This window comes from Palleronia abyssalis (assembly GCF_900302445.1).
In the GTDB taxonomy this organism is placed as follows: Bacteria; Pseudomonadota; Alphaproteobacteria; order Rhodobacterales; family Rhodobacteraceae; genus Palleronia; species Palleronia abyssalis.
On sequence record NZ_ONZF01000001.1, the window covers coordinates 448110 to 504969 of the forward strand.

Consider the following 56860-nt stretch of genomic DNA (forward strand, 5'->3'; position numbering starts at 1 on the left):
TCACACGGATGCCCCATTCGTCGACCGGCAGGCCGTTGGGTTCACCCGTGTCTCCCATCCCGGCCATGGACATCCACGCGTCGGTGTAGCGCCACCCGAGCGAGGGGTCCTTCTTGCCGTAATCCATGTTGCCCCAGACGCCCTCGGACGGGGAGCCTTCTACATAGCTCATGTCGCGGCCGGTGAAGAACTCGGCGATGTCCTCGTAGGCGGCCCAGTTCACCGGAACGCCCAGCTCGTAGCCGAATTCGTCCTGAAAATCGGTTTGGGTCTTCTCGTCGTTGAACCAGTCGTAACGGAACCAGTAGAGGTTCGCGAACTGCTGGTCGGGCAGCTGGTAGAGGTTGCCGTCCGGCCCGGTCGTGAACTCGGTCCCGATGAAGTCCGCGAGGTCCAGCGTCGGCGACGTCACCTCGGACCCTTCGCCATCCATCCACTCGGTCAGGTTGCGCGCCTGGCCATAGCGCCAGTGCGTGCCGATCAGGTCGCTGTCGTTGACGAAGGCGTCATAGACGTTCTGGCCCGACTGCATCTGCACTTGCAGCCGCTCGACCACGTCGCCCTCGCCGATCAGGTCGTGGGTGACGTTGATACCCGTGATCGCGGTGAAGGCGGGCGCCAGCACCTGGGATTCGTATTCATGGGTCGTGATCGTCTCGGACACGACATTTATGTCCATGCCTTGGAACGGCTCGGCCGCGTCCACGAACCACTGCATCTCGGCCTCCTGCTCCTCGCGGGAGAGGGTCGAGACGCCGTCGATCTCGGTGTCGAGGAACTCGCGCGCCTCTTCCATCCCTGCGAATGCGGGGGCAGAGAGAAGCCCGAGCGCCACCGTCAATGCGGTGGTCGATCTGAGCGATACGTTCATGTTGGTTTCCTCCCTTTTGAACGTGAGTATTGGGTTCGCGACTCTTAAACGAACCGGAATATGGCCGCCGCGAGGGCGACGCATAGGATCAGCGCGATCCACTGGGGACCAAGCCCCATCCAGAGCCACGCAAGATTGAGGAACGCCGAGGCGAGAAGTGCGATGAACAGCCTGTCGCCACGGGTCGTATCGATGCTTAGGACGCCGCGTCGGGGCGTCTCGGGGTAGCGGATTGCGAGGATGGTGAACACGATCAGCGTGCCCGCGACCAGCCAGAAGAATAGCGCGGTGGGAAGCACCCAGGCCATCCATCCACCAGGGTTCAAGGACTGGGTCCAGGCGATTGCGCCGTCATCCCCCGAAGCGGCGACAGCGGCCCAAAGGATGAACAGGCCAACGATCAGCCATCCCCCGACCAATCCGCCGAACAGGCCCTTGTGGCCATGGCTGACGCGAATATCGTCGGTGTCGCTCATCACACCCTCCCCAGGGCGAAGCCCTTCGCAATGTAGTTGCGCACGAAATAGATCACGAGCGCACCCGGTAGGATGGTCAAGACGCCAGCGGCAGCCAGAACCCCCCAGTCGATCCCGGCCGCACCGATCGTGCGGGTCATGGTCGCCGCGATCGGCTTGGCGTCGACGCTGGTCAGCGTGCGCGACAGTAGCAGTTCGACCCATGAAAACATGAAGCAGAAGAACGCCGCGACGCCGATGCCGGACGAGATCAGCGGCATGAAAATCTTCAGGAAGAAGCGCGGGAACGAGAAGCCGTCGATATAGGCCGTCTCGTCGATTTCCTTCGGCACACCGCGCATGAAGCCTTCCAGGATCCACACCGCCAAGGGCACGTTGAACAGGCAATGCGCCAGCGCCACCGCGATATGCGTGTCGAAAAGACCCACGGAAGAATACAGCTGGAAGAACGGCAGCGCAAAGACCGCCGGCGGCGCCATGCGGTTCGTCAGCAGCCAGAAGAACAGGTGCTTGTCGCCCATGAAGTTATAGCGCGAGAACGCATAGGCTGCCGGCAGCGCTACGGTGATCGAGATGACCGTGTTCATGATCACGTAGATCATGGAATTGACGTAGCCCATGTACCAGGACGGATCGGTCAGGATGGTCTCGTAATTCTCCAGCGTCAGGTCCTGCGGCCAGAGGGAAAACCCGCCCAGGATCTCCGTATTTGTTTTCAGGCTCATGTTCACCAGCCAGTAGATCGGCACCAGCAGGAACAGCAGGTACAGGGTCATCACGACCGCCGACCCGTTGAACCGCGATCCGCGCTTCAGCTTGGTGTTCGCGTCGTCCGCGGTGATATCGCCGGGCAGGCTCGATGCGCCCGGGGCGGCTGCGGTCTGATCGGTCATTTGCCGCCCTCCTCTTTGTCGAGGTTCGTCATGACGATGTAGAACACGTATGAGATCACCATGATCACCAGGAAGTACATCAGGCTGAAGGCGGCCGCCGGACCCAGGTCGAACTGACCCAACGCCATCTTCACGAGGTCGATGGACAGGAACGTGGTCGCGTTGCCCGGCCCCCCGCCGGTCAGAACGAAGGGTTCCGTATAGATTTTGAAGCTGTCCATGAAGCGCAGCAGGATCGCGATGGTCAGCACGCCGCGCATCTTCGGCAGCTCGATATAGCGGAAGACGGCCCAGCGGCTGGCCTGGTCGATCTTGGCCGCCTGGTAATAGGCGTCGGGGATGGATTGCAGCCCCGCATAGGCCAGAAGTGCCACCAGAGAGGTCCAGTGCCAGACGTCCATCGTGATGACCGTGGCCCACGCGGCGTAGAAGCCTTGGGTGTAGTTATAGTCGATGCCGAGCGAATCGAGCGTATAGCCCAGAAGGCCAATATCGACCCGCCCGAAGATCTGCCAAATCGTGCCAACCACGTTCCAGGGTATCAGCAGCGGCAGGGACATCAGCACAAGGCAGAAGGACGCCCAGAACCCCTTCTTCGGCATGTTGAGCGCTACGAAGATCCCCAAGGGCACCTCGATCGCCAGGATGATACCCGAGAACACGATCTGACGGCCAAGCGCATTCCACATCCGCTCGGATCCCAGCATGTCCTCGAACCACGCAAGGCCGGCCCAGAAGAACTGGTTGTTCCCGAACGTGTCCTGCACCGAGTAATTCACCACCGTCATCAACGGGATCACGGCCGAGAACGCGACGAGGATCAGGACCGGCAGGACAAGGAACCAGGCTTTCTGATTGTCGGTCTTCATCATGCGGCCTCCGTCTTCGCGGCAACGGGGGCATCGCCTCTTTCGGGGGATACGCGCCAATCGTCTTCGTAGACGTTCACGCCGCCCTCGACGAACTGGACATGCGTGCCGCCGTCAGGAACAGCCGCGCCCTCGCCGACGATCGCCGACATTTCCTGGCCGCCAAGGTCCAAGCGGACAATCTTGTGACGGCCGACATCTTCGACCCGCGTGACTCGCGCAGGCAGGCCATGATGGCCCAGGCGGATGAACTCTGGCCGCACACCGATCTTGGTCTTCCCCCCCTTCAGAGCATACCCGGTCCCCAAGTCGAACTGCGTGCCCGCGATCCGGGCCTTGGTGCCGTCGATCTGGGCGTCGAACAGGTTCATCCCGGGCGATCCGATGAAGTAGCCGACGAAGGTATGGGCCGGACGCTCGAACAGCTCATCGGGCGTTCCGATCTGCACGACCCGGCCGTCATACATGACCACGACCTTGTCGGCGAAGGTCAAAGCCTCGGTCTGGTCGTGGGTCACGTAGATCATCGTATGACCGAAATCGTGGTGCAGCTTCTTCAACTGGGTTCGAAGTTCCCACTTCATATGCGGGTCGATCACGGTCAAAGGCTCATCGAACAGCAGGGCATTCACGTCGTCGCGCACCATGCCCCTACCAAGGCTGATCTTCTGCTTGGCATCCGCAGTCAGACCGCTGGCCCGGCGATCCAGAACCCCCTCCATGTCGATCATGCGAGCGACGCGGATCACGCGGTCGGCAATCTCGGACTGGGGCAGCTTGCGGTTCCGCAGCGGGAAAGCCAGGTTTTCGCGCACGGTCATGGTGTCGTAGACGACCGGAAACTGGAACACCTGTGCGATATTGCGGTCTGCCGTTGGCAGATGGGTCACGTCCTTCCCATCGAACAGGACTCGGCCATGACTGGGGATCAACAGGCCCGAGATAATGTTCAGCAGTGTCGATTTTCCGCAACCGGACGGGCCCAGCAGAGCATACGCTTCGCCATCCACCCAGTCATGGTTCAACTCCTGGAGAGCGAAATCCTCGGGCGACTGCGGATCGTTGAGATAGGAATGTGCAAGACTGTCGAGTGTAATCTTGGCCATCACGCGGCCTCCGCGTAAGGGGCAGGCTGTACGAGGCGGCCATCGGCCCCGAAGATATAGATATGACGTGGATCCAGATGGACGGTCAGCTCTTGCCCAGGCTCCAGATCGCGGACGCCATGCACAAGTCCAACCCAACGCTGCCCTTCGTGGTCGAGGTGAACGAAAGTCTCGGATCCGGTGATTTCGGTGACCGACAAGGTCGAACTGAATCCCAGCATTCCCTCCCGACGCTCCAGCGCCAAATGATTGGGCCTGAAGCCGGCAGTATAACTTCCGTCGGCAAGATCACGTCCCAGCGTGGATGCCGGGATCTCCTGACCCTTGCCGAACCGGATCGCGTCACCTGATTTTTCGACATCGATGAAGTTCATCGGCGGGTCCGAGAAGACGCGCGCCGTAGTCGCATCCGCGGGCTTGCGATAGACCGAAGGGGTCGGACCGAATTGCGTCACGCGACCTTGCCATAGCGTCGCGCAATTTCCGCCCAAAAGAAGCGCCTCTTCGGGCTCCGTCGTGGCGTATACGAATATTGCCCCGGACCGCTCGAAGATCTTCGGAATCTCTGCTCGCAGTTCCTCGCGCAGCTTGTAATCCAGGTTTGCAAGGGGTTCGTCCAACAGTACCAGACCGGCGTTCTTGACCAATGCGCGTGCCAGAGCGCAGCGCTGTTGCTGGCCGCCGGACAACTCAAGAGGCTTGCGGTCGATCTGCGGCGTCAGCTGCATCAACTCGGCCGCCTCGCGCACGCGGCGGTCGATCTCGTCCTTTTCAAGCCCCAAAAGCCGCATGGGCGAAGCGATATTGTCGTAAACGGTCATGGACGGATAGTTGATGAACTGCTGGTAGACCATCGCAACCTTGCGGTCCTGCACGCGCTGGCCGGTCACGTCGTCCCCCTGCCAGATGATGCGTCCGGTCGTCGGCTGATCCAGCCCCGCCATCAGCCGCATGAGTGACGTCTTTCCAGCCGATGTCGGTCCCAGAAGAACGTTCATTGTGCCGGGTTCCAAGGTCAGGTCCGTCGGATGAATATGGGTCTTGCCCCCCACCACCTTCGAGACGTTTTCCAACGTCAGGGTCATCGCTCGACGATCCTCCCAAACCATGCGAGAGGAAGCAGTACATCCTTGGGGCGCGATCTTCAACGCAGGATGTGCGGAATTTTTCCCTTTACAATCCTGCCGAACTTCATGCGAAAATTCGATCTCATACGATTTCTGGCGTGAAACTGGAAGTTTGCGCGCCAAGGTGGCGACGGCGAAATCTGCTTCAAGGACTCGATTCGACCATGGTATACGGTTGAACACGCCAAAACGAACGAAAGCGCGCTTGATGTCACAGACGATCCGCTATCCCGAAATCATGGAGATCGCCCGCCGGGACGGCAAGGTTACCGTCGAGGATCTGGCCGACCATTTCGGTGTGACGCTGCAAACGATCCGCCGGGACCTGGCGGATTTGTCGGAAGCAGGTCGTCTTGATCGGGTGCATGGCGGGGCCGTCCTGCCGTCGGGTGTCACAAATATCGGATACGAAGATCGCCGCAATCTCAATGCGGAAGGTAAAGCAATCATCGCAAGTGCTTGCGCTTCCGAGATTCCCAACGACTGTTCGGTGTTCCTCAATATCGGGACGAGCACCGAAGCCGTGGCTGCGAAAATGCTGGGACATCGGAATATTCTGGCGGTGACGAACAACATCAATGTCGCGACCACCTTGTCGCAGAACCCGGACTGCCAGATCGTTCTGGCGGGCGGCGCCCTCAGACGGTCAGATGGCGGGCTTGTCGGCGACTTGACGACGCGAACGATCCGCCACTTCAAATTCGATATCGCCGTGATCGGATGTTCGGCTCTGGACGAGGAAGGCGACATTTTGGATTTCGACATGCAGGAGGTCGGCGTGACCCGCGCCATCATCGACCAGGCACGGCGCATCTTTCTGGTCGCCGACACGTCGAAATTCCTCCGAAAGGCACCCGTCCGGGTCGCGACGCTCTCCGATCTCGACGCGTTTTTCACCGATCGCGATCCCCCCGCCCCCCTGCCGGACCGATGCGCCGAGCACGATGTAGCACTACACGTGGTCCGCCCTGGCTAGGGCAAGGGCGCGTCAGGCGCCTCGGAAGATCCGGGACTGGCCTATCGTCTTCTCCAAAGCCGAGATGCGGTCCGCACTGGATTCCTGTCGGCGACTCTGCACCTCGGCGATCAGCGCTTCGACCAGCAGATTGATCGCCAGCGTGGAATCCCAGCTGGACGGCACCTCGACCGCGGCACGGAAACAGACCTCCGCGTGCTGCTCGATGGGTGAGCCCCAGACATCGGTGAACAGAACGAGCGCCACACCCTGTGCGACCGCCAGCGCGGCGAGCTTTTCGAGCTCCTTCTCGTAGCGGCGGATATCGAAGATAACGAGGGCGGACTGTGCACCCATGTCCAGTAAAGATTGCGGCCAGACGCTGGGTGAACTGTCCATCAGATACACCCGCGGGCGAATGATCTGCATGTGGTTATAGAAGTAGTGCGCGTTTGACCGGGTGATCCGACCGCCCATGAAATGCAATTCGCGCGTCGGATCCGAGAGGAGCTGTGCCGCCCTGTCGAACTGGGTCAGGTCCAGCCGTTCCAGCGTACGCTTGATGTTGCCCAACGCCCCCGAAGCAAAGCGCGTGACCATGTGATCGAGGGGGGCGTCGTCCAACCCGGAATTCAGTTTGGCCAGAGGCTCTTTCATGCGGGCCGCGATGTCCTCACGGATCGCGTCCTGCAACTCACCAAAGCCCTCGAAGCCCAGTTTTCGGGCAAGACGGATGACCGTCGGGGTCGAGACCTGCGCGCTTTCAGCCAGCCGGGTAATGGATTGAAGGCCGGCCACCATCGCGTTGTCCACCAGCACGGCGGTAAGTTTGCGTTCAGCCGCGGTGAGGTCGGGCTGCTTTTCGGTCAGCAAATCGCGCACGAGGGGTCGTCGGTTCACATGTAGTTCCTTTCGTTACACCCGAAAAACATGATGTAGAGATACATACAGAAAAAACCTTGACATATTTACCGTGGCTGTAGTGATAATTTCAGAGGGTCAGGCATGGGGCAAGAGCGATGGCAGGAGGCGACTGGACAGCGCTGTACATATCCGGCGCCGACCGCCCTGCCCCCATGGTCGTGGCCTGCGAACACGCCTCGAACCGGATTCCCGAAGACTTGGCCGGATTGGGGTTGGACCGAACGGCGTGCACCTCTCATGCGGCTTACGACATAGGTGCAGCCCATGTGGCGCGTACCTTGGCCGAGGAGCTGGATGCACCGCTTGTCGAGGGCGCGATCTCGCGCGTTGTCTACGATTGCAACCGCCCCTTATCCGCGCCCGACGCGATACCGGTGACCAGCGAAGTCTTCGACATTCCCGGGAACCGCGACCTGGACGATGCCGCTAGGCGAGCGCGATTCGAACGGGTCCATGTCCCGTTCCATACCGCTTTGGCCGAAACCTGTCGCACGCAAGAAGATGTTTGCCGCCGACGGATCGCATTGATTACGGTGCACAGCTTCACGCCCGTCTACATGGGGCAGCAGCGCGACCTTGATATCGGTTTCCTTCACGACGCCACACCCGGTTTCGCCCGGGCCACACTGGCCGCGGAGCGCGCGCGGGGCATCTGGCGCGCGAAATTGAACGCGCCGTACTCGGCGAAGGATGGCGTGACCCATACACTGGCCATGCACGGCGAAGCCCATGGCAGACCATCGCTGATGGTCGAAATCCGCAATGATCTGATCGCGGACGAAGACTCCGGCACCCGGATGGCATACCACCTTGCGGACACGATCCTGATCGCCCTCGCAGCGCCCGACGTCGCGCGGGGAGCCGCGGGATGAGGCTTCTGCGGATGTACGTCGCGGCGGTCGACCGCATGAATTACGGCCTGGGCCGTCTGGTGATGTTCGGTATCTTCATCCTGATGGGGATCCTGATGTGGTCTTCGATCTCGAAGGTGTTCTTCAACCCGTCGCTCTGGACGCTGGAAATGGCGCAGTTCGTGATGGTGGCCTATTTCGTGCTGGGCGGCCCCTATGCCATGCAGATGGGGTCACATGTGCGCATGGACTTGATCTATGGCGCACTGAACCCCCGGCGAAAGGCGCTTCTGGACAGCGTGACCGTGCTGGTCCTGATCGTCTATCTGGGCATCCTGTTGTGGGGCGGGATCGACAGCACTCGCTATTCCTTCCAGTATGGGGGGGAGCGAAGTTCCTCCGCCTGGCGACCCTACCTTTGGCCGATCAAGGTGACGATCTGCATCGGCATCTTCCTGATGCTTCTTCAGGCGCTCAGCGAGCTGGCGAAGGATATCCTGTTCCTGCGCACCGGCACCCCCTTGCGTCACCAGAACGAGGAGCAAGGCGATGCCCTATGAGCTGATCGCCGTCCTCATGTTCTCGACCATGATGCTGATGCTGTTCACCGGCCAGCGGGTCTTCGGCGCGATCGGCTTCGTGGCAGTCATCGCGGCAGTTCTGCTGTGGGGTGACCGGGGCGGCTATGACCTGGGGTTCTCGGCCATCATCAAGGTGATGCGGTGGTACCCGCTGCTGACGCTGCCGATGTTCATCTTCATGGGCTATGTGCTGTCGGAATCGAAGATCGCCGATGACCTGTATCGCATGTTCCATGTCTGGACCGGCGGGATGCCCGGCGGTCTGGCCATTGGGACGATCGGCTTGATGGTCCTGATCTCGGCCATGAACGGGCTGTCGGTCGCGGGCATGGCCATCGGCGCGACCATTGCCCTGCCCGAGCTTCTGAAACGCAACTATGACAAGCTGATGGTAACCGGGGTGGTCCAGGCGGGATCGTCTTTGGGGATCCTGGTGCCGCCTTCGGTCGTGCTGGTGCTTTACGCCATGATCGCCCGCCAACCCGTGGGGCAGCTGTGGCTGGCCGGCGCGGTGCCGGGGTTGATGATGGCGGCGATGTTCATCCTTTATATCTACATTCGATGTCGCATCACGCCCGAACTGGGACCGACCCTCACCGAAGGTGAACGGGCCGAGATCACACACGCCGAGAAGATGCGCCTTCTGCGGGCCGGCCTTCTACCCATCGCGATCTTCGCGGTGATGATGGTGCCCTTCCTGAACGGCTGGACCAGCCTTGTCGAAAGTTCGGCCATTGGGGCCATCGCGGCCTTCCTCGCGGCGGTCCTGAAGCGGCGGATGACATGGCGCGTGTTCGAGACGACCATCCGCCAGACGCTGGGCATCACCTGCATGTTCATGTGGATCATCACCGCCGCGCTGGCCTTCGGGGCCGTTTTCGACGGGCTGGGCGCCGTGAACGCGATCGAGTCGCTGTTCACCGAGCGGCTGGGCCTGAACCCGTGGGTCATTCTGATTCTGATGCAGCTGAGCTTTCTGGTGATGGGCACGTTCCTGGACGACACGGCCATGCTGGTCATCGTCGCGCCCCTTTACGTCCCGCTTGTTGGCGATCTGGGGTTCGATCTGGTGTGGTACGGCATCCTCTACACGATCACATGCCAGATCGCGTACATGACGCCGCCCTTCGGCTATAACCTGTTCCTGATGCGCGCGATGGCCCCGCCCGAGATCGAGCTTCGGGACATCTATCGCTCCATCGTGCCATTCGTTTTCGTCATGGTGCTGGCCCTCGCGCTGGTGATGATCTTTCCGCAAATCGCGCTGTGGCTGCCCGGGATCGTGTACGATCTGTGACCAACCATAAAGGAGCCGGGCAAACCGGCCGTTTCACCCCAACGAAGGAGATACCCCAGATGACGACCACGAGACGCAAGTTCCTTCACGGTGCGGCCCTGGCCGCGCCAGCCGCCCTTGCAGCACCCTCCATCGCCCGCGCCCAAGAGCCCATCCGTTGGCGGTTCCAGACCTATGCCGGTGCCGCCCTGGGCGAAGAGGTGACGAAACCCATCATTGATTACATCAACGCCGCCTCGAACGGCGAGATGGAGATCGAGCTGTTCTACGCCGACCAGATCGTCCCCACCGGAGAGCTGTTCCAGGCCCTCCAGCGCGGCACCATCGACGGCGTGCATTCCGATGACGACAGCATGGCCTCGCCCACGCCGCTGCGCCAGTTCGGAGGATATTTCCCCTTCGCCACCAAGCACATCCTCGACGTTCCGGTGCTGTTCAACCAATACGGACTGGCCGAGATCTGGGACGAGGAATATTCCAAGGTCGGCGTCAAATGGCTGTCCGCCGCGGGTCAGGACCCCTGCAACTTCAACACCACGCGCGAGATCACCAGCGTCGGCGACCTCGACGGGCTGCGCCTTTATACTTTCCCCACGGCGGGCCGTTTCCTCAGCCAGTTCGGCGTCGTCCCGGTCAACATCCCCTATGAGGATGCCGAGGTCGCGGTGCAGACGGGCGAGCTGGATGGCATGGCATGGTCCGGCATCACCGAGGATTACACCGTCGGCTGGGCGGACGTCACCGACTACTTCCTGACCAACAACATCTCGGGCGCATGGATCGGATCGTTCTTCGTCAACCAAGAACGCTGGGAAGAGCTGCCCGACCACCTCAAGCAGCTGGTCATGGCCGGGATCGAGGCCGGGCACACCTATCGCAACCAGTGGTACTGGGGCGGCGAGGCCCGCTTGCGCGCGCGCGGCGACAAGCTGGAACTGCGCAGCGTCCCGGCCGCAGAATGGGCCGAGGTCGAGAACGCAGCCAAGGAGTTCTGGGAAGAAGTCGCCCAGGAGGGCGAGGTTCACCAGAAGGTCGTCTCGATCTTCCGCGAGTATAACGACGTCATCAATCAGGCCGGACCGCCCTACACGTTCTAAGCCCAAGGCGGGGCGGCCCCATGGGCCGTCCCAACCCCGCGACCAAGGAAAGCCTGTTCATGCCCGGAAACCTGACATTCGACGCCCTGAGGGAGAAAGCCGCCAGCGGCGAGATCGACACAGTGCTGGCCGCGATGGTCGACATGCAGGGGCGGCTGATGGGCAAGCGGTTCCACGTGTCGAACTTCCTCGACCACGCGCACGAGGAAACGCATTGCTGCAACTACCTGCTGGCCACGGATCTGCCGATGGCGACGCCGGACGGCTATGCCGCGACCAGCTGGCATTCGGGATACGGTGACTACACCCTGCGCCCGGATCTGACCACGCTCAGGACGATGCCCTGGCTTGAAGGTACCGCGCTGGTGCTGGGCGATGTCCTGGACCATCACGGCCATGACGTCGTGCCACACGCCCCGCGCGAGATGCTCAAACGGCAGGTGGACCGCCTGACCGACATGGGGTTCGAGGCCGCGATGGCGACCGAGCTGGAGTTCTTCCTGTTCCAGGGCGACTACCGCAGCCTTCAGAAAGACGGGTATCGCACGCTGATCCCGTTCAACGGCTTCAACGAGGATTACAACCTTTTCCAGACCACCAAGGAAGAGGTCGTGATGCGCCCCTTGCGCAACCACCTCGTCGCCGCGGGCATCCCGGTCGAGAACACCAAGGGCGAGGCCGAGACCGGCCAGCAGGAACTGAACATCCGCTATGCCGGACCCATCGATTGCGCCGACCACCACACCATCGCCAAGCACGCAGTGAAGGAGATCGCATGGCTGAACGGCTGTTCCGCGACCTTCATTCCGAAATGGGCGCCGGACAAGGTGGGCTCGTCCAGTCACGTGCACCTCTCGTTGTGGCAGGACGAGGCGCCCGCGTTCCACGACTCGGACGCAGAATTCGGCATGTCCAAGGTCATGCGGCACTTCGTGGCCGGCCTGCTGGCCTATGCCCGCGACTACACTTTCTTCCTGGCCCCTTACGTCAACAGCTACAAGCGGTTCGCCCCCGGCACCTTCGCGCCGACCAAGGCGGTCTGGTCCGTCGACAACCGGACCGCCGCGTTCCGTATGTGCGGCGACGGCAGCAAGGGCATTCGCATCGAATGCCGCATCGGCGGGTCGGACATGAATCCCTATCTCGCTCAGGCCGCGCTGATCGCGGCGGGACTGCGCGGGATCGAGGACGAGCTTGATCTTGCCCCTCCGCACAAGGGCGATGCCTATGCCGGCGGTGATATAGTCGAAATTCCGCGCACCCTTCGCGAAGCCATTGAAACGCTGCGCAACTCGGTGATGCTGCGCGAGACGTTCGGCGACGGCGTGGTGGACCATTACGTCCGCTGCGGCGAGTGGGAGCAGGAAGAGTTCGACCGGGCCGTCACCGACTGGGAATTGAAACGCGGATTCGAAGGGGCCTGACGAGCCATGACGACCCTGACTTGTGTGTCGCCGATCGACGGCACGATCTTCGCCGAGCGCAAGGCGCTTACCCCCGACGGTGCGCGCGGTGCGGCGTCGCGCGCACGGGAAGCACAAGCTGACTGGGCCGCCCGCCCTATGAACGAGCGGATCGCGCTGGTCCGCGCCGGGATCGCGGCGGTAGGCGCCATGAACGACGAGATCGTGCCCGAGCTTGCCCGCATGATGGGACGCCCCATTCGCTACGGAGGGGAATTCGGCGGCTTCAGCGAACGCGGCCTGCACATGGCGGAGATCGCCAAGGACGCGCTGAAGGATATCATGGTGGGCGACGACGGGACCGCGAGGCGTTTCATCCGCCGGCTTCCCTGGGGCGTCGTACTGGTCGTGGCCCCCTGGAACTATCCCTGGATGACGGCGATCAACACCGTGGCCCCTGCGTTGATTGCCGGGAATGCGGTCCTTCTGAAACACGCCACCCAGACCCTGCTTGTGGGTGAACGCATGGCCCGCGCGTTCCATTCCGCGGGCGTTCCGGAAGACGTGTTCCAGAACGTCTATATCGACCACAATACCACCCATACGCTGATCTCCGGGCGGCACGTGGATTACGTGAACTTCACCGGCTCGGTCGCCGGTGGCTATGCGATGGAACGCGCGGCGGCAGGCACCTTCGTTCCCGTCTCGACCGAACTCGGCGGCAAGGATCCGGGCTACGTGATGGACGATGCTGACCTCGACGCGGCGGTTGACGGCTTGATGGACGGCGCGATGTTCAATGCGGGACAATGCTGTTGCGGGATCGAACGGATCTATGTCCACCAGTCCCTGTATGAGCCGTTCGTCGAGAAGGCCGTCGCATGGGTCAACGCGCTGAAGCTGGGCAACCCGCTCGACCCCGAAACCACCCTTGGGCCAATGGCCCACGTCCGTTTCGCCCAAGCGGTCCGCCACCAGATCGACGACGCCGTCGAAAAGGGAGCAACCGCCCATATCCCACCCGATCCGGCAGACGATGGCGGCGCCTACCTGACCCCGCAGGTTCTGACCGGCGTCGATCACGGCATGAGCGTCATGGGCGAGGAAAGCTTTGGCCCAGTGGTCGGCATCATGCCGGTGGCGGATGACGAGGACGCCATCTGCCTGATGAACGACAGCCGGTACGGCCTGACCGCCAGCCTGTGGACCGCCGATCTGGACCGGGCCGAACGCGTGGGGGATCGCCTGCAAACCGGCACGGTCTTCATGAACCGCGCGGATTACCTCGATCCGGCCCTGTGCTGGACCGGGTGCAAGGACACCGGACGTGGTGCGGGGCTGTCGACCTTGGGGCTTCAGGCTTTGACACGTCCCAAATCGTACCACCTCAAGAAGGCCGCTTCATGACCCAGACCGGCACCTGGTCCTATCCAACCTCCATCCGCTTCGGCGCCGGGCGCCTGTCAGAGTTACCCGACGCCTGCCGCGCCGCCGGAATCTCGCGCCCCCTTCTCGTAACGGACCGGGGCCTCTCCACCCTTCAGATCACCGCGCGGGCGCTGGACCTTCTGGACGCCGCGGGATTGGGTCGGGCGATCTTTTCGGATGTCGACACAAACCCGACTGAGGTGAATCTGGCGTCGGGCGTCGAGGCCTATCGCGCCGGGGGCCATGACGGCGTGGTCGCGTTCGGTGGCGGATCGGGGCTGGACCTGGGCAAGATGGTCGCCTTCATGGCCGGCCAGACCCGTCCTTTGTGGGATTTCGAGGATATCGGCGACTGGTGGACCCGCGCCGATGCCGACGCCATCGCCCCTATCGTCGCGGTCCCCACCACCGCCGGGACGGGTTCCGAGGTCGGACGCGCAAGCGTCATAACCAATTCCGAAACCCATGAGAAGAAGATCATCTTCCACCCCAAGGTCCTGCCCACGGTGGTGATCGCCGACCCTGAGCTGACCGTCGGGATGCCGAAAGCGATCACCGCCGGGACCGGCCTTGATGCCTTCGCGCATTGCGTCGAGGCATTCTCGTCCCCGCATTACCACCCGATGAGCCAGGGCATCGCGCTGGAGGGCATGCGGCTGGTGATCGATAACTTGCCCCGCGCCTACGACACCCCCGACGACCTGACCGCACGGGCGAACATGATGTCCGCGGCGGCGATGGGGGCTGTCGCGTTCCAGAAGGGCCTGGGAGCGATCCACGCGATGAGCCATCCAGTGGGCGCCGTCTTCGACACACACCACGGCACCACCAACGCAGTCTGCATGCCGGCCGTCCTGGACCTGAATGCGGCCGCGATCCGCGACCGGTTCGATCGCGCCGCCCCCTATCTGGGAATCGACGGGGGCTTTGAGGGGTTTCGCGCCTTCGTGGACGGGTTCAACGCCCGCTTCGATGTCCCGCACGGGCTGGCAGGGATGGGCGTCACCGAGGATCGTCTTGACGACCTCATCGACATGGCGCTCCGGGACCCTTCCTGCGGAGGAAACCCGGTCCCGCTGACCGCGGACAACCTGCGCGACCTGTTCCGCGCCGCCCTTTGACGGCCCATTCGTTCAAACAATCCCGGACGACCACCCTCGCCTCAAGGTGACTCTCGGCGGTCTGGTCGCGCGTAGGCGGTTCGTCCGTGGCAGATACCCGGGAATCGCGGGAGGTTCGGGTTGCTGGATGCGTGGTTTCTTTCGACCCAGATCGAGAATGGATCGACAGTTTCGATACAGGATCATATCGTAGCACCGTCGCTGGTGCTGGATCGTGCGGTCGGCGTTTCCGGGAAACCATCGGCGCAGTCAATCGAGAGCGGTGGGGTCCCGTCCGGGTGTGCCTTTCGGCCCAAGTCCGCCGGATATTACCGAGCAAACCCTAAAGCAGATGTCGGCATCTGTTTCGGACATGGGCATAAAGCGCCTCACATCTGAAGCTCCGCGGACTTGGCGGAATCTCTGATCGCCTCCGCGCCATGCGGTTTGCAGGCAACTTGAAGTTCATCGTCGCAATCCATCGCGAGTAGATCCCCATTATCCCAGACATGCGATACGATCCGGTGGTGGGGATCGTATTGCCACTCCGCGAGTTCGTCCGCCGTCAGGCTGAGTTGGGACGTGTCATGCTGCGCCGTGATCGTCAGTGTGTCCCCCTGCCCGACCGGTACGGGCTGGTCCAGCAGGAAAGCCGTCCTGCCCCAGTGGCCATCGGATGTCAGATCGTTCGTCAGTTCGATGCCCGGCGCAAGATCCATCTGAAAATATACGGAAACGGCATGGATCGTTCCGGCGGCGGTGCAGCCCAGATGCCTTATGGCGTGTCCGGGGGTGAGGTCTGGCTTGGTGAAATCGAACTCGAAGAGCTCTTCGGCAGGACCCAGCGGGGCCAGCTCGCAAGCGGCGTAGTCGTTCGGGGTGATCTGGGCGACAGTGGCAAAGTGGTGGAACGCGGACAGGTCGAAGCCCTCAGCCGCCCGGGGACGCCAGAGGTCCATCAGAGGGTCGCTTTCCACCACCTGGGCCATCAGTTTCCCGCGTTCGGGAATTGCGCGCGCATCGGGCTTCGCAAGGTCCCGCATGGCATGCGAGAGCGTTGCAAGCGCACCTTCCCCGAGCAGCATGGTATCGACGATTTCAGAGATCACGACATCCACCGGTTCCGGCAGATCCACGCCGACGACAAGGTCGTGCGACATCTTTGGGATGACCGTGATCCGGTCGGCAAGCCCGTTCTCTTCGATCACCCGGGACGCCGCCTGTGCGATCAGGGGTTGTTGCTCGCAGGTATAGACATGTTTCGCGCCGGCGCGCGCCGCGAGCATTGCGGTCAACCCGGCACCGCAACCGATATCCAGGACCACGTCGCCCGGCTTGACCTTCGAGGCAATGGCAGCGGAATAGGCACGATTGCGCAGCTTGTCCCCCAGCATGGGAAAGTGCCAGCGGGGTACGAACATCTGATAGAGCCGATCCCGCAGGATCCGTGCTTCGTGGTGATGGGGGACCTTGACCAAAGCTTCCGAGAGGAGTTGCAAGGTTCGAAGACCTCCGTCGGTCAGTGGCGTAAGCTTGGCCAATTGGACAAGCCTGTCCGCTTCTTGCGTCGATTGATACTCAAACTCTCGACGGGCTTCATCATCTTCGGGAAACGACAGCGCGAAATCTTTTGCCATGTTCGCTGGTCCTCATTCTAAGGAAACGCTGTGAGGTGGCATACCCGGTTTGAGGATAACAAAAGATGAATCGGACACCTGAGATCGCGAAGAAGCGTCGCCTGGCTGTCCACCAGTAACCCGCTCCCGCTTGGAATGGCTGACCAATCAACGCCAAGGGCAGAGCATCGGCATGGACACGGATGCTTCGCTCACTTGCCTTTAATCAGGGGGCGGGCGTGATCGCAGCGCCCGTCGCCGCGAAGATCGCCAGCACCAGCGGAACGCGGTCTTGGCGGAGGGAAAGACATCCGTGGTTTACCAGAGGACGGCGCGAAAATGACGGCCACGGACAGAAATTTCCCGCCAGCAATCCGAAGTCTTGAGCGTGCCGGCGGCTGGTTCGACCCACACCGACCGACGGCTTTGCGCCTGGCGTTCCGGCGATTAGGATTGGGAAATGGGCTATGTCACCTCTCTCTTCGCGCGCAGGATGGTCGCCGCGGCAGGCAACTCCATCGACGGCGCCGCGCTTCTACAGGGGGTGGGCATCGACCCGGATGCCCCCTTGGATCCGAAGGTGATGATCCCGGCCGCCACCTACTATGACATGCTGGAGCGGCTTGCGGCCCAGATAGATGTGACTGATCTGCCGATACGCACCGGGGCCTCGATGAAGCTGGATGAGTACGGCGCGCTCGGCCTTGCATTCAAGGCGGCAACAACGCTTGGCGCGTCCTATGCGCGGGTCGAGCGGTATGCCCGGCTCTGGACCAGTGTGGTGAGGTACGAACTGCGCGCCGATCCCCGCGGAACGCTTTTCATCCTGCACCGCCCCGGCGAACGACGTCTCGGGATGCGCCTGTCGAACGAGGCGACCCTCGCCAGTGCCCTATCGATCGCCCGGCAGGTCAGCCCGGTGCCCGTGAAGCCGCTGGAAGTTCTGGTCCGGCACCCCGCGCCGAAATCGATCATTGCTCACGAAGACTGGTTTGGCTGTCCCGTCAGGTTCGGGATGGATCTCGACGCGGTTCGGTTTTCCACCACGGCGCTGGCACAGCCCAACATACTGGGGGACGTGGGCATTTCGCGGTACCTCGTCTCGCACCTCGACAAGGAATTGTCGGAAATCGCCGACGATGCGCCGCTGGTTTCAGAGACAAAGGGTGCCATAGCACAGGCGCTCAGCGAGGGCGCGCCGAAGATGGCAGACATCGCGCGCGGTCTCGGGCTCAGCACGCGGTCATTCCACCGGCGGCTCTCCGAGCACGGGATGAGCTTTCAAACTTTGACCGAGGAGACCCGGCGCGAACTGGCAGAAGGGCTCTTGCGTGACGAGGGCCATTCCCTTGCCGAGATCGCTTTTTTGACCGGCTTCGCCGAGCAGAGCTCCTTCACCCGCGCTTTCAAACGCTGGGTTGGCATGACTCCAGCAAGCTATCGCAGAGATCGTTCACGCAGCTGACTGAATGCGCAAATGCGATCAAGGCACCGGCACGCAACACCGAGTTCGGTCTGCACCTGATCGAGATCGAACCCAGCCTCTTCTTCGGACATGACCTATCAGTCGGCCTTCCTCGTGACCGAAGACGGTGTAGTCTTCTTCGTTGCGCCCCCAAGATCGGGAAGAGACGGCGCATTTCCTCACGACCGACGCCGCCGTGATGTTTTTTTGCCCGAACAGCGCTTTGTGATGGTCGTGGATACCATCACGCCCGGCGAGGCCCCTTCATGAATTCCTGGGCACCCAGCAACCTCTCGGGCGACACGTCGAATTTCGGGACCTTCCTGACCTACGGCTTCGACTATTTCCTGTCCGACCATATCCGGGTCCTGGGCAATCGGCAGGATGTTCATGCTGCGCGAGACTGGCCTTCGACGTCCACCACCTTTGGCCCAACTTTCTGGATCGGGCTTCCGGCCGACGCGTCAAGCGCATGGGTGAGGGCATTCGCCCTCCAACGCGGACCTGATCCGGTTCGTGTCCTGCGCCCACGAGTTGGCCTTCGAAACCCAGCGCGATGCTGCGGCGGAAGGTGACCGACCCTTCTGAGGGCGGCGACGCGCATCGGATCACCGGTGGCCGGGATGCCGACCCTATTCCGGCGCCGATTTCAGGGCTGTTGCGAACACGGACATCCCCTGCGCGCGCATCAGTCCCGGATGACGGCGCAGTACGAGGCCCGCATAGCCAAGCCGATTTGCAGGCACTGCCTTATTGTGACCCGCGTGGTCGAGCCCATCCCGATGGCATGACATTCTCGAATGGCCGCCCCCCCACGGGCCAAAAGGACAAGCCGAAACCGAGAGGTGTCATAGCACCTATATGGGTATGCTTTGCCACCGAGCCGAAATGCCGCCAAGTCACGGCCGTGAACCACTGTGCCGCTCGGTGACGCAAATGCGCCCATTGCAGAACACGCGTTGAATTCGCTGTCCACGCGCTTAAGATAGTGTGCTCCTAGGGGTGTCCCGCCAAGGGGCTGAGACTCTGCTGGCACGGCCGTCGACATGGCCGATCGCAGCGCAGTGACCCTTCGAACCTGATCCGGATCATGCCGGCGAAGGGACAGGACCGCAGCGCTTTCTTGCCCTTGCCGGCCTCAGCACACGAGGCCGCCATGCCTAACGATACGACACCCGACCGTCCGATCCCTGCGACCATCGCGATCGTCATCCGTTCCGGGCAGGTGCTTCTGGTGCGCCGGGCCAACCCGCCGGATGCCGGCCGGTGGGGATTTCCGGGCGGGAAGATTGACCGGGGCGAGACGTTGGAGCAGGCCGCCTTGCGCGAACTGGGCGAGGAAACCGGCGTTTCGGCAAAGGCGATCCGCGCCTTCACCGCCTTGGATGTGTTCGATCGCGATGATGCGGGGCAGTTGCGCCGTCATTTCGTCCTGATCGCCGTGTTGTGCCAATGGATGTCGGGCGACGCCGTCGCGGCCGACGACGCGCTCGAGGTGCGGTGGGTGGATGTGGACGGGATTGCCGGGGCCGACCTCGCGCTCAGCGTCGACGTCGCCGCGGTGGCGGCCCAGGCCGCGTCGCTGGCACAGGAGGCTCAGTCATGATCGCCAATGTCCTGACGATCGCCGGCACCGACCCTTCGGGCGGGGCCGGTATCCAGGCGGATATCAAGACGTTCTCGGCGCTCGGGGCCTATGCCTGTTCGGCGATCACGGCAGTGGTGGCGCAGAACACGTGCGGGGTTCGGTCCTTCGTCGCGCTGGAGCCTGATTTCGTGGCCGCCCAGATCGACGCGGTGTTCGAAGACGTGCGCATCGATGCGGTGAAAATCGGCATGATTGCCAATGCCGGGGTTGCCGACGTCGTGGCGGATCGGCTGCGCCATCACAAGGCCCGAAACATCGTGCTCGACCCGGTCATGGTTGCGAAAAGCGGCCATTCTCTTCTCGCGCCCGAGGCGGTCGCGGCACTGCGCGACGGGCTGGTACCCCTGGCGACGGTGATTACACCGAACCTGCCCGAAGCGGCCGTGCTGTTGGGGCGGCAGGACGACTGGACGGCGGAGTCCATGCAGACCGCCCTGCCCGACCTTTTGTCGCTTGGGTCGGAATGGGTTCTTTTGAAGGGCGGGCACCTGCGGGGCAGTCGCGACAGCACCGATCTTCTGGCGGGGCCCACGGGCATCACCCCCTTTCAGGCGCCGCGGATCGCGACGGCGAACGACCACGGCACCGGCTGCACGCTGTCCTCGGCCATCGCGGCGCTTCTGCCCGGGCGCGATCCGGTCGAGGCTGTGGGAGGCGCAAAAGCGTATCTTCACAAGGCGTTGGCGGTAAGCGATCATTTGGACGTGGGACAGGGGCACGGACCGGTGCACCATTTCCACGCGCTCTGGGGCCGGTCGGACACCGGCTGAGGACGGTCCCCACCCTGCGCGGTCGCTCTTTGCCGCAAAAACTCCGGCACGGCGGGCGCGTCTTCCCGGTGCTTGCGACTGCGCCCCTTGCGGGTCTTTACGGGGACAGACTGTCGATCTCGGCCCGAAGCGCCCGGGCCGCGGCTTCTGGATCGGGTTGGCCACAGATGGCTGACACCACAGCCACTCCCCTGGCGCCTGCGACAAAGGCCCTCGCGACATGGATCGTCTTCAGGCCACCGATCGCGACGGCCGGCACCGGACTGGCGGCGATCTGCGCAGCCAGCCCGTCGAAGCCCACGGGCGGCTTGTGATCGGCCTTGCTGGGCGTTGCGAAGACGGGACCGGCGCCGATGTAATCCACCAGGCCCGGATCGACGGTGCGCGCCAGCACGGGGGTTTCCACGGTCAGCCCCAGGATCGCCCCCGGCCCGATCAGACGGCGCGCCTCGGCCGCGGGCATGTCGCCCTGCCCGACATGAAGGCCGTCGGCCCCGATCTCGACCGCCGCATCCACGTCGTCGTTGACGATCAGAGGCACCCCGCTGCCGGCCAGCGCGTCCTTCAGGGCGCGGCCCGTCCGGACCAGTGCGGCCCGTTCGCACAGCTTGTCGCGCAGCTGGACCATGGTGACGCCGCCGGCCACGGCACGGCGAGCCGTTTCCACCATCCCGATCCCGGCGCAGAGGCCGGGATCGAGGACGAGGTAGAGCGAGAGGTCGAACGTCCGTCTCACGCGGGCACGACCTTCGCGTCCAGGACCACCGCCTCGGACGCCAGCACGGCGGGCGTGACCGCGTGAAGCGCGTCAAGGAAATGCGGAGCAAAGCTGCCAGGGCCGTTGGCGTGCCCGTGCGCCTGCGCCCCGGCGACCGCGTAATGCGCCAACGCGGCGACGGTTGCGTCGAAGGCGTCCTGCGCCACCGCCGCGTAAGCCCCGCAAAGACAGGTCAGCGAACAGCCAAGCGCGGTGTTCATAGGCATCCATGAGGAACCGCCCTCGATCCGCACGGCGCGCTGGCCATCGGTGACATAGTCGACTTCCCCGGTCACCGCCACCACGCCGCCGATGGCCTGCGCCAGCCGCACCGCGCCGGCCTCGGCAGCCGAGACGTCGTCGCGCCCGTCGACTCCCTGCCCGCGACTGGCCTCGCCCGCCAGGGACAGGATCTCCGAGGCGTTGCCCCTGATGATCGTGGGGTGCAGCGCCAGAAGCTCGGCCACCACTTGGCGGCGATACGCGGTCGCCTGGCAGGCCACCGGGTCCAGCACCCAGGGCCGCCCGGCCCCCTGCGCCCCCCGGATCGCGGCCTGCGCACCTGCCTCGAAGGTCGGCCCCAGCGTGCCGATATTGACCGTCAGCGCCCCGGCGATGGCGGCGAACTCCTCGCTTTCCTCGGGGTCCGAGACCATGGCCGGACTGACGCCCGCCGCCAGCAGCACGTTGGCCGCGATGTTCATGGCGACATGGTTGGTGATGCACTGCACCAGCGGCGGGTCGGCGCGCAGGGCGGCAAGAAGGGTTTCGGGGGTCTGGCTCATTTCACGTCCTCCAGCGGCATGTACAGGTCCCCGCCCTCGCGGAACTTCTCGGCCATCTTCTCCATCCCCTCCTTCTGGGCTTCGGCGCGAATATCGTGGCTGATGCGCATCGAGCAGAATTTCGGCCCGCACATGGAGCAGAAATGCGCCACCTTGTGCGCCTCCTTCGGCAGCGTCTCGTCATGCATGGATCGCGCCGTTTCGGGGTCGAGCGACAGGTTGAACTGGTCCTCCCATCGGAACTCGAACCGCGCGCGGCTGAGCGCGTCATCGCGGGCCTGCGCCGCGGGGTGCCCTTTGGCCAGGTCGGCCGCGTGGGCCGCGATCTTGTAGGTGATGACGCCGGTCTTCACGTCGTCGCGGTCCGGCAGACCCAAGTGTTCCTTGGGCGTGACGTAGCACAGCATTGCCGTGCCGAACCAACCGATCATCGCCGCGCCGATCCCGCTGGTGATGTGGTCATAGCCCGGCGCGATATCCGTGGTCAGCGGCCCCAGCGTGTAGAACGGCGCTTCGCCGCAGGTGGCCAGCTGCTTGTCCATGTTGGCCTTGATCTTGTGCATCGGCACATGGCCCGGCCCTTCGATCATAACCTGGCAGTCCTGGGCCCACGCGATCCGCGTCAGCTCGCCCAGTGTTTCCAGCTCGGCGAACTGGGCGCGGTCGTTGGCATCCGCGATCGAGCCCGGGCGCAACCCGTCGCCCAGGCTGAAGCTGACGTCGTAGGCGCGGGCGATCTCGCAGATCTCTGCAAAATGCTCGTAGAGGAAGCTCTCGCGGTGGTGGTGCAGGCACCACTTGGCCATGATCGACCCGCCGCGGCTGACGATGCCCGTGACCCGGTCCACCGTCATCGGGATCATGTGCAGCCGCACGCCGGCATGGATGGTGAAATAATCCACCCCCTGTTCGGCCTGTTCGATCAGCGTGTCGCGATAGACCTCCCAGGTCAGGTCCTCGGCGATGCCCCCGACCTTCTCCAGCGCTTGATACAGAGGCACGGTGCCGATGGGCACGGGGCTGTTGCGCAGGATCCAGTCGCGAATGTTGTGGATGTTGCGCCCCGTGGACAGGTCCATCACCGTGTCCGCCCCCCAGCGGGTGGCCCAGACCATCTTTTCCACCTCTTCGGCCATCGAGGAGGTTACGGCGGAATTGCCGATATTGGCGTTGATCTTCACCAGGAAATTGCGGCCGATCGCCATCGGCTCGACCTCGGGGTGGTTGATGTTGACGGGGATGATCGCCCGGCCCCGCGCCACCTCGTCGCGCACGAATTCGGGGGTGATGAAATCGGGGATCTCTGCGCCGAAATCCTCGCCGTCCCGGGCCAGCGCCTCTTTCGCGGCGGCGCGGCCCATGTTCTCGCGGATCGCGACGAACTCCATCTCCGGGGTGACGATCCCGGCGCGGGCATAGGCCATCTGCGTGACCGCCTGGCCTTTCGTGGCACGCCGCGGCGCGTGGCGGACCGGGAACTCGGGCACGCGCCGCCCTCCTTCGGCGAAGCCGTTATCCTCGGGGGTGACGTGGCGGCCCTCGTAGGTCTCGACATCCCCGCGCGCGTCGATCCAGCTTTCGCGAAGGCGCGGCAGGCCCCGGTCGAGGTCGATCGCGGCGTCGGGGTCGGTATAGGGCCCCGAGCTGTCATAGACGGTCACCGGCGCCTCGCCGGCGGTGGGGTGCAGGTCGATCTCGCGCATGGGCACGCGGATGCCGGGATGCACCGTGCCATCGTGCCAGACACGGCGCGAGGCGGGCAGCGGACCCGTGGTGACTGTCGGGGTAAGGTCTTTCATCGGTCTAAGCCTCCTTGGCCAAAGCGTAGGAGACCCAGTTCCGCGTCGAATGGAGAAGGCCGAACGCAATACGTCTGAAACGTATCGGGCAAAAAGCCCATGCAGCCGGTGCACCATCCCTACGCCAGTGTGAACTGGATCAGGTTCATCGGGTCACTGCGCTGCATGCGCCAGCAGTATCTCAGCCCCTTGTCGGGACCCCCCGGGTGAGTGCGGCCACCCTGCGCCCACCGTGGAACGCTTGTCAACGGACCCTTTTTCATCGGCGATCGCATTGAGCGCCCAAACCCAGCCACTGCCATCCTCGTTTGGCAAAAGAGCGCCAGCGAGGCGAACTCTCTTTTGGCGAGAGGTGAACCACTTCGCACAAGCGACGCTTGGACCGGATGCCCATGTTATAACCGCCCAGGAGCATGCGGATCATCAGCTTCGGATTGATCGAAGGCCGACCTGTGGAACTGAAGAATGGCGCCAGATGCCCGCGAGGTCGACGAACCGGTCACCCGATCGGAGCATGCGGCAAAGCGAAACGTGCGCTGCGATCCAGACCTAGTAGTACACAGTGCCTCGCCCTTCCTGCCCAGATCCATTATCGCCGCTGACCTCGGGCCGTTGCAGAAACATTGCGGTCTGGCGTCAGCCCTTAGGGCAAGTCGGCTTTCCTCTACGGAAGAAGGACAGACCTGCCGTTCACATTGTGCACTCGGCGATCCCTCAAGCAGACCATCGTCATCCACGGACAGCCGTTACAACGACAGACGGAGTAGGAACGCGAAAACCCAAGGTCCCCTCGGTTCCCTCTGCCTGTGTGCGCCTGGCCAAATCATCTCGAATGGCATCCCGTTTTGATGCGGGTTGCCGACTGAGCAACGAAGCAGCGCGCACTGCACCAGCGTCAAAAAGATCGAACAACGCATCGGGGCTGGCGACATGCACTTCAGAGGCAACCTCAACGACCTTGACGTCGACAAAGCCCGCCTTCTCGACCGTAGGTCTGGCAATATCGATGTCAGCCAACACATGTGCGTCGGGCCCTTTCGGCAGGGTGACGGATGGATCAGCCAGCCGACCGATGGCATCGAAAAGCCAGCCGAAAGAGCCGTCCGAACCCTTACCGCGCCAGATTGAAAACGCTATTATTCCTCCCGGTTTCAACACTCGGGCAGCCTCTTTGAGGCCGCGGTCTGGATTGGGAAAATGCGGCACCCCGAACCCGATAGTTACCGCGTCGAAACGCGCGTCGGGAAACCCCATCTCCATTGCATCCCCGTGAATGAAGTGAGCTGCCGGGACAGCCGCGCGGGCAAGCGAAATCATCGCTTTCGAGAAATCCAGCCCGGTTACTGTCGCTCCCCTGGCGACAAGTTCTTCTGCAACCACGCCATGGCCGGTGCATAAATCAAGAACGTGCTTATCCGGGCCTGCGTATACCGCATCCGACAGCTTTCTGGCGACCAGACGCGTGGCCATCTCAAAACCATCGGCATACCCTTTTGCTATTGATGGTTTGCTCCACCCGTCGCGCTCCATTTTCTCGAAATCACGCGTCTCGGCCATTATTCGCCCCCGTTGCACCAACGATATACGCCGCGCCGTCTGGAACAAAGCCAAAGAGATATGTCAGTAGGTTTGGCCTCGAAACGGATATTGCGTTACAGGATTCTGGGCCGCAAATCCGCTCCGAGTAATGCTATGGGTGGCGCCCGACACCCCATCACGTTCAGCTACGATCCTCGGGCCGGAGGCAATCGGACTTCCAGAATGCCCCGGCGAGACGGCCGCTCAGGCGACCTGATCCTCCTCGACCACCTCCGCGAAGGACTTGAAGAACTTTCCGGCCAGCTTCTGCGCGGTACTCTGGATCAGGCGACTGCCCAGCTGGGCCAACTTTCCACCGATGTCAGCTTTGGCATCGTATTTCAGAATGGTCTCATCCCCGTCTTCGATCAGGATCACGTCCGCACCGCCCTTCGCATGACCGGCCGCACCGCCATTGCCCTGACCCGTCAGCGAAAAGGCATCCGGCGCACCTGTCCGGTCCAGGGTCACTTCTCCGCTGAACCGGGCTTTCACCGGGCCCACCTTCAGCACGACCTTGGCTTCCAGCTCATTCTCGGATTTCTGGGTCAATTCCTCACAGCCGGGAATGCACTGCTTTAGAACCTCGGGGTCGTTCAGGGCGGCATAGACCACGTGTTTCGGAGCGGCGATCCTGATTTCGTCTGCCAGCTGCATGCGTTTTCCTTTCTAGCAACAGGGGAATTTGACCCGCGCAAGGGTTTCGGCCTGCTCGGGTGTCAGCGAAAATTTATCCCGTAAGGACCGCAAGGCGGACCCGTATCGGCCCGCGGGGGCTGTGTTCGAAATGGCCGGGCACGGGTTTCCGGGCCCGTCTTCGCCGATCTCGACCGACGACAGCGGCTCGGGCCCAATCGCATTCAGGGCGGGATCAGGCATCGTCGTCCCCTCGACTGACCGACTGGCGGCGCAGCTGGATCAGCTCGGCCAGGATCGACAGGGCGATCTCCTCGGGCATCACGGCACCGATGTTCAACCCCGCGGGGGCAGAGACCCGGTCCAGCACTTCGGGATCGATCCCGGCCCCGGTCAGCCTGGCCCGAAGGCTGGCGAACTTCTTGCTACTGCCGACGAACGCGACGTGATCGGCCCGGGCCCCGAGCGCCGCGGTCAGGGCGTCGAGGTCGCCCTGCCCTTGAGTGGCCACGACGATGGCGCGCAGGCCCGACGCCGCGGCAGGGGTGACGGACCGTTCGACCGCCCACTGGAACTGCGGGGCCAGCATCGCCAGCGCCTCGGCCACAGGGGAGGTTCCGACGACCACCAGTTCGGGCATCGGCAGGCAGGGCTCCACGAAGATATCGATTGTCCCACGCGAGGGGCAGCCATTGCGCGCGTAGGTGATGCCGTCGACCTCATGACCCGGCGCCACGCCGCGCTGGGTCAGATGCTCTTCGGGCGCGACCGAGATCAGGCGCGGCACGCCGGACGCGAGTGCCGCAAGCGCCGCACGACGCACCGCGCCCCGTGTACAGCCCCCCCCCAGGAACCCGCGCAGGATGTCGCCCTGCGAATCCAGGATCGCCCTGGCCCCGGGCTTGGCCGCGGTTGTTCCAGCGGTGCGCACGATGGTCGCGAAGGCAAAGGGCTCGTGGCGGGACCGAAGCGCCCGGGCCACTTCGGCAAGGTCCGATGACAGGATCTCGGCAGAGGTCATAGGCGGGTCAGCTCCGGTTCCAGCGCGGCCAGATCGGCAAGCGTGTTGGCGGGGCGGAACAAGTCCAGATGGGGCAGCGCGGCGGCCATCCCAGCGGCCACCGGCTGATAGTCTTTCCAGCCCTTCAGGGGGTTCAGCCAGATGATCCGACAGCCGCGCTTGCGCAGGCGGGCCAGCGCGCGATCCATATGCTCGGGCGCGGCCGTGTCGTAGCCATCCGACAGGATCAGAACGACGCTGCGGCCATCGACGAACCGCCTGGCGTAGGTCTCGGCGAACAGGCCGAGGCTTTCCCCAATCTTCGAACCGCCGCCGAAGCCGTCCGCCATCAGGGACATCCGTCCAATGGCCCGCATGCCATCGCGGTCGCGCAGGGCTTCGGTGATCCGCACAAGCCGCGTATGGAACAGGTAGGCATCTGCGGTGCTGTCGCCCCGCATCAACCCTGCGAGGAAGGCCAGGAAGACCTGCGCATACACCCCCATCGAGCCCGAGACATCGCAAAGCGCCACGATCTTGCGGCTGCGGTCGGGGCGCTGCTTGCGATACAGTCGCAGTGGCTCACCCCCGGTGGACAGGCTGCGCCGGATGGTCTTGCGGAAATGCAACCGATCCCCCTTCCGCGCCGCGATCCGTCGGCGCGACCGCCGATCCCGCAAGGCCAGTCCTATGCGACGGGCCACGGCTTCGGCCTCTGAAATGTCTTCGGGGCGGACGAGGTCGCGCAGGTCACGGCGCGACAAGTTCCGCATCCCGGTGGCGATCAGCTTTCCCTCTCCGTCGCGGTCGGCATCGCCGTCGCCGCCATCGGGCGCCGTGGATTGCCCGGCTCCGCCGGTGTCATGGCCCACCGCATCGCGCGAGGATCGCACGCTGTCCTCGCCTTCTTGCGGGGCGAGGCTGGGCACGACCTTTTGCCGGACGCGGCCCATATCCATCCAGTAGGCGGCGAACAGATCATCGAAGCGCCGCGCCTCGTCCGCGGTGCCGGTACAGACCGCTTTCAGCGCCGCGCGGGCCAGCATCGGCTGCGCGGCCTCGACGTGGGTCAGGGCGGCAAGCGCCGTCTCGGTCTCCTGCGCGCCAAGGCGCAGGCCATTCTCGCGCAGGTGGGCCAGGAATCCGGACATCCGGGCCACGGCGCCGGGATCGCGGGCGGCAAAGCGGGTAACGCGGCTCATGCGGCTTTGCCCGCGATGCGTTGCGCGACCTCGGTCGGGATGGCGGCACGGTCGGCCTGCGTCTTCAGCAACGTGGTCAGGGTGGCTTGCAGCGCGGCAGGATCGCGGGTCAGGTCCGCGATGCCCAGCCCCATCAGGGCGGCAGCGAAATCCAGCGTTTCGGCGATTCCGGGGACCTTCTCCAGCTCTTCCTTGCGCAGGGTCTGGACGAAGCCGATGATCTGGTGGGCCAGCCGCGCCTCGATCCCGGCGCAGCGGGCCTGTAGGATCGCCAATTCGGTCTCCCGGTCAGGATAGTCGACATAGGCGAACAGGCACCGCCGGCGCAGCGCATCCGACAGGTCGCGCGTCCCGTTCGAGGTCAGGATGACCATGGGTTTCGAGGTCGCTGTAATTGTGCCAAGCTCGGGGATGGTGATCTGGTAATCGGCCAGCATCTCCAGAAGGAACGCCTCGAACTCCTCGTCGGCGCGGTCGATCTCGTCGATCAGCAGGACCGGGGCCTCGTTTTGCGTGATGGCCTGAAGCAGAGGGCGCTCCAGCAGATAGTCGCGCGAGAAGATCCGGTCTTCCACCGCCTTGCCGGTCTCGCCGCTGTCCGAGGCGGCGCGGATCGCCAGAAGCTGGCGCTGGTAATTCCACTCATAGATCGCCTGCGCGGCGTCCAGCCCTTCATAGCATTGCAGGCGGATCAGCCGTGTGTCGCGCACGGCGGCCAGAACGCGCGCCACCTCGGTCTTGCCGACGCCCGCCGCGCCTTCCAGAAGCAACGGTCGCTGCAATTGCACGGCCAGGTGCAGGGCAACGGCAAGATCGTCCGAGGCCACGTAGTTCTGCGCCGCCAGGGCGGATTTCAGATCGGTCCAGGTCATGTCGCGTCTCCGTGGGGCGGGACTGGGGCCCGCCCCGATTGGTTCAGCCGTGCAGGCCCAGATCGTTGGCGGTCTTCCAGATCCGCCAGTGATCGTGCGGCATGTTGGTGTGCCGCAGACCGAAGGCCCGGAACGCGTCGTTCACCGCGTTCGAGAAGCACGGCACACCGCCCACATGCGGACTTTCACCGACACCCTTGGCCCCGATCGGGTGGTGCGGGCTTGGAGTCACGGTATAGTCGGTCTCGTAATTTGGGACCTCCCACGCCGTTGGCAGGAAAAAGTCCATCAAGGTGCCGGTCTTCACGTTGCCCATATCGTCATAGGCGATCTCCTGCCCCAGGGCGACGGCCAGCGCCTCGGTCAGACCGCCATGAACCTGTCCTTCGATGATCATCGGGTTGATCCGAGTGCCGCAATCGTCCAGCGCGTAGAAGCGGCGGATGTCGGTCACCCCGGTATCGACGTCGATATCCATGACGCAGACATAGGCCCCGAAGGGATAGGTCATGTTGGGCGGATCGTAGTAGCTGACGGCCTCCAGACCCGGCTCGATCCCGGGAATGGCCTGGTTGTAGGCGGCGAAGGCGATCTCCTTCATCGTCTTGAACTTTTCGGGCGCGCCCTTCACCGCGAACCGGTCGACGTCGAACTCCACGTCGTCGTCATGCACCTCCAAGAGGTAGGCCGCGATCATCTGCGCCTTGGCGCGGATCTTGCGCCCGGCCATGGCGGTGGCCGCCCCGGCCACGGGGGTGGAGCGCGACCCGTAGGTGCCCAGCCCGTAAGGCGCAGTGTCGGTGTCGCCTTCCTCGATGGTGATGCTGTCGGCCGGCAGTCCGATCTCGCTGGCGAGGATTTGCGCGAAGGTCGTCGCGTGGCCCTGCCCCTGGCTGATCGTGCCCAGCCGGGCGATGGCCGACCCCGTGGGATGGATCCGGATCTCGCAACTGTCGAACATGCCCAGACCAAGGATATCGCAGTTCTTGACCGGTCCCGCGCCCACGATCTCGGTGAAGAAAGACAGGCCCACGCCCATCAGCTTGCGGGTTTTGCCGGCCTTGAACTCCTCGACCCGCTGCGCCTGTTCGGCCCGCAAGCCGTCATAGTCGACTGCCTTCAGTGCCTTGTCCCAGGCGGTGTGATAATCGCCGCTATCGTATTCCCAGCCGAGCGCGGACTGATACGGAAACTGGTCCTTGCGGATGAAGTTGATCCGGCGCAGCTCGGCCGCATCCATGTTCAGCTCGATCGCCAGAACCTCGATCATCCGCTCGATGAAATAGACAGCCTCGGTCACGCGGAAGGAACAGCGATAACTGACGCCTCCCGGGGCCTTGTTGGTATAGACGCCATCGACAGCCAGGTAAGCCGTGGGAATGTCGTAGGACCCGGTGCAGATATTCATGAACCCGGCCGGGAACTTGGTCGGATCGGCGCAGGCGTCGAAGCCGCCATGGTCCGCCGTGACCTCGCACCACAGTCCCGTGATCTTGCCTTCGGGCGTGGCGCTGATCCGGCCCTTCATCCAGTAATCCCGGGCGAAGGCGGTGGTCATCAGGTTCTCCATCCGGTCCTCGATCCACTTCACCGAGACGCCGGTGACGATGGAGGCGACGACGGAACAGACATAGCCCGCATACGCGCCGACCTTGTTGCCGAAGCCGCCGCCGATATCGGGACTGATGACGCGGATGTTGTGTTCCTCGATGCCCGAGATCAGGCTGACGATGGTGCGGATCGCGTGCGGGGCCTGGAACGTGCCCCAAAGGGTCAGCTTGCCGTTCACCTTGTCCATCGACGCCACGCAGCCACAGGTCTCCAGCGGGCATGGATGGGTCCGGTGGTAATACATCGACTCTTCGGCGACTATTTCAGCGCTGTCGATGACCTGCGCGGTGGCCTCCTTTTCGCCCACTTCCCAGGTAAAGATGTGGTTCGGGTGCTTGCGCGGACCGTGCGCGCCATCGGGCAGCGATCCGTCCTCGGCCACCAGATCCTCGCGCAGGACGACATCGGATTTCAGGGCCTCGAACGGGTCGACGAGGACGGGAAGATCCTCGTACTCCACCTCGACAAGTTCCACGGCGTCGGCGGCGATATAGCGGTCGCGGGCCACGACATAGGCGACCTCCTGCCCCTGGAACAGCACTTTGCCGTCGGCCAGCACCATCTGCTTGTCGCCCGCAAGCGTCGGCATCCAGTGCAGGCCCAGCGGGCGCAGATCGTCGGCCGTCAGGACGGCGACCACCCCGTCGACGGCCAGCGCAGCCGAGGTGTCGATCGACTTGATCCGCGCATGCGCATAGGGCGAGCGGACGAAATCGCCGAACAGCATCCCCGGAAGCTTGATGTCGTCGACATACTTGCCCTTGCCCTGGGTAAAGCGGGCATCCTCGACGCGCTTGCGCTTGCAGCCCATGCCACCCAGCGCATCGACGCGATCTTCGCGCGTGATTTCGTCCTTCATTCGGCGGCCTCCTTGGCTGCATTCATCTCGGCCGCGGCGGCGAGGATGGATTTCACGATGTTCTGGTATCCCGTGCAGCGGCACAGATTGCCCGCCATGCCGAACCGGACCTCTTCTTCCGTGGGGCTGGGGTTCTCTTCCAGCAGCTTCGAGGCGCGGGTGATCATCCCCGGCGTGCAGAACCCGCATTGAAGGCCGTGATGCTCCTTGAAGGCCATTTGCAGGACATGAAGGTTATCGGGGGTTCCAAGTCCCTCGATCGTGGTCACGTCGGACCCGTTGGCCTGCGCGACGAACACGGTGCAGGACTTCACCGACTTGCCGTTCATGGTGACCGTGCAGGCACCGCAATGCGACGTCTCGCAGCCGATATGCGGGCCGGTGATGTCCAGGCGTTCGCGCAGAGTGTGGATCAGAAGCTCGCGCGGCTCGGCCAGGAATTCCTGCGCCTGCCCGTTCACCGTCATCTTGATGTGCATCTTGTCTGTCATGGCGTCCTCCGGATCAGGCCCGCGACCAGGCGCGCGCGATGGCGCGGCGCAGGATCACGGCCGAGGCGTGGCGTTTGAACTCAATGGGACCGCGGTTGTCCTCGGTCGGGTCGATATCGGAGAGCATGGCCTTGACGGCGGCGTCGATGTCGCTGTCGGTCACCTGCGTGCCCGTCAGGGCAGCCCCGGCCGCGTCCGAAAAGATCGGCGTGTCGCTGAGGTTGGTCATCGCGATGGCCGCGCCGGAACAGGTCTCTCCGTCGCGGGTGATCTGCACGGCGGCCGCAGCGGTGGCGTAGTCGCCGATCTTTCGCTTCTGCTTCTCATAGGCGTATCCGCCCGAGGGGACGGTGAACGAAACGCCCGTCAGAACCTCGTCGTCCTCGCGGGCCGTCATGTAGGCCGCCTGGTAGAACTCGCGCGCGGCGATCTGGCGCTCTCCGTCCGCGCCGACAAGGGTAAAGGTCGCGTCGAGGCATTGCATCAGGCCCGGCATGTCGTTGCCCGGGTCGCCATTGGCGACATTGCCCCCGATGGTCCCCATGTAACGCACCTGCGGGTCCGCGATCTGCAGCGACGCTTCGCGCAGGATCGGCGCGGCCTTGGCAAGCCCTTCATGAGCGATGATTTCGGCCTGCGTGACCATGGCACCCAAGCGGATGGTGCCGTCGGCGACGTCGATCCCGCCCAACCCGCCGACGTCCTGAAGGTCGATCAGGTGCGGCACATCGGCCATGCGCAGCTTCATCATCGGTATCAGACTATGTCCCCCGGCAAGGACACGGGCATCGTCGCCATGCTCGGCAAGCACGGACAACACACCCTCCATGTCCTTCGGACGGTGGTATTCGAAGGCCGCTGGGATCATCTCTTCTCCTCCCTAGAGAAAATGGTCTGGCTGGCAGGGAGGCTGTACAAGCCGGGGCGCTACGGCTTCTGAAAACGCTTCATTACTGCGCTTTTTGCACGAAATGCGCCGCTGGCTGCACGAGTTGCGCCGGTCAGGAAAAGGCGGTCAGCGCGTCCTTCAGGTGGGACCGGCTGACCGGAACCTGGGGCAGGCCGGGGGCGCCGAACGAACACCGCCCCTTGTCCTTGCCACGCTCGAACAGGGACACCTTGGACGGGTTCACCAGATAGCTTCGGTGCACCCTGATGAAGCCGTCGGGGCCCAGGCGCTTCGCGGCCTCGGTGATCGGCCAGACGCAGAAATACCGCCCGCTCATCGTGTAGACTTGGGTGTAATGCCCGTCGGCCCGGACGAACGCGATATCGCGCGAGGGGACGCGGACCTTGCCGCCATCCCGTTCGCACGGGAGCCAGGTCAGGGGTGCCTCCACCTCTTCCGGTTGATCGGTGGCCTGCGGTTCCAGGACCCGCGACGGCACGGCAGCCTCCGGCCCGGCCGGCATCAGAAGGGTCGACCCGACCCACAGGAAAGTGCCGAAAATGGCGAAACTGCTGAGGATCACGCCGATTGCCATCGCCTCATTGCTGATCAGAAGCCCTATTTCCCGCGTGCCCGACAGGGCGACGAAGTTTGTGCCCGCCATCGCCACAAAATGCACTGACGTGACCGCCACGCCAAAACACGCGGTTCCGATGACGATGTTGCGGCTCGATGGGCTCCCATACGCGACACCGAACGCCATGATGCATAGGCCTATCGCCACGACCGCCGCGCTGATGACGCCGAAAGGCGTGTAAATGGGCTGGCAAAGCTGCATCCCCGCCATGCCGACATAGTGCATGGCCAATACGCCGACACCGACAAGCGCCCCGGCACCGACGATGGTGGCCTTGGTGCGCCTGGTGAAATGCAACAGGATCAGCGCCAGCGTCACCAAAAGAATGGCGATGAGGGCAGAGACCAGCGTGACGGCTGCGTCGTAATAGAACAGCACCGGCATCTGCAGCCCCAGCATCGCGACGAAATGCATGGACCAGATGCCGCCGCCCATCGTGATCGCCGCCAGTGCCACCGCCAGCTTGCGCTGGAGCAGGGACTTTTCCGACAGATCCTTGGTCAGGGTCAGACCCGTTGCGCCTGCCACAAGTGCGACGACGAACGCGATCGCCGCCAACCAGAGGTTATGTCCGTAATCCAAGAATACCATGGCGCGCAGAATGCCCGAGGGGGCCTGCGGACGCAAATACACAACCGGGCGAACGTAGGGTCACGCACGTCCCCCGTCAGAGGGGAGTACGGAGCGGAATCCGTTCGGCGACGGCGACCCGCAACCCGTCAGTGTCCCTCCGCAGTTCACCGTTCCGGGCGGCACGTCACGGGCCATTCCGGGTTTCAGTGTGCCCCGCCCCGCGACCGACCATATTTTGACCGCCGAAGCTTCTCAGGCGCCCGATTTCCCGGCACTCATTGCACATGCCGACTTTCGGTGATCTTCTTTGGCCGACTGCACACCGTCCGATGTGTGCAGAAGACCAATCGGGAGGACAGACTATGCGAATGACTTCGACCTACGGCGCGGCCCTTCTTGCCGCGATGGCCATGGCCGCCGGCGCCGCGATGGCGCAGGACGAGACGGCCGCGCTCGACAGCCAGTATACAGATGCCGATGGCGATCTCGTGGCCGACGCGCCCGAGGATGAAAGCGCGCTGCGCAATCCCGACACGCTGGTCTTCGCCTATACGCCCGTCGAGGACCCGGCGATTTACGAGGATATCTGGACCCCCTTCATCGAGCATCTGGAGGAGCAGACCGGCAAGGATGTCCAGTTCTTCGCCGTGCAGTCGAACTCGGCCGAGGTCGAGGCGATGCGCTCGGGCCGGTTGCATATCGCCGGCTTCTCGACCGGGCCAACACCGTTTGCCGTGAACCTCGCCGGGGCCGTGCCCTTCGCGATCATGGGTGCAGACGACGGCCAGTTCGGCTATCGCCTTCAGGTCTACACGCAGGCCGACAGCGACATTCAGGAAGTTGCAGACATGGCGGGCAAGCGCATCGCGCACACCTCGCCCACGTCGAACTCGGGCAATCAGGCGCCGCGCGCGCTGTTCCCGGACTTGGGTGTCGTACCGGACGAGGATTACGAAGTGACCTATTCGGGCAGCCACGACCAGTCGATGCTGGGCGTTGTCGCGGGCGATTACGACGCCGCGCCGGTGGCCTCGGAAGTCGTGGACCGGATGGCCGAACGCGGCCTCTACGACCCCGAAGAGGTGCGCATCGTGTGGGAAAGCGATCCCTTCCCCACCACCTCCTACGCCTATGCCCACGACCTGGCGCCCGAGCTGAAGGAAAGCATCGAGGAAGCGTTCTTCAGCTTCGATTTCGAGGGCACCGCGCTGGGCGAAGAGTTCACCGGCGTGTCGAAATTCATTCCGATCACCTACGAGGATCAATGGCGGGTCATCCGGCAGATCCAGCGGGCCAACGGCGTCGAATACACGCCCCAGGGCCTCGCAGCGGAGTAATCCGCCACATTCACGGGACCGGCGTGCCGCGCGCCGGTCCCCACAAGGGAGCGCGCGGATGTTGAAGATCACCGATCTGGTCAAACGCTATGGCGGCGGCGACCCGGTGCTGAAGAACCTGGACCTGACCATCGAAGGCGAAAGCGTCGTGTCGATCATCGGCTCGTCCGGGGCTGGCAAGTCGACGCTGCTGCGGTGCATCAACCGCCTGGTCGAACCGACGTCGGGCAGCATCGTGCTGAACGGGACCGAGCTGACCGCCCTGCGCGGCGCCAAACTGCGCGAGGCACGGCGCAAGATCGGCATGGTCTTCCAGGGCTTCAACCTCGTCGACCGCCTGACCGTCATGGAGAACGTCCAGTCCGGTCGATTGGGATATATCTCGACATGGTCGGCGATCATGCGTCGCTATCCCAAGGAAGATATCCGCCGCGCCTACGAGCTGATGGAGCGGGTGGGCATCGCCCATTACGCCAACACCCGTGCGGATCAGCTTTCAGGGGGCGAGCGTCAGCGGGTCGGCGTCGTGCGCGCGCTGATGCAGCAGCCCGATATCTTGCTTGCGGACGAGCCGACCGCGTCGCTCGACCCCAAGACGTCCGAGCAGATCATGGGCCTTCTGCGCGATCTGGCGGGCGAGCTGAAACTGCCGGTCATCATCAACATCCACAACGTCACCGAGGCCAAGGAATACACCGACCGCATCGTCGGGATGCGGTACGGTCGGATCATCTTCGACGACACGCCCGCGCAACTCGACCAGGATGCGATGGACAGGATCTATTCCGGCAGCCCCCATGCCGACCGCGCCGAACAGACCGTGGCTGCGCAATGAGCGATCACCCCGACACCTGGAGCCGCCCTCCCTTCATCGCCAACCCCTGGCTGCGCTGGGCCACCTATATCGGCCTTGCAGTCTATGTCGTGTGGGTCCTTGCGACGATCCCCATCGACTGGGGCCGCGTGGTCGAAGGGGTCGAACGCGCCGGGCGCATCTTCGGCGGCGCCTTCCCGCCCAGCTTCGAACGCAGCGGCCTGCTGATCGACGGGTTCCTGGAAAGCATCAAGATCGCGGTCCTCGCCACGGCGGGCGGCGTGGCGTTGTCGATTCCCATCGCCTTCATGGCCGCGCGAAACGTGGCCCCGATGCCGGTCTTCTATCTGGGGCGGGCATTCATCATCGTCGCCCGCAGTTTCCACCCGGTCATCGTCGCGATCATCTTCGTCAAGGCGGTCGGCTTCGGTCCCTTCGCAGGGGTTCTGACGCTGGTGGTCTACTCCATCGGGTTCGTGGCCAAGATGCTGGCCGAGCGGATCGAGGAGATCGACATGGGCCAGGTCGAGGCGATGCGCGCTTCCGGAGCACCGTTCCTGTCTACGCTGTTCTACGCCGTGTTTCCGCAGATCATGCCGCGTCAGATCGGATTGACGATCTACCAGCTGGACTCGAACCTGCGGGCTTCGGCGGTGGTGGGAATTGTCGGCGCGGGCGGTATCGGTGCGACGCTGGCCAACGCGTTCGGGCGCTACGACTACGACTTCGCCCTGGCGATCACGATTGTGATCGTCGCCGTGATCCTCGTGTCCGAGGGCGTCAGCGGCTATATCAGAAAGAGGGTCGGATGAGCAGCATCGCCGAGCAATTCGGACGCGAGGACTGGACGCGCCACACGCCAAAGCAGAAGGCGCGGCGCTTCGGCACCTTCGCCGCCTGTGCCGCCGCCATCGCCTGGGCGCTGACCTCGATCGAGGTCATCTGGGCGTGGGTGTGGGACTCACCTGAACAGATGGGCGACCTCTTCGGGCGGATGTACCCGCCCGATCCCACCAATCTGGGCGCGATCCTGCGTGTCCTGTTGGAGACGGTGAACATTGCGACCATCGCGACCGCCATCGCCGTCATCATGTCGCTTCCCGTCGCCTACATCGCCGCGCAGAACACCACGCCCAACCGCGCGACCCTGTGGATCGGGCGGCTGATCCTCGTCACCTCGCGGTCGGTGAACACCATCATCTGGGCGCTGCTGTTCGTGGCGATCTTCGGCCCAGGGGTTCTGGCCGGCATCGTGGCGATCATGTTCCGGTCTATCGGCTTCATCGGCAAGCTTCTGGGCGAAGCCATCGAAGAGATCGACAAGCGCCCGGTCGAGGCCCTGGAAGCCACGGGCGCGTCGCGCTTCAAGGTGATCGCCTATGCCATCGTCCCACAAGTGATGCCAACCTTCTGGGCCGTGTCGATCCTGCGCTGGGACATCAACCTGCGCGAGTCGACTGTCCTTGGACTGGTCGGCGCGGGCGGAATCGGGATCATCCTTCAGGGCGCCATCGACACGTTCAACTGGCCAGAGGCGGCCACGGTGCTGATCGCGATCCTCGTGCTGGTTATCCTGGGCGAGATCGTCTCGGCCTTCCTGCGCCGCCGCATCCTGTGACCGACGGCTCGGCGGAGGCGTTCGACGCCTATCTTCGCGTGCGCCACCGCCTGCCGTCGGCCGCCTTCCAAGGCACCCCAACGACCGCGGATACGCTGGCGCGTGTCGCCGATCCGTATGACGTCATCCTTCTGGACGCCTACGGGGTCCTCAACGTCGGGGAGACGCCGATCGCCGGCGCGGCTGATCGCATTGCGGCCCTGCGCGCGGCCGGCAAGACAGTCATGGTCGTCTCGAACTCGGCCGGCTATCCCAAAGCGATGATGATGCGACGCTATGCGCGCCTGGGGTTCGATTTCGCACCGCATGAGGTCGTGACCAGCCGCGAGGCGCTTCTGGCCCACCTTGCACGGATGCCCACGCGGCACTGGGGGCTGATGCTGTCGGATGCCCACGGGACGGACGAGTTCACGGGGCTTCGAACCTCCTATCTCGCCGACGATCCCGCCCCCTATGACACGGTCGAGGGGGTCTTGCTGGTCGGATCGGACGGTTGGACCACCCATCGCCAGCGCCTCTTGGAAGAGGCCCTGATCGCCCTGCCCCGCCCGGTGATCATCGGTAACCCCGACATCGTCGCCCCGCGCGAGACCGGCCTGTCGCAAGAGCCCGGCGCCTTCGCCCATCGTCTGGCCGATCGCACCGGGATTGCGCCGGTCTTCCTGGGCAAACCGTTTGCCGAGATTTTCGATCTGGCCTTGTCACGTCTGCGGGACTGGCCCGACCCGTCCCGCGTATTGATGGTCGGGGACACGCTGCATACCGATATCCTCGGCGGGCGTCACATGGGGTTCGCGACGGCCCTCGTTACCGGGTTCGGTGCGCTGAAGGGGCTGGACGTCACCGACGCCCTGGACCGGTCCGGGATCGTGCCCGATATCGTGGTCGAGCGGATCTGACGCGCCGGACACCTCCAGCCAGAACCGCCATCGAAGTCGCAGCCTACCCGGTGGCCTGCAACAGGTCCGCCCGTGGCAGCAGCATCCGGCTGGGATCGGCGATCAGGGCGGCGTAATGCGCCAGGAAGCGTGCCGCGTCGGCACCGTTCAGCACGCGGTGGTCGTAGCTGAGATCCAATGGGACGAACGGTACCGGCACGAAGGCCTCGCCGGTCCAGACCGGGCGCAGCTCCGTCCGGGTCAGGCCCAGGATGGCGACTTCGGGGGGATTGACGATGGGGGTGAAGGCACTGCCCCCAATTCCGCCGAGGTTGGAGATCGACATGGAGGCGCCGCCCATTTCCTCGGCCTTCAGCTTGCGCTGCTGGGCGCGTGCGGCCAGATCGGCGATCTCTGCCGCGATCTGCCACAACCCCTTGCGGTCGGCATCACGGATCACGGGCACCATCAGGCCGTGAGGCGTGTCGACCGCGATCCCGACATGGACGTAGCTTTTCAGGATCAGCCGGTCGCCGTCGGGGGACAGCGATGCATTGACGCGCGGAAAGGCCACCAGGCAATGGGACAGCACCTTCACATGCACCGCCAGGGCAGTCAGCTTCACGCCCCGCGCCGTGGCCTCGGGCTTCATCCGCGCGCGCAGCGCTTCCACCGCACTCATGTCCGCTTGATCGTGATGCGTGACCTGGGGGATCGTCGCGTTGGCGGCGGCCAGGTTTGCGGCGGCCAGTTGCGGGACCCGGCCCATCTTTTCCTCGTGCACGGGTCCGTAGGCGGCGTGATCGACCGCCCAGTAGCGCGCGTGGTCGGGCCCGGCGACCGGCGCGGCGCCGGAGGTCTCGCCCCGGATCGCGCGATCCACGTCCTCGCGGGCGATGTGGCTGCGCCCGGTGCTGCGGCCCAGCTCGTCCAGGTCGAGGCCGGCGTCCAGCGCGTGTTTGCGGGTCGAGGGGGAAGCCGTCACCATGTCACCACTCCGCCGAGATGTATTGCGTTTCCATGAACTCGTGCATGCCCTCGTGCCCGCCCTCTCGGCCGAGACCCGATTGCTTGGTGCCGCCGAAGGGTGCGGCGGGGTCCGAGACGAGGCCGCGATTGAAGCCGACCATGCCGTAGTCCAGCCGTTCGCAGACCTGCATCCCGCGCTTCATGTCGCCCGAGAAGACATAGGCGACCAGCCCGTACTCGGTGTCGTTGGCGCGGCGGATCACGTCGTCGGTGTCGGTGAAGGTCTGGATCGCGGCGACGGGGCCGAAGATCTCGTCGGCCACGCAATCGGCGGTCTCGGGGACGTCTGCCAGAACCGTCGGCGGGTAGTAATAGCCCGGCCCGTCGGGCGCGGTGCCGCCGCAGATCAGGCGCGCGCCCTTGTCCAGCGCATCCGCGACGAAGCCCGCGACCTTGTCGCGCGTCGCGGCGTTGACCAGCGGTCCGACATCGACACCGTCGTCCCGGCCGTCGCCCAGTTTCAGCGCCGACATGGCGGCGGCGAACTTCTCGACGAAGGCGTCGTGGATCTTCTCGTGGACGTAGAAGCGGTTGGCGGCGGTGCAGGCCTCGCCGAGATTGCGCATCTTGGCCTGCATCGCCCCACGGACGGCCACGTCGAGTTCGGCATCGTCGAACACGATCAGCGGCGCGTTGCCGCCAAGCTCCATCGCCGGCTTCAGCACCCGGTCGGCGGCGGCGTGCAGCAGCTTGCGTCCCACCCCGGTCGAGCCGGTGAACGATACAACGCGCACCCGTGGATCATGGAGGAGGTGATCCACGAGCGCGCCAGTCCTGCGCGAAGGCAGAACGTTCACGAGACCCTTGGGCACTCCCGCTTCCTCCAGAAGCGGCATCAGCGCCAGCATGGTCAGCGGCGTCTCGGACGCAGGCTTGATGATGACGGGGCATCCAGCGGCCAGCGCCGGCGCGATCTTGCGCGTGCCCATGGCAGCCGGATAGTTCCACGGCGTGACCAACACGGCGATCCCGGCGGGCTTGTGCTGCACGATGATGCGCGCGCCCGAGGCCGGGGCGTGCGTGATCATGCCATCCGCGCGCACCGCCTCTTCCGCGAACCAGCGGAAAAACTCTGCCGCGTACCCGGCCTCACCCATGGCATCGGCCTTCGCCTTGCCGTTCTCCAGCGTGATCAGGCGGGCGAACTCCGTCTGCCGGGAGGTCATCAGTTCCCACGCCCGGCGCAGGACTTCCGATCGGTCGCGGGGCGTGCGCCCGGCCCAGTCGGCAAAGGCCGCCTGCGCGGCGTCCAGTGCGGCGTCGGCATCGGCGATCTCGGCCGAGGCGACCGAGGCGATGACCGTCTCGTCGGCGGGGTTGACCACGTCGAAGCGCTGCCCCTCCGCGCCGCCACGCCATGCGCCGCCGATATAAAGGTCGGTCATCAAGCGGTCGTCGGTCCAGACGGTATCAGGCATGGAAGCCTCCTTCAGAAGAGCTGGCGCAAGGGATCGGCAATGCGGTCGGCAAGCCCCGCAACGAAATCGGTCGCCGTTTCCTCGTCCATGGCGGCGGGATCGGCATCATAGGTCACGGTCAACATCGCCCCGGTGCGCGCGAGGGTGATCACGGGAACAGCCCTACCCCCCGCCTGCACCGACGTCAGCCGCGTGGCGCTGAGGTCGCGCAGGATCAGGGCCGGCGGTCCTTCGCCCACGCCCGCCCGAGGCAGATCGGGATCGTCCAAGCGCGCGCTCGAAGGGCGCAGTTCGACCGCGACGTGATCCGCACCCGTGGCATGGCGCAGCGCCCCGGCAGCCAGCGCGGCGAACAGGGCCGCCCGGCCGGTGTCCAAGGCCAGCGCGTCGAACGCCTCGGCGGGGGCGCTCGCCTTGATGCCCAACCGTGCCGCCTGCGGCGTGGGGGCCGACGTGGCTTTTGGGGCGGCGGTGGCCTCAGGGCGGTCCAGATCGGCCGCGTGGAACGGCTGGCCGAGGCCGGCCTCGGCCAGCCTTGCGAGGTCGATCCCGCGTTCTTTCGCAAGGCGGCGGGCCTTGGGCGAGGCAAGAATGCGCCCGCCGGTCGGGGCCGGACTGGCAGGCTTCTGTTCGGGCGCCTTGTCCGGCGACCCGGCGGGTGAGGCCCGGTCTTCCTGGTCGTCGGGCGTGGCGTCGGGCTTGGCGTCCGACCCCGCGGCGTGGCCCTTGGGGGCACTGCTGCGCGTCGGGGCGTCGGGCTTCTCGGTCGACAGGATGGCGATCACGTCGCCCACCGGCACGTCGTCGCCTGCCTCGGCATAGATCGCGGCGACGAAGCCGTCGCCTTCGGCGGGTACCTCCATCGTGGCCTTGTCGGTCTCGACCTCGAACAGGGCATCGCCCTCCTTCACGGCCGCGCCCGGCTCGACCAGCCAGGCCACGATCCGGCCCGTGTCCTGCGCCATTCCAAGCGCGGGCATGATCACCTTGCGCCCCTCCGGCGTGCTGTCCGGCGCGGCCTCCGGCTCGGGCGCAGCCTCCGTCTCGGGGGCGGCGTCGGACCCGCCCGTGCCCTCGGCGGTGTCCGAGATCAACGCGATCACCTTGCCCACCGGCACGCTGTCGCCTTCAGCGGCGCTGACATCGGTCAGGTAGCCCGCGCCCTGCGCCTCGACCTCCATCGTGGCCTTGTCGGTCTCGACCTCGAACAGGGCATCGCCCTCGGCCACCGCGTCGCCCTCGGATTTCAGCCAGGCGACGATCAGGCCGGTGTCCTGCGCCATTCCAAGCGCGGGCATGATGACCTCACGCGGCATGGACCAGCTCCCCGCGGCAGATCTTCGCCGCGGCCTCGGCCACCTTTTCCGGGGTCGGGACGGTCAGATCCTCCAGCGCGGGGCTGAACGGGACCGGCACGTCCATCGCGCCGAAGCGCAGCACCGGCGCGTCAAGGTGATAGAACGCCTTCTCGGCGATCCTTGCGGCGATCTCGGCGCTGACGCCATAGCTCTGGTGGCCTTCGTCGACGACGATGGCGCGGCTGGTCTTCTTCGCGCTTTCGACGATGGTGGCCTCGTCCAGCGGGACGATGGTCCGCGGGTCGATGACCTCGGCACTGATGCCCTGTTTCTCCAGCAGATCGGCCGCCTTCAGGCAGACCTGCACCATGGACGATGTCCCGACCAGGGTGATGTCGCGCCCCTTGCGCAGCACGGCCGCCTCGCCAAAGGGGATCAGGTATTCCTCTTCGGGGACCTCGGCCTTGTCGTTGTACATCAGCTTGTCTTCGAAGATCACGACCGGGTTGTCGTCGCGGATCGCGGTCTTCAGAAGGCCCTTCGCCTCGTAGGCCGAGGAGGGCAGCGCAACCTTCAGTCCGGGGATATGGGCCACCAGCGCATGCAGGGATTGCGAGTGCTGCGCGGCCGAGCGTCGCGTCGCGCCCAGGTTCGTGCGCAGCACCATCGGCACGGTCAGCTTGCCGCCGGACATGTAATGCGTCTTGGCCGCCTGGTTGCACAGCTGGTCCATGACCAGGAACAGAAAGTCCCCGAACATCAGGTCGACAATGGGCCGCGTGCCGGTCATCGCCGCCCCGACCCCCATGCCGACGAACCCCGGCTCCGAGATCGGCGTGTCGATCACCCGGCCCGTGCCGAATTCCTCCACAAGGCCCGCAGTGATCTTGAACGGCGTGCCGGCCTCTGCCACGTCCTCGCCCATCAGGAAGACGCGGTCGTCGCGCCGCATCTCTTCCGCGATCGCCTCGTTGACCGCCTTGCCCAGTGTGATCTGTCGCATGTCGCTCTCCTCAGGCGCTCAGGGCATGTCGGGTGCCGGCATAGACATGCATGTCCACCTCGGACCCGTCGGGATAAGCCGCATCCAGCGCGTATTGCACCGCCGCCTCGGCGTCCTGCTTCACCGCGTCGTTGATGGCGACCAGATCGTCGGCACTGACGATGCCCTCGGATTGCAACCACTTGCCGAAGCCGGTGATCGGGTCGCGGGTGGTCTTCCACTCCGCCTCCTCGTCCTTCGAGCGATAGTAGTCGCGGTTGATGTCGCCCACGTGGTGCCCGTGATAGCGATAGGTCTTCAGCTCGATGAAGAACGGCCCCTCGCCCTTGCGGCAGCGCGCGACCAGCTCGGCGGACAGCTTGTTCACCGCAAGCACGTCCTGCCCGTCGATGCTGTGCGCCTCGATCCCGAAGGCCTCGGCGCGCGCGGTCATCGACCCCGCCGCGATCTCCTCGGTCTTGGTGTATTCGGAATAACCGTTGTTCTCGCAGGCATAGATGACCGGCAGGCCCCATAGCGCGGCCATGTTCATCACCTCGTACCACAGGCCCTGCGCCGTCGCCCCGTCGCCGAAGAAACAGACCGTGACCTGCCCGTCGCCCAGCATCTTGTGGCTGAGCGCGGCCCCCGTCGCGATCCCCATCGACCCGCCGACGATGGCGTTGGCCCCGAGGTTGCCGTTCGACTGGTCGGCAATGTGCATCGACCCGCCCTTGCCCCGGCAGTATCCCTCTTCCTTGCCCAGAAGTTCGCAGAACATCGCCTTGAAATCCGCACCCTTGGCCACGCAATGGCCGTGCCCACGATGGGTCGAGGTGATGTGATCCTGGGGCGTCAACGCCTCGCAAATGCCAACCGCGACTGCCTCCTGCCCCGAATACATATGCGTCAGGCCCGGCATCTTGGCCGAAAGGTAAAGTTGGTTCGCCTGATCCTCGAAGGCGCGGATCCGCACCATCTGGCGATACATCCTGAGGTAATCGTCGCTGTTGTGCTTGGCCTCGGCCATCTTGCCCACTCCCCCGAAGGCCGGGGCACACGGCCCCGCCTTCATCCTTGTCAAAATACCCCCGCCGGAGGCACCGCTCTGGCAGGAGCGGTTCAGTAGCGGTTCGCGATCGGCAATTCCTCGGCCGGGAACAGCGAGATCACCTCGCAGCCGGTGTCGGTGACGACGACCTCCTCCTCGATCCGCGCGGCCGAATACCCGTCGTCGGCAGGGCAGTAGGTCTCCAATGCGAAGACCATGCCCGTCTGGATCTCCATCGGGTTATCCAGACTCACGGCCCGGCTGATAATGGGCCGCTCGTGCAGGGCCAGTCCCAGCCCGTGTCCAAATTGCAGCCCGAAAGCCGCCAGTTCATCCGGAAAGCCCAGGGATTCCGCTGTCGGCCACAGCTTGGCCACCTGGTCGGTGGTCACGCCGGGCTTGATCGCCTGGATCGCCGCATCCAACCAGTCGCGGGCCTTCACATAGGCATCCACCTGCACGGGCGTCGAACGGCCGATGTTGAACGTGCGGTAATAGCAGGTGCGATAGCCCTGATAGGACTGCAGGATATCGAAGAACGCCTGGTCGCCAGGGCGGAAATAGCGGTCGGTAAAATTGTGCGGATGCGGGTTGCACCGCTCGCCCGCGATGGCGTTGATGGCCTCGACATCGTCCGATCCCATCTCGTACAGCATCTTGTTCGACATCGCGACGATGTCGTTCTCGCGGATACCGGGCTTCAGCTCTTCGTAGATCATGTGGTAGACACCATCGACCATGCTGGCGGCCTGCGTCAGCAGCTGGATCTCGTCCCAGTTCTTGATCTCACGCGCCGACAGCATGATTTGCTGGCCGTCCACGACGTTCAGGCCGGCTTCCTTCAACGCATGGAACATCGCCGTTTCGGCGTAATCGACACCGACAGGCATGCCCTTCATGCCCGCGTCCTCGATCAGGCCCGCGATTTCCTCGGCGTATTTCTTCATCAGCCCGAACGAGGGCGGGATCGTCCCGCGCATACCCACCACACCCGCGCGGCAATGGTCCGGCACCAGCCAGTCCGCGTATTTCTTGTGGTGGACGGCGGCCGATCCGAAATCCCAGACATAGGGCGCATCATCACCGGTCAGCAGGCAGAACCGGCACATCTTGTCACGTTCCCACTCGCCAATCTTGGTGGCCGAGACGTAACGGATATTGTTCACGTCAAACAGCAACAACGTCCCGCAATCACTTGATTTCAAAGCCTCACGCGTGCGGCTGAGACGATAGCGGCGCAGCCGGTCATGATCGACCCGACGCTCGAAATCGACACTCGTATGGCCCCAGGCAGGCAATCGCCCCTCCCACCGCCAATTGGGGTCAAGGTCGTGCGGTTGCAGCACGTTGGGGGTCAGGGCGCGGTTCACGTGGGTCATTTTGGGGGCCTCCTTCGAAGGGGCGAATGGCAATCGGCGTCAAGGGTTTGGCACGGCGATCCTGTCACCGCGCGGGCGTCACTGGATGCACCAACCGCCGTCGATATGGATCATCTGGCCTGTCATGTAGTCGCTGTCGTCGGACACCAGGAACGACGCGGTGCCGGTGATGTCGTCGGGATAAGACACGCGCTTGATCTGCAGCGCGTCGCGGACGATATCCTCGTAGGCCTGCCCCTCCTTCTGCTTGAAGCCGATATCGACAAGGTCCTTGTCGAGCTGCTCCCACAGGGGGGTGACGACCACGCCCGGTGCATAGCCGTTGACCGTGATGCCGTGTTCGGCCAGACCAAGCGCCCCGCAATGGGTCAGCGCCAGGACGCCGTATTTCGACGTGCAATAGACCGTCACGTCCAGAAGCGGCTTGCGCGACGCGATGGAGCCGACGTTGATGATCTTGTAGGGATGCCCTTCCATCGGGCCCTGGGCGATCATCTGGCGGGCGGTCTCCTGCATGCCCAGCCACATGGCCTTGGTGTTGACCGTCATGATCATGTCCCAGTTGTCTTCGTCGATATCCATGAAGAAGCGGGGCTTGTTCAGGCCGGCGTTGAACAGGCCGACATTGATCGACCCGAAGGCATCGACGGTCGCCTTCACGGCTGCGGCATTATCCTCGCGACGGGTGACGTCCATCTGCACGGCGACGGCCTTGCCGCCGCCGTTCGCGTTGATCCGCTCGGCAGTAGCCTGCGCCGCGTCCCCGTCGAGATCGCCGAGGCAGACATTCGCCCCCTGCGCGGCGAAGGCTTCGGCATTGGCCGCGCCCATGCCGCGTGCGGCCCCGGTGATGAGCACGTTCTTTCCGTCGAGACGCTTGGGATCCATGGTCTTTTTCCTTCAGTCCTGTGTCAGTGCGGCTTCCGCGCGGGCCTGAACCCGGCCAAGCGCTTCGCGCGGGGTGACGATCCGGCGCAGCATGTCGTGGAGTTCTTCGCCGCAGGCCTGGATGATCGACGTGATCGCGGGCACCGGCGGGCGCGGCCAGAATTGCAGCTCGTCGCGCCAGGACATGGCATCGACGGCCTCGAAGATCGGGCTCAGCGCGCGGACCTCGGGATCGGCCCCCACCGAATAGCGCGGCTGGCTGCGCGAGCCTTCCATCACAACCTGCTTTTGCGCCGCGGCCGAGGTGAAGACGATCAGTGCCTCGACAGCCGCCTCACGCCGTTCGGGCGCGATATTGGCGGGGATGCCAAGGACATAGCCGCCCACCGGTGCCACGTTCGGCGCGCCACTGCCCGAGGGGTGCGGCAGGAAGCCGGTCGCTCCGTGGGCAGGTGATGTAGGGTTGCAGTCGAAATACGGGGCCAGCAGCGTATAGCCATATGCCATCGCGACCGATCCCGCGGCATAGCGGCGGATACGCTCGTACCAGCTCATCGACAGGATGTCGGGCGGCGAGAAGCGCAAAAGCTCCATCAGGTACTCGGCCGCCTCCAGCGCGCGCGGCTGGTCGAACATCGGGCGGCTGTTGCGGTCGGCAAGGCTCATGGCGCCGAAGCCACCGGCGACCTTGGGCAGGTCCAGCACCGGCTGGCCGAAGCCAGCGCAGGTCATCATGAACTGGTGTCCCAGCGCCGTGCCCCGGGCCGCGTTCCAGGCAATCCCGTACCGCCCGCGTGCGGGGGCATGAAGCGCCTCGGCCGCGACCAGCACCGCGTCGCAGTCCTGCGGCGCGGTAAGGCCGGCCTCGGCGAACAGATCGGTGCGCCAGAACAGAAGCTCAGGGGTGGTCTGGTTCGGCACGCCGTAGGGCCGTCCGCCCCAATGTGCCGCCTGCCACCCGGCCGTGTGGAAATCCGACGGGTCCAGCCGATCGACCTGCATGATCTCGTCCAGCGGGGACAGCACGCCGCGGCTGGCGAATTCTCCGATCCACGGCAGGTCGATGGCGATGATGTCATAGCGGCTTGTCTTGCGGGTGGCGTCGCGCAGCGCTTCCTCGCGCAGGCGGTCGATGGAAAACGCGCGCTGGTGGATCGGGCTGCCGACGATCTGTTCGAACTGCCGCTTGAGGTTCGACATCGCCAGGAAGGTCGGGTCGCCATGCACCAGCACCTGCAACCCCCCGCTCAGCCCCAGAGGCTGCGCCAACGGAACGACGGGGCCGATCACCTGGCTGGCCCGGTACGAGCCCCCGAAGTAATAATCCGTGCCGCCATCCGCGGGGCGCAGGTTCTCGTCGGCCAGTCGCGGCAGCCGGTCGGCGAACTGTCCGAAACGGTCGATCAGCTCGGCCGAGGGATGCAGGGTGAAGCTTTTGCCCGTCCGGGTCTTGGCGCGCTGTTCGATCAGGCCGTCGTCGATCAGCTCGGCAAGGCGGCGCGTCGCGGTGGCATAGGGCACGCCCGAGGCCGCGACGGCAGACGATGGCGTGACCATCCGCCCGTCGAGATAGGCCGCCATGACATGCGACGCGATGCGATGATGGGGCTGCGGCGCGACCCGCCCCACCAGCCCGTCCATTTCGGACATCATGCTGTCGATGAACCCGATGGCCGCGCGCAGCTTCTCGGGTCCGCCCGAAAGGTCCTGCGGCGGCCTTGGCAGGCTATCGAGGGTGTCCTTCGGCATCGGTAGCATCTTTCCCATTTTGGATGTTTCGTGTCGGTTCATGGTCGCTGCTCCGGAAGATGACGGGTCTTTCCGGTGCAGGATACGCCGCATTCATTCAATTTGGATGTCTGATTATCCAAAATGGACATATTCGCTCTGCCCCGGCCCGGCTTCGTCGCCCATGGTATGCGTGCTGCGGAAGGATACGCCGGGCCGAACCGGCTGCCCCGCACCGTCACACCAAGGGGAGGACACCCAATGAAGACGATTCTCACGGCACTGGTCGCCACGACCGCGCTGACCGGGGCGGCGTTCGCCGAAAGCCACACCGACACGATCACCGTCGGCATCACGCAGAACAATGTCGGGGTGGACAGCTATCAGACCACCTACGAGCAGGCCTTTATCGAGGCCGCCGAAGGGATGGACAACGTAGAAGCCGTCGTGCTGGACGCCGGCGGCGACGTGGCCCGCCAGATCGCGCAGATGCAGGACCTGATCCAGCAACAGGTGGATGTGATCGTGATCTGGCCGACCAACGGCCAAGCCGTGGTGCCTGCCGTGCGCGCCGCCAGCCAGGCGAACATTCCCGTCGTCGTGACCAATTCGAACATCGCGGAAGAGGGCTTCGACTTCATCGCCTCCTTCTCGGGTCCCAACAACGTCCAGCAGGGCGCGTCCTCGGCCGAGCTAATGTGCGAAGCGCTGGCCGATGACGGTCAGGACCCGTCCGAAGCCACGGGCCAGATCGTCCAGATCTCGGGCCAGCCCGGCTACACCACCGCGATCGAGCGTCAGGAAGGGTTCGAGGACCGCCTGGCCGAGGCCTGCCCCGGGGTCGAGATTTTGGAGACCCAGCCCGGCGACTGGAACCGCGAGAAGAGCCAGCGGGTCATGGAGAACTTCCTGGTGAAGTACGACCAGATCGACGGCGTCTATTCAGGCGATGACAACATGGGCGTCGGCGCGCTGAACGCCGCCAAAGCCGCCGACCGCGTGGGCGAGATGGCCCTGATCGGCGCGACCAACTTCGCCGTCGGATACGAGGCAATGGCGGCGGGCGAATACTACGGCTCGATCTACCAGTCCCCCGTGGACGACGCGCAGAACGCTCTGAAGACGGCGATCGCGGTGGTGAATGGCGAAGAGGTCCCGTTCCTCAACTACTTCGAGACGCCGAAGATCACCCGGGACAACATGGACGAGTTCTCTAAGCCGGTCTTCTGATCCGTGCATGAAACGGGCGCGCGGGCGAACGGACCCGCGCGCCTCACGATCACCCCGGGGAGGAGACCGGAATGGCACGTTTGAGCGGCAAGGTCTGCCTCGTCACCGGGGCGGCACAGGGGATCGGTCGCGCCATTGGCGAGGCGCTGCTGGCCGAGGGCGCGCGGGTCTGTTTCGCCGACCTCAACGGCGACAAGGCCGCCCAGGTGGCCGAGGACGCGAATGCCGGGCTGAACGGGCGCGGCGGCGATGCGATGTCGGCTCAGGTCGACGTGCGCGACCGCGCGCAGGTCCGGGCGATGATCGCCGCCGTGGTCGAGCGTTACGGTCGGCTGGACGTCAAGTTCAACAATGCGGGCGTCAACAAGCCGATGAACTTCCTCGACGTGACCGAGGAGAACTGGAATTTCATCATGGGGATCAACGGGCTTGGCTGCCTGATCGGAATGCAGGAGGCCGCGCGCCAGATGATCGCGCAAGGCGGCGGCGGAAAGATCGTCAACACCGCCTCGATCGCGTCGCGGCAGGGCTTCGACAACGTGGCACCCTATTGCGCGTCGAAATTCGCGGTCGTCTCGCTGACGCAATCGGCGGCGCGCGATCTTGCCAAGCACGATATCACCGTGACGGGCTTCGCGCCGGGCGTCGTGGCCACCGAGATGTGGGAGGAGGTCGACCGCGACCTGATGGAGATCGGGGCCGCCGAGCGCCCCGGACAGGCGATGGAGGAATTCGCCGCCACGATCCTGAAGGGACGGGTCGCCAGGCCGCAGGACATCACCGGGACGACCACGTTCCTCGCAAGCGGCGACAGCGACTACATGACGGGGCAGATCGTGATGATCGATGGCGGGATGACACTGGTATGAGCAAGGTCGAAACCGAAACCGCCGCAAGCGCCAAAGGCCACGCCCCCGACGAAAGCGCGCCGGGTCCCGATACCAGCCGCAGCTGGGTTCAGATCATCTCGGCGCAGGGCATCCTGATCGCCTTCGCGGTGTTCCTCTTGGGGTTCGGTCTGTTCTCGGACCGGTTCCTGAGCTTCGAGAACATGGAATCCGTCCTGCGATCCTCGTCGATCATCGGGGTGATGGCGCTTGGCGTCACGGTCGTCGTGCTGTCAGGCAATCTCGACCTTTCGGTGGGCTCGATGCTCAGTTTCGGCACGGTGATGGTCGTCGATCTGCACGACAAGATCGGCGCGGCCCCGGCCATGGGCGTGATGATGGTGGCGGTGCTGGCCCTGGGCTGCATCAACGGGTTCCTCGTGGGTATCCTGAAGCTGAACTCGCTGATCGTCACGCTGGGCATGCTGTCGGCGATCCAAGGGCTGACCCTGATCTATTCGGGCGGTCAAAACGTGGACATCGCGCCCTCGACCCAGAGTACCACCTGGTTCCGGGTGTTCGGCCGGGGCGACATCGCTGGCCTCGACATGCCGATCATCATCTTCGCCGTGCTGGCGATCCTGCTGCATTGCGCCATCGCCTTCACCGCCTACGGGCGCCGTGTCTACGCGGTTGGCGGCAACCCCACCGCCGCCGTGTTCTCGGGCATCCGTCGCGGCCGGGTCGTGTTCTCGACCTACGTGATCTCGGCGGCCTGCGTGGGCTTCGCCTCGATCATCCTGGGCAGCCGCGTCATGGGCAGCCAGAACAATGTCGGCCAGGGCTACGAGCTTTTGGTGCTGGCGGGCGTCATCCTGGGCGGCACGTCGCTGCTGGGGGGATCGGGATCCATCTTCAAGACCGTGGTCGGCGTGCTGATCCTGGGCTTCATCCAGAACGGGCTGCTGTTGATGGGCTATCCCTATTACGCGCAGTGGATCGTCACCTGGATCGTCATCATCCTCGCGGTCTGGCTGGATATCGCCGGCAAGCGCGGACGCCTGTTCTCACCCATCGCCTGACAAGGAGAGCGACCCATGCAATCCGGCCTCCGCTTGCTGACCCGCAACCCGATCTGGGTGTTCGTGGCCATCATCTTCATCTTCTTCTCGCTGTCCACGGAGCGCTTCTTCGACATCGCCAATTTCCGCAACATCCTGGTGCAGACCTCGACCATCGGATTGATCGCACTGGGCATGACGCTGGTGATGATCAACGGCAATATCGACCTGTCCGTTGGGGCCACGCTGGCGCTGCCCGCGTCGGTCACGGTGGATGTGATGGGCTGGGGCGCGTTCGCGGAATGGGGCAACTGGCAGATCCTGCCCGCCGTTCTGCTGGGCCTGCTGAGCGGGATCGCCATCGGCGCCTTGAACGGGTTTATCGTCTGGAAAACGGGGGTGGACGCCTTCATCGTGACGCTGGGGGCCATGCTGGGCATTCGCGGCTTGGTCTTCGTCTACACGCAGGAACAGTCGTTCTTCGCCACCAACTTCACGTATTCCGACTTCGCCTATTCGGCCGTCCTGGGCGTGCCGACCCTGGCCATCGTGTTCCTGGTCTTCACCGTGGCGACCCACATCCTGCTCAGCCGCACGGTGCACGGATCGAACACCTATGCGGTGGGCGACAATCGCGAGGCTGCGGTGAATGCGGGCATCCGGGTCGGGCCGCACATGGTCATCAACTTCATGATCATCGGCTTCTTCGCCGCGCTGGCGGGCATCACCCTCAGCACGCAGATGGGGGCCGCGACGCCCAATCTGGGGCGCGAGTTCGAGCTTTGGGTCATCACGGCCGTGGTGCTGGGCGGCACCAAACTGACGGGGGGCGCGGGCTCGATCATCGGGACATTCGGCGGCGTGCTGGCCATCGGGATGCTCAGGAACGGGATGAACCTGATCGGGGTGCCGGCCTTCTACGTGCTGCTGGTTCTGGGTTCGATCCTGATTTTCGTGCTGTTCCTCGACAAGCAACTGAACCGCCAGGGTGAAGAGGAGATCCGGCTATGAGCGATCACGGCGACGACACCGGGTCCGTCCTGCGGCTGGAGAAGATCGTGAAGACTTTCCCCGGCGTGCGGGCCCTCGACGGGGTCGATTTCGAACTGCGCCCGGGTGAGGTCCATGCCCTGATGGGCGAGAACGGCGCGGGCAAATCCACGCTTATGAAGGTGCTGGCAGGCATGTATCAGCCCGACGGCGGCCGCATCTTCATCGACGGCCTGCGCTGCACCCTGCCCACGCCCATCGCTGCGAAAGAGATGGGCGTGATCCTGATCCACCAGGAGCTGAGCCTGGCCGAAGAGATGACGGTTGCCGAGAACATCTTCTTGGGCGAACTGCCCCGGTCGCGCTTCGGGTTCGTGGATTGGGGGGTCCTCGACAAGCGCGTAGGTGACATCCTGAAGATGCTGAACGTGGATTTCGGCCCGCGGACCAAGGTCAATCGCCTGTCCATCGCCAAGAAACAGATGGTCGAGATCGCCCGCGCCCTGACCCACGATGCCAAGGTCGTGGTGTTCGACGAACCGACTGCCTCGCTGACGGATGCCGAGAAGGTCGTGCTGTTCGACATCATAGGCGATCTGCAGGCCCGGGGCGTCGGGATCGTCTATATCTCGCACCGGATGGAGGAGATCTTCAAGATTTCCGACCGGATCTCGATCCTGCGGGACGGGTCCTATCGCGGCACGCTGATCACGGCCGAGACGGATGAGGACGCGGTGACCCGCGCCATGATCGGCCGGTCGCTGGACCTCAGCCGCGATGCCGGTGATGTGGCCCGGCCCGGGGACGTGAAGCTGGCGGTCGAGGGGTTGTCTTGCGGATCGCTCTATCAGGACGTCAGTTTCAAGCTGCGCGCCGGCGAGGTTCTGGGCTTCTACGGCCTTGTTGGCGCCGGACGGACCGAGATCGCCGAGACGCTGTTCGGCCTGCGCCGCCCCAGTGCCGGAACCGTGACGCTGAACGGCGAGGCGGTGCAGATCACCTCCCCCGCCGAGGCGATCGCCCACGGTCTGAGCCTCGTGCCCGAAAGCCGCAAGGAACAGGGCCTTGTCCTGGGCATGAACTGCCGCGACAACATCACCCTGCCCCAGATCGACAACCTGACCTCCGGCCCCTTCGTGTCCGGCCCGCAGGAGGTCGCGATCTATGAAAAGTACCGCGAGCGGCTGGAGATCAAGGCGCCCAGCTGGCGGGCGATGGTCAAGAACCTGTCGGGCGGCAACCAGCAGAAGATCGTCATCGGCAAATGGCTGTCGATGAAGCCCGACGTTCTGATCGTGGACGAACCGACGCGGGGCATCGATGTCGGCTCGAAGGCCGAGATCCACAACCTGATCCGCGAACTGGCGGCGCAAGGCCTGGCGGTCATCGTGATCTCGTCCGAGATGCCCGAGGTTCTGCGCGTCTCTGACCGTATCGCGGCGATGCATCAGGGGCGTCTGGTGACGATCTTCGAACGCGACGCGGTGACCGAGGATGACCTGATCCAGGCGATCTCGGGCATTGGCGTACACGCCGCATGAGGGTCGGTGTCGCAGGTTTGGGCCGCATGGGGCGGCCCATGGCGGCGCGGCTGATCGCGGCCGGACACGAGGTGACGGTCTGGAACCGATCCCCCGGAAAGGCCGACGGGCTGGACGCGACGTTTGCCGCCACGCCACGCGACCTGGCCGACCGGGCGGAGGTGGTCGTGACTATGCTGGCCGATGACGCAGCCTCGGACGCGGTGCATAGGGGTGAGGACGGGCTTTTCGCCGGAAAACTGGCGCACACTTTCCTGGAGATGGGCACAGTCTCGCCCGGGCACATTCGCAACCTCGACGCGACGACACGCGCGATGGTCATCGACGCCCCGGTCTCGGGCTCGACCCCGCAGGCCCAAGGCGGCACGCTGAAGATCATGGCCGGCGCGACCGAGGACGAGCTGACGCACCTGCGCCCCATCCTCGACGTACTGGGCGACCGGATCGAGGCGCTGGGGGACCGCGGCCGGGCAGCGGTGATGAAGATCGCCGTCAACATGCTGATCCACGGTATGAACCAGACACTGGCCGAGGCGCTTGCCCTAACGGATGCCGCCGGACTGGACCGGACGCGGGCCTTCGACATCATCGCAGGCTCGGCCGCGGGGGCGCCGATGCTGGCCTATCGCCGTCCGCTCTATCTGGATGAAGCCGCCCATGACGTCACCTTCGCCCTGGCCCTGGCGCGCAAGGACATGGATCTGGCCCTGGCGCTGGCCGAAGGGTTCGCGGTTGCGATGCCGCAATCCGCCACGACCCGCGACCGCCTGGCAACGGCCGAAGCGGCAGGCTTCGGCGCGCGCGACATGGCGGCGATCCTCGCCCATGAAAGGGGAGAGACATGAAAGCAGCCCTGTTCGCCGGTGGTTGGGAAGGCCACGACCCCAGCGCCTTCGCCGACTGGTGCAAGGCCTTGCTGGAAGACGACGGCGCCGAGGTCCGAATCCACGACTCGCTGTCCCCCCTCGCCGACCCGGACGGGCTGCGCGACGTGGATCTGATCGTGCCGATCTGGTCCTCTGCCCGTTCGGCCCACCGTCCCGAATTCGGCAACATGACGAAGGCCGAGGAGGACGGCCTGCTGACCCTCATCGGCAATGGGTGCGGGATCGGCGGCTGGCATGGTCACATGGGCGACGCCTTCCGCGACCGCCCGACCTATCACTTCCTGATCGGGGGCCAGTTCGTCGCCCATCCGCCAGGATGGCCCGACAACCCGGTGCCTTCGGACGATTTCGTCGACTACGACGTGACCGTCACCCAGCCCGCGCACGAGATCATGTCGGGAATCGACAGTTTCCGCCTGACCTCCGAGCAGTATTACATGCTGGTCGACCCCTCGAACCACGTATTGGCCACCACCACGTTTTCCGGAGAGCACCTGTGGTGGATCGAGGGGGCCACGATCCCCGTCGTCTGGACCCGCCGATGGGACAAGGGGCGCGTGTTCTATTGTTCGATCGGCCACACGCTGGACGATCTGAAGGTTCCCCAAGTGACCCAGATCGTGCGGCGCGGACTGTCCTGGGCGGCCCGTCGTTAAGCCGAGGGTCCTGACCGGCAGCTTCAGGTTCGGCCCCGACTACAGGCATTCGGAGGTCTGGCCAGTTGACCCGGGCCGATCCTCCGAACCGCCGCTTCATTCCGTGGGCGCCTCGCCGACCCACCCTGCCCGCAATGCCGCGCGGGTTCGAGGCCCGGCCCCTGGCGTCAAACTTCAACGGTCCGGGGGCAGGTCCCACCCTTTTTCGATTTCGCGGTCATGATGATGTCCGGGTCGGGGCCCCGGGCGCGGATTTGCCATTCCGTCGTTTCGGCATCTGCGATCTTTGCTGCCCCTTGGAATACGCATCGCCCCGGTCGTTGCGTCGCCCGAGGTGACCAAGATCGACCGCGCCGGGTTTATTCAGTAGCCCTGCCCTTAGGTATTGCAGGGCACGGGTCTGGCGACCCTGTCAGGAATACCACCCCCTCGCGCCGCTCAACGTCCCAACATATACACCGCCGTAATCGAGGGCTGTCGATTTCGCGCCATTCCGGCATGCCCTCAATGGGCAACGCGTTGTCTATATTGAGTGGACGCTCGCCCAGATGCCCTTCGACCGCCAGATCGTGCCGGGGGTACGAAAACCCCTGACGAAAGCAGATTGCGGTGGCGTCATGGCCCCGGTTGGCAACCAGCTTGCACCAACGATTCAGGCTCGCGCCGATGGGTGGCTTCGGTCATTGCCGTGGCCCCTGCGGGCAAGCCCAAACTGCTGCCCTGCCATGCTAAACTTGCAGCAAGGGTCCATATTCCTCAAGCGGGTGTCAAATCTGCCATCCACGTTGCGGTGAATGCAAACTAATGCACTTTGGCAGTTCACTTCTATTCGACCTCCGCCCACGACCTGAACGAACGCGGCGGCGTTCCCGGACGACGTTCCAGATCGACGGCGGACGACGGCAACCTCACCCCGGACGGCACAGGACGTCAGCAAGGCGCCACGTGATCCACCGCACTGATGAACCGACGATCGCGGACGCCATAGACATTGCCTTCGCCCCTTTAAGGGCTTTCGCTGAACAAGGATTTCCCATGAACGACCACGCCCGCCTTTCGAAACTGACCGGACTTCTGAGGGA

52 protein-coding genes, 1 pseudogene and 2 riboswitches (2 of these 55 only partly in view) are annotated in these 56860 nt (G+C 64.4%); of the genes and pseudogenes, 24 read left to right on the plus strand and 29 right to left on the minus strand.

Annotated features, from left to right (window positions below):
• The 6 genes in view from PAA8504_RS02255 to PAA8504_RS02280 are tightly spaced (at most 44 nt apart) and all read right to left on the minus strand, a layout consistent with a single transcriptional unit that may run on beyond the window.
• Positions 1 to 871, minus strand: partial view of an ABC transporter substrate-binding protein gene (locus PAA8504_RS02255; protein WP_108892516.1) — the 5' portion only. It extends 854 nt beyond the left edge of the window; only the first 871 of its 1725 coding nucleotides appear in the window; it begins with the start codon at positions 869 to 871; its stop codon lies off the left edge, out of view.
• 44 nt (positions 872 to 915) lie between these two features.
• A complete protein-coding gene (locus PAA8504_RS22415; RefSeq protein WP_245897492.1) occupies positions 916 to 1347 on the minus strand; it encodes a DUF2160 domain-containing protein in 432 nt (143 codons plus the stop codon).
• Positions 1347 to 2240 (minus strand): carbohydrate ABC transporter permease, encoded by an 894-nt coding sequence (locus PAA8504_RS02265; protein WP_108892517.1) that lies wholly within the window; start codon positions 2238 to 2240, stop codon positions 1347 to 1349. Before PAA8504_RS02265 ends, PAA8504_RS22415 begins: the two co-directional genes overlap by 1 nt.
• A complete protein-coding gene (locus PAA8504_RS02270) occupies positions 2237 to 3112 on the minus strand; it encodes a carbohydrate ABC transporter permease (RefSeq protein ID WP_108892518.1) in 876 nt (291 codons plus the stop codon). Before PAA8504_RS02270 ends, PAA8504_RS02265 begins: the two co-directional genes overlap by 4 nt.
• On the minus strand, positions 3109 to 4215 hold the full coding sequence (locus tag PAA8504_RS02275) for an ABC transporter ATP-binding protein (RefSeq protein WP_108892519.1): 1107 nt from the start codon (positions 4213 to 4215) through the stop codon (positions 3109 to 3111). The genes PAA8504_RS02270 and PAA8504_RS02275 overlap by 4 nt, the downstream gene beginning before the upstream one ends.
• Entirely contained in the window at positions 4215 to 5300 is a 1086-nt protein-coding gene (locus PAA8504_RS02280) for an ABC transporter ATP-binding protein (RefSeq protein ID WP_108892520.1), read from the minus strand. Before PAA8504_RS02280 ends, PAA8504_RS02275 begins: the two co-directional genes overlap by 1 nt.
• Positions 5301 to 5550: 250 nt before the next feature.
• Here PAA8504_RS02280 and PAA8504_RS02285 point away from each other — a divergent pair, with 250 nt between their 5' ends.
• Entirely contained in the window at positions 5551 to 6318 is a 768-nt protein-coding gene (locus PAA8504_RS02285) for a DeoR/GlpR family DNA-binding transcription regulator (protein ID WP_108892521.1), read from the plus strand.
• A 12-nt stretch (positions 6319 to 6330) separates the two neighbouring features.
• On the opposite strand, the gene PAA8504_RS02290 is transcribed toward PAA8504_RS02285, so the two are convergent.
• A complete protein-coding gene (locus tag PAA8504_RS02290; RefSeq protein WP_108892522.1) occupies positions 6331 to 7197 on the minus strand; it encodes a MurR/RpiR family transcriptional regulator in 867 nt (288 codons plus the stop codon).
• 119 nt (positions 7198 to 7316) lie between these two features.
• On the opposite strand from PAA8504_RS02290, the gene PAA8504_RS02295 reads away from it, so the two are divergent.
• From PAA8504_RS02295 to PAA8504_RS02325, 7 genes are read left to right on the plus strand one after another with little or no spacing between them, the layout of a single operon-like run.
• Positions 7317 to 8093: an N-formylglutamate amidohydrolase gene (locus PAA8504_RS02295; RefSeq protein WP_108892523.1), complete on the plus strand. Its 777-nt coding sequence runs from the start codon at positions 7317 to 7319 to the stop codon at positions 8091 to 8093.
• Positions 8090 to 8632: a TRAP transporter small permease subunit gene (locus tag PAA8504_RS02300; protein WP_108892524.1), complete on the plus strand. Its 543-nt coding sequence runs from the start codon at positions 8090 to 8092 to the stop codon at positions 8630 to 8632. The genes PAA8504_RS02295 and PAA8504_RS02300 overlap by 4 nt, the downstream gene beginning before the upstream one ends.
• Positions 8622 to 9950, plus strand: a complete 1329-nt coding sequence (locus PAA8504_RS02305; protein WP_108892525.1) for a TRAP transporter large permease — start codon at positions 8622 to 8624, stop codon at positions 9948 to 9950. The genes PAA8504_RS02300 and PAA8504_RS02305 overlap by 11 nt, the downstream gene beginning before the upstream one ends.
• A gap of 59 nt (positions 9951 to 10009) precedes the next feature.
• Entirely contained in the window at positions 10010 to 11047 is a 1038-nt protein-coding gene (locus tag PAA8504_RS02310) for a TRAP transporter substrate-binding protein (RefSeq protein WP_108892526.1), read from the plus strand.
• A gap of 59 nt (positions 11048 to 11106) precedes the next feature.
• Positions 11107 to 12471 carry a glutamine synthetase family protein gene (locus tag PAA8504_RS02315; RefSeq protein ID WP_108892808.1) on the plus strand — a complete coding sequence of 455 codons (1365 nt, stop codon included), beginning with the start codon at positions 11107 to 11109 and terminating at the stop codon, positions 12469 to 12471.
• Between the two features lie 6 nt (positions 12472 to 12477).
• Entirely contained in the window at positions 12478 to 13857 is a 1380-nt protein-coding gene (locus tag PAA8504_RS02320; RefSeq protein WP_108892527.1) for an aldehyde dehydrogenase family protein, read from the plus strand.
• Positions 13854 to 14999, plus strand: coding sequence for an iron-containing alcohol dehydrogenase (locus PAA8504_RS02325; protein WP_108892528.1), 1146 nt, complete (start codon positions 13854 to 13856; stop codon positions 14997 to 14999). Before PAA8504_RS02320 ends, PAA8504_RS02325 begins: the two co-directional genes overlap by 4 nt.
• A gap of 368 nt (positions 15000 to 15367) precedes the next feature.
• On the opposite strand, the gene PAA8504_RS02330 is transcribed toward PAA8504_RS02325, so the two are convergent.
• Positions 15368 to 16615, minus strand: coding sequence for a class I SAM-dependent methyltransferase (locus PAA8504_RS02330; RefSeq protein ID WP_108892529.1), 1248 nt, complete (start codon positions 16613 to 16615; stop codon positions 15368 to 15370).
• Between the two features lie 439 nt (positions 16616 to 17054).
• Between PAA8504_RS02330 and PAA8504_RS02335 the strand changes: the two genes are divergently transcribed.
• The 3 genes from PAA8504_RS02335 (at position 17055) to thiD (ending at position 20477) form a co-directional block, all read left to right on the plus strand.
• Positions 17055 to 18059 carry an AraC family transcriptional regulator gene (locus tag PAA8504_RS02335; protein ID WP_108892530.1) on the plus strand — a complete coding sequence of 335 codons (1005 nt, stop codon included), beginning with the start codon at positions 17055 to 17057 and terminating at the stop codon, positions 18057 to 18059.
• Between the two features lie 988 nt (positions 18060 to 19047).
• A riboswitch (TPP riboswitch) is annotated at positions 19048 to 19182 on the plus strand.
• Between the two features lie 33 nt (positions 19183 to 19215).
• Positions 19216 to 19665, plus strand: a complete 450-nt coding sequence (locus PAA8504_RS02340) for an NUDIX hydrolase (protein ID WP_108892531.1) — start codon at positions 19216 to 19218, stop codon at positions 19663 to 19665.
• On the plus strand, positions 19662 to 20477 hold the full coding sequence (gene thiD / locus PAA8504_RS02345) for a bifunctional hydroxymethylpyrimidine kinase/phosphomethylpyrimidine kinase (RefSeq protein ID WP_108892532.1): 816 nt from the start codon (positions 19662 to 19664) through the stop codon (positions 20475 to 20477). The genes PAA8504_RS02340 and thiD overlap by 4 nt, the downstream gene beginning before the upstream one ends.
• Before the next feature lie 97 nt (positions 20478 to 20574).
• On the opposite strand, the gene thiE is transcribed toward thiD, so the two are convergent.
• The 13 genes and pseudogenes from thiE to PAA8504_RS02415 all read right to left on the minus strand — a co-directional run bounded on the left by thiE (position 20575) and on the right by PAA8504_RS02415 (position 34226).
• Positions 20575 to 21213, minus strand: a complete 639-nt coding sequence (gene thiE / locus PAA8504_RS02350) for a thiamine phosphate synthase (RefSeq protein WP_108892533.1) — start codon at positions 21211 to 21213, stop codon at positions 20575 to 20577.
• Entirely contained in the window at positions 21210 to 22019 is an 810-nt protein-coding gene (thiM, locus tag PAA8504_RS02355; protein WP_108892534.1) for a hydroxyethylthiazole kinase, read from the minus strand. The genes thiE and thiM overlap by 4 nt, the downstream gene beginning before the upstream one ends.
• Entirely contained in the window at positions 22016 to 23818 is a 1803-nt protein-coding gene (gene thiC / locus PAA8504_RS02360) for a phosphomethylpyrimidine synthase ThiC (protein WP_108892535.1), read from the minus strand. Before thiC ends, thiM begins: the two co-directional genes overlap by 4 nt.
• 98 nt (positions 23819 to 23916) lie before the next feature.
• A riboswitch (TPP riboswitch) is annotated at positions 23917 to 24033 on the minus strand.
• A 131-nt stretch (positions 24034 to 24164) separates the two neighbouring features.
• Positions 24165 to 24361: pseudogene (locus PAA8504_RS02365) on the minus strand (transposase); the annotation flags it as partial.
• Between the two features lie 186 nt (positions 24362 to 24547).
• Positions 24548 to 25375, minus strand: a complete 828-nt coding sequence (locus PAA8504_RS02370) for a methyltransferase domain-containing protein (protein ID WP_245897493.1) — start codon at positions 25373 to 25375, stop codon at positions 24548 to 24550.
• 225 nt (positions 25376 to 25600) lie between these two features.
• Positions 25601 to 26053: an SRPBCC family protein gene (locus PAA8504_RS02375; RefSeq protein WP_108892536.1), complete on the minus strand. Its 453-nt coding sequence runs from the start codon at positions 26051 to 26053 to the stop codon at positions 25601 to 25603.
• Between the two features lie 214 nt (positions 26054 to 26267).
• Positions 26268 to 27053 (minus strand): XdhC family protein, encoded by a 786-nt coding sequence (locus PAA8504_RS02385; RefSeq protein WP_108892538.1) that lies wholly within the window; start codon positions 27051 to 27053, stop codon positions 26268 to 26270.
• On the minus strand, positions 27050 to 28234 hold the full coding sequence (locus tag PAA8504_RS02390) for a vWA domain-containing protein (RefSeq protein ID WP_108892539.1): 1185 nt from the start codon (positions 28232 to 28234) through the stop codon (positions 27050 to 27052). Before PAA8504_RS02390 ends, PAA8504_RS02385 begins: the two co-directional genes overlap by 4 nt.
• Entirely contained in the window at positions 28231 to 29106 is an 876-nt protein-coding gene (locus PAA8504_RS02395) for an AAA family ATPase (RefSeq protein ID WP_108892540.1), read from the minus strand. The genes PAA8504_RS02390 and PAA8504_RS02395 overlap by 4 nt, the downstream gene beginning before the upstream one ends.
• A gap of 43 nt (positions 29107 to 29149) precedes the next feature.
• The gene (locus PAA8504_RS02400; RefSeq protein WP_108892541.1) at positions 29150 to 31576 is read right to left on the minus strand and encodes an aerobic carbon-monoxide dehydrogenase large subunit; all 2427 of its coding nucleotides are present in this window, start codon (positions 31574 to 31576) and stop codon (positions 29150 to 29152) included.
• Positions 31573 to 32067 carry a (2Fe-2S)-binding protein gene (locus PAA8504_RS02405; RefSeq protein ID WP_108892542.1) on the minus strand — a complete coding sequence of 165 codons (495 nt, stop codon included), beginning with the start codon at positions 32065 to 32067 and terminating at the stop codon, positions 31573 to 31575. Before PAA8504_RS02405 ends, PAA8504_RS02400 begins: the two co-directional genes overlap by 4 nt.
• Positions 32068 to 32080: 13 nt before the next feature.
• Positions 32081 to 32935, minus strand: a complete 855-nt coding sequence (locus PAA8504_RS02410) for an FAD binding domain-containing protein (RefSeq protein ID WP_108892543.1) — start codon at positions 32933 to 32935, stop codon at positions 32081 to 32083.
• Positions 32936 to 33068: 133 nt separating this feature from the next.
• Positions 33069 to 34226 carry an MHYT domain-containing protein gene (locus PAA8504_RS02415; protein WP_370739664.1) on the minus strand — a complete coding sequence of 386 codons (1158 nt, stop codon included), beginning with the start codon at positions 34224 to 34226 and terminating at the stop codon, positions 33069 to 33071.
• A 302-nt stretch (positions 34227 to 34528) separates the two neighbouring features.
• Between PAA8504_RS02415 and phnD the strand changes: the two genes are divergently transcribed.
• Genes phnD through PAA8504_RS02440 form a run of 5 tightly spaced genes read left to right on the plus strand, consistent with a single transcriptional unit; the run spans position 34529 to position 38834 of the window.
• Complete coding sequence (phnD, locus tag PAA8504_RS02420; RefSeq protein ID WP_108892544.1) at positions 34529 to 35503, plus strand: phosphate/phosphite/phosphonate ABC transporter substrate-binding protein; 975 nt, start codon at positions 34529 to 34531, stop codon at positions 35501 to 35503.
• A 58-nt stretch (positions 35504 to 35561) separates the two neighbouring features.
• Complete coding sequence (phnC, locus tag PAA8504_RS02425; protein WP_108892545.1) at positions 35562 to 36338, plus strand: phosphonate ABC transporter ATP-binding protein; 777 nt, start codon at positions 35562 to 35564, stop codon at positions 36336 to 36338.
• Positions 36335 to 37129 carry a phosphonate ABC transporter, permease protein PhnE gene (phnE, locus tag PAA8504_RS02430; protein ID WP_108892546.1) on the plus strand — a complete coding sequence of 265 codons (795 nt, stop codon included), beginning with the start codon at positions 36335 to 36337 and terminating at the stop codon, positions 37127 to 37129. The genes phnC and phnE (PAA8504_RS02430) overlap by 4 nt, the downstream gene beginning before the upstream one ends.
• On the plus strand, positions 37126 to 37935 hold the full coding sequence (gene phnE / locus PAA8504_RS02435; RefSeq protein ID WP_108892547.1) for a phosphonate ABC transporter, permease protein PhnE: 810 nt from the start codon (positions 37126 to 37128) through the stop codon (positions 37933 to 37935). Before phnE (PAA8504_RS02430) ends, phnE (PAA8504_RS02435) begins: the two co-directional genes overlap by 4 nt.
• Positions 37932 to 38834 carry an HAD-IIA family hydrolase gene (locus PAA8504_RS02440; protein ID WP_108892548.1) on the plus strand — a complete coding sequence of 301 codons (903 nt, stop codon included), beginning with the start codon at positions 37932 to 37934 and terminating at the stop codon, positions 38832 to 38834. The genes phnE (PAA8504_RS02435) and PAA8504_RS02440 overlap by 4 nt, the downstream gene beginning before the upstream one ends.
• Positions 38835 to 38877: 43 nt before the next feature.
• Here the strand turns inward: PAA8504_RS02440 and PAA8504_RS02445 are convergent, their stop codons facing one another.
• From PAA8504_RS02445 to PAA8504_RS02480, 8 genes are all read right to left on the minus strand, one after another.
• The gene (locus PAA8504_RS02445; RefSeq protein ID WP_108892549.1) at positions 38878 to 39801 is read right to left on the minus strand and encodes a 2-oxo acid dehydrogenase subunit E2; all 924 of its coding nucleotides are present in this window, start codon (positions 39799 to 39801) and stop codon (positions 38878 to 38880) included.
• Position 39802: 1 nt separating this feature from the next.
• Positions 39803 to 41260, minus strand: coding sequence for an NAD-dependent succinate-semialdehyde dehydrogenase (locus PAA8504_RS02450; protein WP_245897494.1), 1458 nt, complete (start codon positions 41258 to 41260; stop codon positions 39803 to 39805).
• An 11-nt stretch (positions 41261 to 41271) separates the two neighbouring features.
• Entirely contained in the window at positions 41272 to 42576 is a 1305-nt protein-coding gene (locus PAA8504_RS02455) for a biotin/lipoyl-containing protein (protein WP_108892550.1), read from the minus strand.
• Complete coding sequence (locus PAA8504_RS02460) at positions 42566 to 43561, minus strand: alpha-ketoacid dehydrogenase subunit beta (protein ID WP_108892551.1); 996 nt, start codon at positions 43559 to 43561, stop codon at positions 42566 to 42568. The genes PAA8504_RS02455 and PAA8504_RS02460 overlap by 11 nt, the downstream gene beginning before the upstream one ends.
• Positions 43562 to 43571: 10 nt before the next feature.
• Positions 43572 to 44570: a thiamine pyrophosphate-dependent dehydrogenase E1 component subunit alpha gene (locus PAA8504_RS02465; protein WP_108892552.1), complete on the minus strand. Its 999-nt coding sequence runs from the start codon at positions 44568 to 44570 to the stop codon at positions 43572 to 43574.
• A gap of 92 nt (positions 44571 to 44662) precedes the next feature.
• A complete protein-coding gene (locus PAA8504_RS02470; protein ID WP_108892812.1) occupies positions 44663 to 45961 on the minus strand; it encodes a M24 family metallopeptidase in 1299 nt (432 codons plus the stop codon).
• 87 nt (positions 45962 to 46048) lie between these two features.
• Positions 46049 to 46858: an SDR family NAD(P)-dependent oxidoreductase gene (locus PAA8504_RS02475; RefSeq protein WP_108892553.1), complete on the minus strand. Its 810-nt coding sequence runs from the start codon at positions 46856 to 46858 to the stop codon at positions 46049 to 46051.
• Positions 46859 to 46870: 12 nt separating this feature from the next.
• Entirely contained in the window at positions 46871 to 48607 is a 1737-nt protein-coding gene (locus PAA8504_RS02480) for an extracellular solute-binding protein (protein WP_245897495.1), read from the minus strand.
• Positions 48608 to 48847: 240 nt separating this feature from the next.
• Here PAA8504_RS02480 and PAA8504_RS02485 point away from each other — a divergent pair, with 240 nt between their 5' ends.
• From PAA8504_RS02485 to PAA8504_RS02520, 8 genes are all read left to right on the plus strand, one after another.
• On the plus strand, positions 48848 to 49816 hold the full coding sequence (locus PAA8504_RS02485; RefSeq protein WP_108892554.1) for a sugar ABC transporter substrate-binding protein: 969 nt from the start codon (positions 48848 to 48850) through the stop codon (positions 49814 to 49816).
• 71 nt (positions 49817 to 49887) lie between these two features.
• On the plus strand, positions 49888 to 50685 hold the full coding sequence (locus PAA8504_RS02490; RefSeq protein WP_108892555.1) for an SDR family NAD(P)-dependent oxidoreductase: 798 nt from the start codon (positions 49888 to 49890) through the stop codon (positions 50683 to 50685).
• On the plus strand, positions 50682 to 51725 hold the full coding sequence (locus PAA8504_RS02495; RefSeq protein ID WP_108892556.1) for an ABC transporter permease: 1044 nt from the start codon (positions 50682 to 50684) through the stop codon (positions 51723 to 51725). Before PAA8504_RS02490 ends, PAA8504_RS02495 begins: the two co-directional genes overlap by 4 nt.
• A gap of 15 nt (positions 51726 to 51740) precedes the next feature.
• The gene (locus tag PAA8504_RS02500; protein WP_108892557.1) at positions 51741 to 52715 is read left to right on the plus strand and encodes an ABC transporter permease; all 975 of its coding nucleotides are present in this window, start codon (positions 51741 to 51743) and stop codon (positions 52713 to 52715) included.
• Positions 52712 to 54235, plus strand: coding sequence for a sugar ABC transporter ATP-binding protein (locus PAA8504_RS02505; RefSeq protein WP_108892558.1), 1524 nt, complete (start codon positions 52712 to 52714; stop codon positions 54233 to 54235). The genes PAA8504_RS02500 and PAA8504_RS02505 overlap by 4 nt, the downstream gene beginning before the upstream one ends.
• Entirely contained in the window at positions 54232 to 55080 is an 849-nt protein-coding gene (locus PAA8504_RS02510) for an NAD(P)-dependent oxidoreductase (protein ID WP_108892559.1), read from the plus strand. Before PAA8504_RS02505 ends, PAA8504_RS02510 begins: the two co-directional genes overlap by 4 nt.
• Complete coding sequence (locus PAA8504_RS02515; RefSeq protein WP_108892560.1) at positions 55077 to 55778, plus strand: ThuA domain-containing protein; 702 nt, start codon at positions 55077 to 55079, stop codon at positions 55776 to 55778. The genes PAA8504_RS02510 and PAA8504_RS02515 overlap by 4 nt, the downstream gene beginning before the upstream one ends.
• Positions 55779 to 56813: 1035 nt before the next feature.
• On the plus strand, positions 56814 to 56860 hold the start of the coding sequence (locus PAA8504_RS02520) for a M24 family metallopeptidase (RefSeq protein WP_108892561.1). The gene runs 1051 nt beyond the window's last position; only the first 47 of its 1098 coding nucleotides appear in the window; it begins with the start codon at positions 56814 to 56816; its stop codon lies off the right edge, out of view.

What these genes read in the sequence shown, in the direction of transcription:
- thiC (WP_108892535.1), bottom strand. Translation starts at nt 23,818, where the DNA reads ATGAAAGACCTTACCCCGACAGTCACCACGGGTCCGCTGCCCGCCTCG.
- PAA8504_RS02295 (WP_108892523.1), top strand. Translation starts at nt 7,317, where the DNA reads ATGGCAGGAGGCGACTGGACAGCGCTGTACATATCCGGCGCCGACCGC.
- PAA8504_RS02510 (WP_108892559.1), top strand. Translation starts at nt 54,232, where the DNA reads ATGAGGGTCGGTGTCGCAGGTTTGGGCCGCATGGGGCGGCCCATGGCG.
- PAA8504_RS02305 (WP_108892525.1), top strand. Translation starts at nt 8,622, where the DNA reads ATGCCCTATGAGCTGATCGCCGTCCTCATGTTCTCGACCATGATGCTG.
- PAA8504_RS02485 (WP_108892554.1), top strand. Translation starts at nt 48,848, where the DNA reads ATGAAGACGATTCTCACGGCACTGGTCGCCACGACCGCGCTGACCGGG.
- phnD (WP_108892544.1), top strand. Translation starts at nt 34,529, where the DNA reads ATGCGAATGACTTCGACCTACGGCGCGGCCCTTCTTGCCGCGATGGCC.
- PAA8504_RS02300 (WP_108892524.1), top strand. Translation starts at nt 8,090, where the DNA reads ATGAGGCTTCTGCGGATGTACGTCGCGGCGGTCGACCGCATGAATTAC.
- PAA8504_RS02280 (WP_108892520.1), bottom strand. Translation starts at nt 5,300, where the DNA reads ATGACCCTGACGTTGGAAAACGTCTCGAAGGTGGTGGGGGGCAAGACC.
- PAA8504_RS02475 (WP_108892553.1), bottom strand. Translation starts at nt 46,858, where the DNA reads ATGGATCCCAAGCGTCTCGACGGAAAGAACGTGCTCATCACCGGGGCC.
- PAA8504_RS02375 (WP_108892536.1), bottom strand. Translation starts at nt 26,053, where the DNA reads ATGCAGCTGGCAGACGAAATCAGGATCGCCGCTCCGAAACACGTGGTC.
- PAA8504_RS02500 (WP_108892557.1), top strand. Translation starts at nt 51,741, where the DNA reads ATGCAATCCGGCCTCCGCTTGCTGACCCGCAACCCGATCTGGGTGTTC.
- PAA8504_RS02465 (WP_108892552.1), bottom strand. Translation starts at nt 44,570, where the DNA reads ATGGCCGAGGCCAAGCACAACAGCGACGATTACCTCAGGATGTATCGC.
- PAA8504_RS02495 (WP_108892556.1), top strand. Translation starts at nt 50,682, where the DNA reads ATGAGCAAGGTCGAAACCGAAACCGCCGCAAGCGCCAAAGGCCACGCC.
- phnE (WP_108892547.1), top strand. Translation starts at nt 37,126, where the DNA reads ATGAGCAGCATCGCCGAGCAATTCGGACGCGAGGACTGGACGCGCCAC.
- PAA8504_RS22415 (WP_245897492.1), bottom strand. Translation starts at nt 1,347, where the DNA reads ATGAGCGACACCGACGATATTCGCGTCAGCCATGGCCACAAGGGCCTG.
- PAA8504_RS02390 (WP_108892539.1), bottom strand. Translation starts at nt 28,234, where the DNA reads ATGAGCCGCGTTACCCGCTTTGCCGCCCGCGATCCCGGCGCCGTGGCC.
- phnC (WP_108892545.1), top strand. Translation starts at nt 35,562, where the DNA reads ATGTTGAAGATCACCGATCTGGTCAAACGCTATGGCGGCGGCGACCCG.
- PAA8504_RS02340 (WP_108892531.1), top strand. Translation starts at nt 19,216, where the DNA reads ATGCCTAACGATACGACACCCGACCGTCCGATCCCTGCGACCATCGCG.
- PAA8504_RS02460 (WP_108892551.1), bottom strand. Translation starts at nt 43,561, where the DNA reads ATGCGACAGATCACACTGGGCAAGGCGGTCAACGAGGCGATCGCGGAA.
- thiD (WP_108892532.1), top strand. Translation starts at nt 19,662, where the DNA reads ATGATCGCCAATGTCCTGACGATCGCCGGCACCGACCCTTCGGGCGGG.
- PAA8504_RS02275 (WP_108892519.1), bottom strand. Translation starts at nt 4,215, where the DNA reads ATGGCCAAGATTACACTCGACAGTCTTGCACATTCCTATCTCAACGAT.
- PAA8504_RS02385 (WP_108892538.1), bottom strand. Translation starts at nt 27,053, where the DNA reads ATGACCTCTGCCGAGATCCTGTCATCGGACCTTGCCGAAGTGGCCCGG.
- PAA8504_RS02445 (WP_108892549.1), bottom strand. Translation starts at nt 39,801, where the DNA reads ATGGTGACGGCTTCCCCCTCGACCCGCAAACACGCGCTGGACGCCGGC.
- PAA8504_RS02515 (WP_108892560.1), top strand. Translation starts at nt 55,077, where the DNA reads ATGAAAGCAGCCCTGTTCGCCGGTGGTTGGGAAGGCCACGACCCCAGC.
- PAA8504_RS02325 (WP_108892528.1), top strand. Translation starts at nt 13,854, where the DNA reads ATGACCCAGACCGGCACCTGGTCCTATCCAACCTCCATCCGCTTCGGC.
- PAA8504_RS02315 (WP_108892808.1), top strand. Translation starts at nt 11,107, where the DNA reads ATGCCCGGAAACCTGACATTCGACGCCCTGAGGGAGAAAGCCGCCAGC.
- PAA8504_RS02455 (WP_108892550.1), bottom strand. Translation starts at nt 42,576, where the DNA reads ATGCCGCGTGAGGTCATCATGCCCGCGCTTGGAATGGCGCAGGACACC.
- PAA8504_RS02310 (WP_108892526.1), top strand. Translation starts at nt 10,010, where the DNA reads ATGACGACCACGAGACGCAAGTTCCTTCACGGTGCGGCCCTGGCCGCG.
- thiM (WP_108892534.1), bottom strand. Translation starts at nt 22,019, where the DNA reads ATGAGCCAGACCCCCGAAACCCTTCTTGCCGCCCTGCGCGCCGACCCG.
- PAA8504_RS02320 (WP_108892527.1), top strand. Translation starts at nt 12,478, where the DNA reads ATGACGACCCTGACTTGTGTGTCGCCGATCGACGGCACGATCTTCGCC.
- PAA8504_RS02480 (WP_245897495.1), bottom strand. Translation starts at nt 48,607, where the DNA reads ATGCCGAAGGACACCCTCGATAGCCTGCCAAGGCCGCCGCAGGACCTT.
- PAA8504_RS02400 (WP_108892541.1), bottom strand. Translation starts at nt 31,576, where the DNA reads ATGAAGGACGAAATCACGCGCGAAGATCGCGTCGATGCGCTGGGTGGC.
- PAA8504_RS02335 (WP_108892530.1), top strand. Translation starts at nt 17,055, where the DNA reads ATGGGCTATGTCACCTCTCTCTTCGCGCGCAGGATGGTCGCCGCGGCA.
- PAA8504_RS02395 (WP_108892540.1), bottom strand. Translation starts at nt 29,106, where the DNA reads ATGACCTGGACCGATCTGAAATCCGCCCTGGCGGCGCAGAACTACGTG.
- PAA8504_RS02450 (WP_245897494.1), bottom strand. Translation starts at nt 41,260, where the DNA reads ATGCCTGATACCGTCTGGACCGACGACCGCTTGATGACCGACCTTTAT.
- PAA8504_RS02505 (WP_108892558.1), top strand. Translation starts at nt 52,712, where the DNA reads ATGAGCGATCACGGCGACGACACCGGGTCCGTCCTGCGGCTGGAGAAG.
- PAA8504_RS02270 (WP_108892518.1), bottom strand. Translation starts at nt 3,112, where the DNA reads ATGATGAAGACCGACAATCAGAAAGCCTGGTTCCTTGTCCTGCCGGTC.
- phnE (WP_108892546.1), top strand. Translation starts at nt 36,335, where the DNA reads ATGAGCGATCACCCCGACACCTGGAGCCGCCCTCCCTTCATCGCCAAC.
- PAA8504_RS02330 (WP_108892529.1), bottom strand. Translation starts at nt 16,615, where the DNA reads ATGGCAAAAGATTTCGCGCTGTCGTTTCCCGAAGATGATGAAGCCCGT.
- PAA8504_RS02370 (WP_245897493.1), bottom strand. Translation starts at nt 25,375, where the DNA reads ATGGCCGAGACGCGTGATTTCGAGAAAATGGAGCGCGACGGGTGGAGC.
- PAA8504_RS02265 (WP_108892517.1), bottom strand. Translation starts at nt 2,240, where the DNA reads ATGACCGATCAGACCGCAGCCGCCCCGGGCGCATCGAGCCTGCCCGGC.
- PAA8504_RS02405 (WP_108892542.1), bottom strand. Translation starts at nt 32,067, where the DNA reads ATGACAGACAAGATGCACATCAAGATGACGGTGAACGGGCAGGCGCAG.
- PAA8504_RS02490 (WP_108892555.1), top strand. Translation starts at nt 49,888, where the DNA reads ATGGCACGTTTGAGCGGCAAGGTCTGCCTCGTCACCGGGGCGGCACAG.
- PAA8504_RS02410 (WP_108892543.1), bottom strand. Translation starts at nt 32,935, where the DNA reads ATGATCCCAGCGGCCTTCGAATACCACCGTCCGAAGGACATGGAGGGT.
- PAA8504_RS02285 (WP_108892521.1), top strand. Translation starts at nt 5,551, where the DNA reads ATGTCACAGACGATCCGCTATCCCGAAATCATGGAGATCGCCCGCCGG.